60 protein-coding genes and 1 riboswitch (1 of these 61 cut by a window edge) are annotated in these 50189 nt (G+C 39.6%); of the genes, 42 read left to right on the top strand and 18 right to left on the bottom strand.

The features are described from left to right. A partial coding sequence (locus ERX27_RS02665) for a transposase (protein ID WP_165983062.1) occupies window positions 1-277 on the bottom strand: 277 nt, incomplete at its 3' end. Between the two features lie 179 nt (window positions 278-456). Then, window positions 457-1377, bottom strand: coding sequence for a 1,4-dihydroxy-2-naphthoate polyprenyltransferase (locus ERX27_RS02660; RefSeq protein WP_133431289.1), 921 nt, complete (start codon window positions 1375-1377; stop codon window positions 457-459). Between the two features lie 143 nt (window positions 1378-1520). On the opposite strand from ERX27_RS02660, the gene ERX27_RS02655 reads away from it, so the two are divergent. The 8 genes from ERX27_RS02655 (at window position 1521) to ERX27_RS02620 (ending at window position 9337) form a co-directional block, all read left to right on the top strand. Continuing rightward, on the top strand, window positions 1521-2753 hold the full coding sequence (locus ERX27_RS02655; protein ID WP_133431288.1) for an isochorismate synthase: 1233 nt from the start codon (window positions 1521-1523) through the stop codon (window positions 2751-2753). After that, window positions 2750-4387 (top strand): 2-succinyl-5-enolpyruvyl-6-hydroxy-3-cyclohexene-1-carboxylic-acid synthase, encoded by a 1638-nt coding sequence (gene menD / locus ERX27_RS02650; protein ID WP_133431287.1) that lies wholly within the window; start codon window positions 2750-2752, stop codon window positions 4385-4387. Before ERX27_RS02655 ends, menD begins: the two co-directional genes overlap by 4 nt. Next, window positions 4380-5153, top strand: a complete 774-nt coding sequence (menH, locus tag ERX27_RS02645) for a 2-succinyl-6-hydroxy-2,4-cyclohexadiene-1-carboxylate synthase (RefSeq protein WP_133431286.1) — start codon at window positions 4380-4382, stop codon at window positions 5151-5153. Before menD ends, menH begins: the two co-directional genes overlap by 8 nt. A 1-nt stretch (window position 5154) precedes the next feature. After that, a complete protein-coding gene (menB, locus tag ERX27_RS02640) occupies window positions 5155-5973 on the top strand; it encodes a 1,4-dihydroxy-2-naphthoyl-CoA synthase (protein ID WP_133431285.1) in 819 nt (272 codons plus the stop codon). Window positions 5974-6037: 64 nt separating this feature from the next. Continuing rightward, window positions 6038-7426, top strand: a complete 1389-nt coding sequence (gene menE / locus ERX27_RS02635; RefSeq protein ID WP_165983061.1) for an o-succinylbenzoate--CoA ligase — start codon at window positions 6038-6040, stop codon at window positions 7424-7426. Next, window positions 7413-8372, top strand: coding sequence for an enolase C-terminal domain-like protein (locus ERX27_RS02630; RefSeq protein WP_133431283.1), 960 nt, complete (start codon window positions 7413-7415; stop codon window positions 8370-8372). The genes menE and ERX27_RS02630 overlap by 14 nt, the downstream gene beginning before the upstream one ends. Window positions 8373-8489: 117 nt before the next feature. Then, entirely contained in the window at window positions 8490-8810 is a 321-nt protein-coding gene (locus ERX27_RS02625) for a PadR family transcriptional regulator (protein WP_133431282.1), read from the top strand. Continuing rightward, window positions 8807-9337, top strand: a complete 531-nt coding sequence (locus ERX27_RS02620) for a DUF2812 domain-containing protein (protein ID WP_133431281.1) — start codon at window positions 8807-8809, stop codon at window positions 9335-9337. Before ERX27_RS02625 ends, ERX27_RS02620 begins: the two co-directional genes overlap by 4 nt. A gap of 39 nt (window positions 9338-9376) precedes the next feature. On the opposite strand, the gene yidD is transcribed toward ERX27_RS02620, so the two are convergent. Beyond that, complete coding sequence (yidD, locus tag ERX27_RS02615; RefSeq protein ID WP_133431280.1) at window positions 9377-9607, bottom strand: membrane protein insertion efficiency factor YidD; 231 nt, start codon at window positions 9605-9607, stop codon at window positions 9377-9379. 111 nt (window positions 9608-9718) lie between these two features. Here yidD and ERX27_RS02610 point away from each other — a divergent pair, with 111 nt between their 5' ends. The 4 genes from ERX27_RS02610 (at window position 9719) to ERX27_RS02595 (ending at window position 12755) form a co-directional block, all read left to right on the top strand. After that, window positions 9719-10174 carry an NUDIX domain-containing protein gene (locus ERX27_RS02610; RefSeq protein WP_133431279.1) on the top strand — a complete coding sequence of 152 codons (456 nt, stop codon included), beginning with the start codon at window positions 9719-9721 and terminating at the stop codon, window positions 10172-10174. Then, window positions 10150-10917 carry an alpha/beta hydrolase family protein gene (locus ERX27_RS02605; RefSeq protein ID WP_133431278.1) on the top strand — a complete coding sequence of 256 codons (768 nt, stop codon included), beginning with the start codon at window positions 10150-10152 and terminating at the stop codon, window positions 10915-10917. Before ERX27_RS02610 ends, ERX27_RS02605 begins: the two co-directional genes overlap by 25 nt. Before the next feature lie 739 nt (window positions 10918-11656). Further along, window positions 11657-12172, top strand: a complete 516-nt coding sequence (locus tag ERX27_RS02600; protein ID WP_133431277.1) for a hypothetical protein — start codon at window positions 11657-11659, stop codon at window positions 12170-12172. Window positions 12173-12188: 16 nt separating this feature from the next. Next, the gene (locus ERX27_RS02595; RefSeq protein ID WP_133431276.1) at window positions 12189-12755 is read left to right on the top strand and encodes a hypothetical protein; all 567 of its coding nucleotides are present in this window, start codon (window positions 12189-12191) and stop codon (window positions 12753-12755) included. Here ERX27_RS02595 and ERX27_RS02590 read toward each other — a convergent pair. Next, window positions 12752-13321, bottom strand: coding sequence for a tyrosine-type recombinase/integrase (locus ERX27_RS02590; protein ID WP_133431275.1), 570 nt, complete (start codon window positions 13319-13321; stop codon window positions 12752-12754). The two genes, ERX27_RS02595 and ERX27_RS02590, sit on opposite strands and share 4 nt — an antisense overlap. 133 nt (window positions 13322-13454) lie before the next feature. After that, on the bottom strand, window positions 13455-13880 hold the full coding sequence (locus ERX27_RS02585) for a DUF536 domain-containing protein (RefSeq protein WP_165983060.1): 426 nt from the start codon (window positions 13878-13880) through the stop codon (window positions 13455-13457). 144 nt (window positions 13881-14024) lie between these two features. Here ERX27_RS02585 and ERX27_RS11355 point away from each other — a divergent pair, with 144 nt between their 5' ends. Further along, window positions 14025-14234: a hypothetical protein gene (locus ERX27_RS11355; protein WP_165983059.1), complete on the top strand. Its 210-nt coding sequence runs from the start codon at window positions 14025-14027 to the stop codon at window positions 14232-14234. 117 nt (window positions 14235-14351) lie between these two features. Here ERX27_RS11355 and ERX27_RS02580 read toward each other — a convergent pair whose 3' ends face one another. Both ERX27_RS02580 and pckA read right to left on the bottom strand, forming a co-directional pair. Further along, a complete protein-coding gene (locus tag ERX27_RS02580) occupies window positions 14352-14444 on the bottom strand; it encodes a type I toxin-antitoxin system Fst family toxin (protein WP_133431273.1) in 93 nt (30 codons plus the stop codon). Window positions 14445-14795: 351 nt separating this feature from the next. Then, on the bottom strand, window positions 14796-16379 hold the full coding sequence (gene pckA, locus ERX27_RS02575) for a phosphoenolpyruvate carboxykinase (ATP) (protein ID WP_133431272.1): 1584 nt from the start codon (window positions 16377-16379) through the stop codon (window positions 14796-14798). Window positions 16380-16568: 189 nt separating this feature from the next. Next, a riboswitch (SAM riboswitch) is annotated at window positions 16569-16668 on the top strand. A 99-nt stretch (window positions 16669-16767) separates the two neighbouring features. Here pckA and metK point away from each other — a divergent pair. Both metK and ERX27_RS02565 read left to right on the top strand, forming a co-directional pair. After that, on the top strand, window positions 16768-17961 hold the full coding sequence (gene metK, locus ERX27_RS02570) for a methionine adenosyltransferase (protein ID WP_133431271.1): 1194 nt from the start codon (window positions 16768-16770) through the stop codon (window positions 17959-17961). Window positions 17962-18024: 63 nt separating this feature from the next. Then, complete coding sequence (locus tag ERX27_RS02565) at window positions 18025-18663, top strand: FusB/FusC family EF-G-binding protein (RefSeq protein ID WP_133431270.1); 639 nt, start codon at window positions 18025-18027, stop codon at window positions 18661-18663. Window positions 18664-18690: 27 nt separating this feature from the next. On the opposite strand, the gene ERX27_RS02560 is transcribed toward ERX27_RS02565, so the two are convergent. Continuing rightward, on the bottom strand, window positions 18691-18885 hold the full coding sequence (locus ERX27_RS02560; protein WP_133431269.1) for a hypothetical protein: 195 nt from the start codon (window positions 18883-18885) through the stop codon (window positions 18691-18693). Window positions 18886-19078: 193 nt separating this feature from the next. Here ERX27_RS02560 and ERX27_RS02555 point away from each other — a divergent pair, with 193 nt between their 5' ends. Continuing rightward, entirely contained in the window at window positions 19079-19996 is a 918-nt protein-coding gene (locus tag ERX27_RS02555) for a nuclease-related domain-containing protein (protein ID WP_133431268.1), read from the top strand. Window positions 19997-20083: 87 nt separating this feature from the next. Next, the gene (locus tag ERX27_RS02550) at window positions 20084-20923 is read left to right on the top strand and encodes an aldo/keto reductase (protein WP_133431267.1); all 840 of its coding nucleotides are present in this window, start codon (window positions 20084-20086) and stop codon (window positions 20921-20923) included. Between the two features lie 34 nt (window positions 20924-20957). Here the strand turns inward: ERX27_RS02550 and ERX27_RS11350 are convergent, their stop codons facing one another. The 5 genes from ERX27_RS11350 to ERX27_RS02530 form a co-directional block, all read right to left on the bottom strand. Then, window positions 20958-21128 (bottom strand): hypothetical protein, encoded by a 171-nt coding sequence (locus ERX27_RS11350; RefSeq protein WP_165983058.1) that lies wholly within the window; start codon window positions 21126-21128, stop codon window positions 20958-20960. A 118-nt stretch (window positions 21129-21246) separates the two neighbouring features. Beyond that, a complete protein-coding gene (locus ERX27_RS02545; protein ID WP_133431266.1) occupies window positions 21247-23598 on the bottom strand; it encodes a 5'-nucleotidase C-terminal domain-containing protein in 2352 nt (783 codons plus the stop codon). A 93-nt stretch (window positions 23599-23691) separates the two neighbouring features. Continuing rightward, window positions 23692-24000, bottom strand: coding sequence for a fluoride efflux transporter FluC (locus tag ERX27_RS02540; protein WP_133431296.1), 309 nt, complete (start codon window positions 23998-24000; stop codon window positions 23692-23694). After that, the gene (locus tag ERX27_RS02535) at window positions 24000-24350 is read right to left on the bottom strand and encodes a fluoride efflux transporter FluC (RefSeq protein WP_133431265.1); all 351 of its coding nucleotides are present in this window, start codon (window positions 24348-24350) and stop codon (window positions 24000-24002) included. The genes ERX27_RS02540 and ERX27_RS02535 overlap by 1 nt, the downstream gene beginning before the upstream one ends. 41 nt (window positions 24351-24391) lie before the next feature. After that, entirely contained in the window at window positions 24392-24685 is a 294-nt protein-coding gene (locus ERX27_RS02530; RefSeq protein WP_133431264.1) for a hypothetical protein, read from the bottom strand. A 115-nt stretch (window positions 24686-24800) separates the two neighbouring features. Here ERX27_RS02530 and ERX27_RS02525 point away from each other — a divergent pair, with 115 nt between their 5' ends. The 8 genes from ERX27_RS02525 (at window position 24801) to ERX27_RS02495 (ending at window position 29901) form a co-directional block, all read left to right on the top strand. Next, window positions 24801-25511 carry a transaldolase gene (locus ERX27_RS02525; RefSeq protein WP_133431263.1) on the top strand — a complete coding sequence of 237 codons (711 nt, stop codon included), beginning with the start codon at window positions 24801-24803 and terminating at the stop codon, window positions 25509-25511. Between the two features lie 125 nt (window positions 25512-25636). After that, on the top strand, window positions 25637-26491 hold the full coding sequence (locus tag ERX27_RS02520; RefSeq protein ID WP_165983057.1) for a helix-turn-helix domain-containing protein: 855 nt from the start codon (window positions 25637-25639) through the stop codon (window positions 26489-26491). Between the two features lie 12 nt (window positions 26492-26503). Beyond that, a complete protein-coding gene (locus tag ERX27_RS11580; RefSeq protein WP_275416067.1) occupies window positions 26504-26638 on the top strand; it encodes a hypothetical protein in 135 nt (44 codons plus the stop codon). An 89-nt stretch (window positions 26639-26727) separates the two neighbouring features. After that, a complete protein-coding gene (locus tag ERX27_RS02515; RefSeq protein WP_165983056.1) occupies window positions 26728-27585 on the top strand; it encodes an N-acetylglucosaminidase in 858 nt (285 codons plus the stop codon). Window positions 27586-27928: 343 nt separating this feature from the next. Then, a complete protein-coding gene (locus tag ERX27_RS02510; protein WP_133431260.1) occupies window positions 27929-28276 on the top strand; it encodes a TIGR04104 family putative zinc finger protein in 348 nt (115 codons plus the stop codon). A 109-nt stretch (window positions 28277-28385) separates the two neighbouring features. Beyond that, window positions 28386-28931 carry a DUF805 domain-containing protein gene (locus ERX27_RS02505; protein ID WP_165983055.1) on the top strand — a complete coding sequence of 182 codons (546 nt, stop codon included), beginning with the start codon at window positions 28386-28388 and terminating at the stop codon, window positions 28929-28931. A 1-nt stretch (window position 28932) separates the two neighbouring features. Continuing rightward, complete coding sequence (locus tag ERX27_RS02500; RefSeq protein WP_165983054.1) at window positions 28933-29496, top strand: DUF805 domain-containing protein; 564 nt, start codon at window positions 28933-28935, stop codon at window positions 29494-29496. Window positions 29497-29541: 45 nt separating this feature from the next. Continuing rightward, window positions 29542-29901 carry a hypothetical protein gene (locus ERX27_RS02495; protein ID WP_133431257.1) on the top strand — a complete coding sequence of 120 codons (360 nt, stop codon included), beginning with the start codon at window positions 29542-29544 and terminating at the stop codon, window positions 29899-29901. Between the two features lie 27 nt (window positions 29902-29928). Here the strand turns inward: ERX27_RS02495 and ERX27_RS02490 are convergent, their stop codons facing one another. Continuing rightward, window positions 29929-30129, bottom strand: coding sequence for a VraH family peptide resistance protein (locus ERX27_RS02490; RefSeq protein ID WP_133431256.1), 201 nt, complete (start codon window positions 30127-30129; stop codon window positions 29929-29931). A gap of 235 nt (window positions 30130-30364) precedes the next feature. Between ERX27_RS02490 and ERX27_RS11345 the strand changes: the two genes are divergently transcribed. The 8 genes from ERX27_RS11345 to ERX27_RS11620 all read left to right on the top strand — a co-directional run bounded on the left by ERX27_RS11345 (window position 30365) and on the right by ERX27_RS11620 (window position 39631). Beyond that, window positions 30365-30541, top strand: coding sequence for a hypothetical protein (locus tag ERX27_RS11345; RefSeq protein WP_165983053.1), 177 nt, complete (start codon window positions 30365-30367; stop codon window positions 30539-30541). A 159-nt stretch (window positions 30542-30700) separates the two neighbouring features. Next, the gene (locus ERX27_RS02485; protein ID WP_243715854.1) at window positions 30701-33454 is read left to right on the top strand and encodes a Z1 domain-containing protein; all 2754 of its coding nucleotides are present in this window, start codon (window positions 30701-30703) and stop codon (window positions 33452-33454) included. After that, window positions 33451-35448 (top strand): hypothetical protein, encoded by a 1998-nt coding sequence (locus tag ERX27_RS02480; RefSeq protein WP_133431255.1) that lies wholly within the window; start codon window positions 33451-33453, stop codon window positions 35446-35448. Before ERX27_RS02485 ends, ERX27_RS02480 begins: the two co-directional genes overlap by 4 nt. Then, the gene (locus ERX27_RS02475) at window positions 35448-36398 is read left to right on the top strand and encodes a hypothetical protein (RefSeq protein ID WP_133431254.1); all 951 of its coding nucleotides are present in this window, start codon (window positions 35448-35450) and stop codon (window positions 36396-36398) included. The genes ERX27_RS02480 and ERX27_RS02475 overlap by 1 nt, the downstream gene beginning before the upstream one ends. Then, on the top strand, window positions 36391-37083 hold the full coding sequence (locus tag ERX27_RS02470) for a DUF6339 family protein (protein ID WP_133431253.1): 693 nt from the start codon (window positions 36391-36393) through the stop codon (window positions 37081-37083). Before ERX27_RS02475 ends, ERX27_RS02470 begins: the two co-directional genes overlap by 8 nt. Then, complete coding sequence (locus ERX27_RS02465) at window positions 37084-38082, top strand: phospholipase D family protein (RefSeq protein ID WP_133431252.1); 999 nt, start codon at window positions 37084-37086, stop codon at window positions 38080-38082. A 6-nt stretch (window positions 38083-38088) separates the two neighbouring features. Beyond that, window positions 38089-39348, top strand: coding sequence for a DNA (cytosine-5-)-methyltransferase (gene dcm, locus ERX27_RS02460; RefSeq protein WP_243715853.1), 1260 nt, complete (start codon window positions 38089-38091; stop codon window positions 39346-39348). Window positions 39349-39421: 73 nt separating this feature from the next. Next, window positions 39422-39631 carry a PDDEXK family nuclease gene (locus ERX27_RS11620; RefSeq protein WP_133431251.1) on the top strand — a complete coding sequence of 70 codons (210 nt, stop codon included), beginning with the start codon at window positions 39422-39424 and terminating at the stop codon, window positions 39629-39631. Here ERX27_RS11620 and ERX27_RS02450 read toward each other — a convergent pair. From ERX27_RS02450 to dcm (ERX27_RS02440), 3 genes are all read right to left on the bottom strand, one after another. Further along, complete coding sequence (locus tag ERX27_RS02450; RefSeq protein ID WP_133431250.1) at window positions 39557-40927, bottom strand: Sau3AI family type II restriction endonuclease; 1371 nt, start codon at window positions 40925-40927, stop codon at window positions 39557-39559. The two genes, ERX27_RS11620 and ERX27_RS02450, sit on opposite strands and share 75 nt — an antisense overlap. 12 nt (window positions 40928-40939) lie before the next feature. Beyond that, window positions 40940-41641, bottom strand: coding sequence for a BglII/BstYI family type II restriction endonuclease (locus tag ERX27_RS02445; protein WP_133431249.1), 702 nt, complete (start codon window positions 41639-41641; stop codon window positions 40940-40942). An 87-nt stretch (window positions 41642-41728) separates the two neighbouring features. Next, window positions 41729-42967: a DNA (cytosine-5-)-methyltransferase gene (gene dcm, locus ERX27_RS02440; protein WP_133431248.1), complete on the bottom strand. Its 1239-nt coding sequence runs from the start codon at window positions 42965-42967 to the stop codon at window positions 41729-41731. Between the two features lie 131 nt (window positions 42968-43098). Here dcm (ERX27_RS02440) and ERX27_RS02435 point away from each other — a divergent pair, with 131 nt between their 5' ends. The 6 genes from ERX27_RS02435 (at window position 43099) to ERX27_RS02415 (ending at window position 47118) form a co-directional block, all read left to right on the top strand. Beyond that, window positions 43099-43563 (top strand): very short patch repair endonuclease, encoded by a 465-nt coding sequence (locus tag ERX27_RS02435; RefSeq protein WP_133431247.1) that lies wholly within the window; start codon window positions 43099-43101, stop codon window positions 43561-43563. Between the two features lie 118 nt (window positions 43564-43681). Further along, complete coding sequence (locus ERX27_RS11615) at window positions 43682-43900, top strand: helix-turn-helix domain-containing protein (protein ID WP_133431246.1); 219 nt, start codon at window positions 43682-43684, stop codon at window positions 43898-43900. A 270-nt stretch (window positions 43901-44170) separates the two neighbouring features. Beyond that, entirely contained in the window at window positions 44171-44680 is a 510-nt protein-coding gene (locus tag ERX27_RS02425) for a hypothetical protein (RefSeq protein WP_133431245.1), read from the top strand. A gap of 89 nt (window positions 44681-44769) precedes the next feature. Next, entirely contained in the window at window positions 44770-44931 is a 162-nt protein-coding gene (locus ERX27_RS11340) for a hypothetical protein (protein WP_165983052.1), read from the top strand. 629 nt (window positions 44932-45560) lie between these two features. Then, window positions 45561-46031 carry a hypothetical protein gene (locus ERX27_RS02420; RefSeq protein ID WP_133431244.1) on the top strand — a complete coding sequence of 157 codons (471 nt, stop codon included), beginning with the start codon at window positions 45561-45563 and terminating at the stop codon, window positions 46029-46031. Next, entirely contained in the window at window positions 45991-47118 is a 1128-nt protein-coding gene (locus tag ERX27_RS02415) for a hypothetical protein (RefSeq protein WP_165983051.1), read from the top strand. The genes ERX27_RS02420 and ERX27_RS02415 overlap by 41 nt, the downstream gene beginning before the upstream one ends. A 205-nt stretch (window positions 47119-47323) precedes the next feature. Here the strand turns inward: ERX27_RS02415 and ERX27_RS02410 are convergent, their stop codons facing one another. After that, window positions 47324-47869 carry a DUF421 domain-containing protein gene (locus ERX27_RS02410; protein WP_208001744.1) on the bottom strand — a complete coding sequence of 182 codons (546 nt, stop codon included), beginning with the start codon at window positions 47867-47869 and terminating at the stop codon, window positions 47324-47326. 341 nt (window positions 47870-48210) lie between these two features. Here ERX27_RS02410 and ERX27_RS02405 point away from each other — a divergent pair, with 341 nt between their 5' ends. The 3 genes from ERX27_RS02405 to ERX27_RS02395 form a co-directional block, all read left to right on the top strand. Continuing rightward, entirely contained in the window at window positions 48211-48402 is a 192-nt protein-coding gene (locus tag ERX27_RS02405; protein WP_133431242.1) for a DUF6366 family protein, read from the top strand. A 42-nt stretch (window positions 48403-48444) separates the two neighbouring features. Then, window positions 48445-49881 carry a 6-phospho-beta-glucosidase gene (locus ERX27_RS02400; protein WP_133431241.1) on the top strand — a complete coding sequence of 479 codons (1437 nt, stop codon included), beginning with the start codon at window positions 48445-48447 and terminating at the stop codon, window positions 49879-49881. 249 nt (window positions 49882-50130) lie between these two features. Beyond that, window positions 50131-50189 carry the 5' end (the start) of a hypothetical protein gene (locus ERX27_RS02395; protein ID WP_133431240.1) on the top strand. Its footprint extends 307 nt past the window's final position, so 59 of the gene's 366 nt are visible here — the first part of the coding sequence; its start codon is at window positions 50131-50133; its stop codon lies beyond the right edge, outside the window.

Here is a 50189-nt window from a genome sequence, read left to right as displayed (position 1 = left end):
CCAGAAAAAACTTAAAAGACATATCATAACGTGAGCGTTCCACCACATCAACGTCTGATAAATCAAAAATAACTTTCAGAAGCAGATATTTGAACATTCTGACAGGACTTACGGCACTTCTTCCTTTTGTGATCGAATAATTTTCTATTACTTCATCGTAGATGAATGAAAAATCGATAATGTCTTTCATTCTTCTCAGTTTATTATTTTTAGGTACAACTATGTCATAAAGGTCTGAATAATTACTGTTCATCTTCTGTGAATCCGGTCTGATCATTGAACGACTCCCCCCTGTTTCCTTAAGTTTAAATGATGAGAACAAAATAAAGAACATGAATTTCAAAATTCATGTTCTCTAAAAGATTTTTATTCAATTGCGATTCTTCTTTAATTATCAGAATAATCGTAGATTATTAAAGGAGATTTTCAGTGACCTCTCCGTGGATTCGGTCTTTTTTATATACCTGTAATAGCTGATAGATAGATGCCGATAGCAAGCAGAAAGCCAAATACAGTGTTGAACTGTCCGGTTACTTTCATGGCAGGCATCAGTTCGATTGGCTTGTCACCTTTAAAGAAGCGTCTGACCGCTTTGATTGGCAGATTCGCGCTCAGGAAAACGATGAGCAGGAAGAGTGAGCCATAATCTTTTGTGAAAGTCACATAAAGAATAATGATGAAGCTGAGTGCGTAAAGAATGGCTATTGTGATAATGGCGATATTTTTTCCGACAAGAATGACAAATGTCTTACGGCCGCTGATCTTGTCTTTAACACGGTCACGTATGTTGTTAGCCATATTGATCATACCGATATTGATTGACACGGGGATGCTGAGTACAGCAGGATAGACACTTAAATGACCCGTGTGAATATAAAAAGTAATCATGATGATGACAAAGCCCATGAAGAAACCAGCAAAAATTTCGCCGAATGGTGTCCATGAGATAGGAACAGGTCCGCCTGTGTAGAAGTAGCCGACTGCCATACAGATAATGCCGACGAGTAAGATAAGCCATGATGACTGCCAGCAAATATAAAGACCAAGAATGGCTGCGATAATATAGAAAGCGACCGCCAGATTATAAACGGATTTTGGTGACATCCCGTTACGAACGATGGCGCCGCCGATACCGACAGAAGTATGATCGTCCAGTCCGCGTTTATAGTCGAAGTATTCATTGAACATATTGGTTGCCGCCTGAATCAGCAGACAGGCAATCAGCATGACGATGAGCAAGTCGAGACGGATATCGCCAAATACTTTAGCTGCCGCTGTTCCGACCAGTACCGGAACAAATGAAGCGGTAAGGGTATGTGGACGCATCAGATGATAATATTTTTTGAAACCAGTTTGTGTAGCAAGATGTTCTGACATTTTTAAGCTCCTATTCCTTCATATCTGCTTAAATTTTATGCTTTATTGAAATCTTAGTCAATGCAGGAGCGAGAATCCTACGCAGAAGACTTAAAAATGGTAAAATAGATAAGACTAAAAAGAATTTGAAGGAAGCTGAACGTATGTCGAAAGGAAATATACAAATCACAGAACAGACAGGCGCGTATGAATCACCCGCTGAGCTGTTCAAGGCCGCTGCCCGCTATAAGGGTGAGCGTTATTTCTATATGAATAAAGATAAAAGTGAATGGCTGATCGGTCTCGGACATGCTTATATGATTAAAGAGAAGAGCCGCAGTCCTGAACGGATCACAGAGCAGTTTCAGACACTGCTTGAGCAGACAAAAGAACCGCATCACATCCGCCTGTTTGGTGGGTTTCAGTTTGATGCGGGGAACAGTCCGTTATTTGACGAGTTTGGTCATAGCCATTTCATCTGGCCGAAGATTCAGATACTCTGCCAGAATAACCAGCTGACATACAGTTATACGGATATGACAGAAGAAGAAATCTTAAACTGGCGTTCAGTTAGCGAGGTCAAAGCGCCTGTCATTCAGTCTGTCAGCAATCAGAATGAAGAGCAGTTTCTTCGTAACGTTGCGACCGCAGTTGAAGCGATGAAAGCTGATCAATTTGACAAAGTCGTCTTATCGAGACAGAAGAAAGTGGTCATGAACGAGTCGGTTGACAGCGCGTGGCTGATCGAGCGTGGTCTGAAGAACGATGAATACAGTTATTTTCTACTGATGGAAGGGCAGAATAGCATCTTTGTATCACGTACACCGGAGCAGCTGGTTAAAGTCAAGGCGGACCAGCTGTCAACCAATGCTATTGCCGGTACGATGGCCAGAGGCTTTAACCATGCCGCTCAGAAATTATTGAGGGATGCTAAAAATCTAGTGGAGCATGATATTGTCGTCAAAAGCATCACAGCAGATATTGAGCCTTTTACAACTTGTATGAACGTCCCTGATTCACCGAAGATTATGACAAACCAGTTCGTCTATCATCTCTATACGCCGATTACGGCAAAAATAGAAAAGGGGAACGTGCTGAACATCAGCCAGGCGCTGCATCCGACACCGGCACTCGGTGGATTTCCGAAGCAGGCAGCAGCAGCATTTATTGAACAGGCAGAAGGAGATCGCGGCTTTTACGGTGCGCCTATGGGTTATGTGACAGCTGAATTTGAAGGTGAATTTATCGTTGCTATCCGCTCGATGCTTATCAAGGAAAACACTGCTGTTCTCTTTGCAGGCTGCGGAGTGGTAGCAGACAGTATACCTGAGTCTGAGCTCGATGAAACTGAAACTAAATTCAAGCCGATGCTGCAGCTATTAGGAGTGACAGAATGAAAAATGAAGCATTAACAAGACAAGTCTATCACCTGGTTAAACGACTTTATGATTACGGCGTAAGAGAAGTGGTGATTTCGCCCGGTTCCCGCTCGACCCCTCTAGCGATGGCCAGTGAAAGGCATCCGGAGTTAATCACATATATTCATCCTGATGAAAGAAGTGCTGCGTTTTTTGCGCTTGGTCTGATCAAGGCAACGGAAAGACCGGTAGCGATTATCTGTACTTCAGGGACAGCAGCGAGCAACTTCACACCCGCAATAACAGAAGCTTATATCAGTCAGCTGCCGCTTGTCGTCCTGACTGGTGACCGCCCGCATGAACTGAGAAATGTCGGAGCGCCTCAAGCAATCGATCAAGTGCGAATGTACTCAAACTTCGTCAAGTTCGACATCGATTTTCCGCTGGCTGATCTATACGAGGCACCTCATGATTTGATTGAGGCAACCATGCTGCAGGCGTCGCATTACTTTACAGGGTCTGACAGAGGACCAGTCCATTTCAATGTGCCGTTCCGTGAACCCCTGATTCCGGACTTGACTGCAGTCGAACTGCTGGCACCTGAACCGGTCATTACTTTTGAAGAAGAACGGACGGTGGATTTGAGTTCTCTCAGCGCGCTCTTTGCAGCAGGAAACGGCGTTATGGTTGTCGGCGACTGCCAGCATCAGAAACTTGACTATGTAATGGAAGTAGCTGAGCAGTTCAAGCTGCCGGTTCTTGCCGATGTGCTGAGTCAGCTCAGAGGGCTGAATCATCCGCAGCTCATCCGGACGGCCGATACCCTATTTAAAAGTCAGCAGACGCTCAAGCCTGATTACATTATCCGTATCGGTAAGCCGGTCGTCTCTAAACAGCTTAATCAGTGGCTGACTAAGCAGACATGCCCGCAGATATTAGTTCAGGAGAAAAGTGAACCTGATACCTTTCCGGTCGTGCCGCAGCATCACTTCAATATGCAGCCGGCCGAGTTCTTTAAATCGATGCTGAAGCTTGATTTAGATGTCAGGAATGACCTTGTCAGCGTATTTCAGCATTTAGAGCATACCCTGAGTGAAGTGATTGAGGCCCATATTGACGCAGTCACAGACGAAGGGACCGCTGTTGCTAAACTGCTGCAGCAGATTCCGGATGATGAAGTGGTGTTTTTCGGTAACAGTATGCCGATACGGGACGGTGACACTTTTATGCAGCATGGCCGTGCCTATTGTAATCGCGGTGCTAACGGCATAGACGGTGTTGTCTCAACGGCACTCGGGATGGCGGCACATCACACAGTCAATCTTTTTATCGGCGATATTTCTATGTATCATGATATGAACGGGCTGATTATGCACAAACTTGAACGGTCGAATATACGGATAATAGTGCTGAACAATGATGGTGGCGGTATATTCAGTTACTTACCGCAGCGTAAAGAAGAGGCGTTGTTTGAGCGGTTATATGGTACGCCGCTTGGTCTTGATTTCAGGCATGTAGCTGCATTATATGAGCTGGCCTACAGTCTGGCAGATGACGATATTAAGCTACCTGAAGCGACACATGTGCTCTACGAGGTTAGAACGGACCGTCATAACAACTTCGAGGCGCATCAGGCGCTGAATGAGAAAGTGAAGGCGGCGCTTAATGAATAGCCACTGGACAAAGGAAGGTCATGGCACGCTTCTTGTGATGCTGCATGGCTTTATGGGGGACAGCCGCACTTATACCGACGCAGTTCGACGCCTGCGCACTGAGACAGATATTTTGAGAGTTGATCTGCCGGGTCACGGGGCTGACAGAAGCGATCTATCTGAGACATGGTCCTTTGACTGGATCGCTGAAAAACTGCATGAAGTCATCAGTCGTGAAAGCTATCAGCAGGTCATTCTTTATGGTTATTCAATGGGTGGCCGGATTGCTCTTTATTACGCGCTGAAGTATCCGGTACACGCTCTGATTCTGGAAAGTACGTCTCCTGGACTTGAACGGGCTGAAGAAAGAGAAGAACGTCAGCGAATAGACCAGGCGCGCGGAGACCGTCTCATGCTGGACTATGAGCAGTTTGTGCAGCACTGGGAGAACTTACCGCTCTTTAAGCCTGCAGTGCCCCTTAATCAAGCGCAACAGCAGAAACTCAGCACGATCAGAAGAAGTCAGGAACCGGCTGGTCTTAAGAAAGCACTTATGGACTACGGGACAGGCAGTCAGCCGAATTTATGGCCTGAACTAGCAGAGCTTAATTGTCCGGTGCTGCTGCTGACAGGCACACTGGACCAGAAATTTAAAACCATCAATATAGATATGGCACAGCGTATTAAAGACAGCCGGCACATCGAAGTGAGTGCAGGCCATTCAATTCATGTGGAACATCCCGAAATTTTTGATACAATAGTATTAGAATTCATTAAGGAGGCATAACATGTCTAGAGTCTGGGAAACAGTTAAAGAATACAAAGAAATTAAATATGAATACTTCGAGGGAATCGGTAAAATCACGATTAACCGTCCTCACGTTCGTAACGCATTCACACCTAACACAGTAATGGAAATGATCGATGCGTTTTCTCGTGCACGTGACGACCAGCGTATCGGTGTCATCATCTTAACAGGTGAAGGCGATATGGCATTCTGTTCTGGTGGTGACCAGAAAGTCCGCGGTCACGGTGGCTACGTAGGCGATGATAACATTCCACGTTTAAATGTACTTGATTTACAGCGTTTGATTCGTGTCATCCCTAAACCGGTTATCGCGATGGTTCGTGGTTATGCGATCGGTGGCGGACATGTCCTTCATATCGTCTGTGACTTAACAATTGCTGCTGACAATGCTCGTTTCGGTCAGACAGGTCCTAAAGTCGGTTCATTTGATGCAGGTTACGGTTCTGGTTACCTTGCTCGTATCGTCGGACATAAAAAAGCGCGTGAAATCTGGTACTTATGCCGCCAGTACAACGCACAGGAAGCGCTTGATATGGGCTTAGTCAATACAGTTGTACCTTTAGCTGATATTGAAGACGAGACAGTGAAATGGTGTAAAGAAATTCTTCAGCATTCACCAACAGCGCTTCGTTTCCTGAAAGCAGCAATGAATGCAGATACAGATGGATTAGCAGGTCTGCAGCAGTTTGCTGGTGACGCAACATTACTTTACTATACTTCAGATGAAGCGAAAGAAGGTCGTGACGCATTCAAAGAAAAACGTCAGCCGGACTTCGATCAGTTCCCTAAATTCCCATAAGTTCTATTTTACGCGTTTGCTTCTAAAGCATGCGCGTATTTTAAAGTTAAAGGAGAGAAGGTCAGTGCAACATAATTTAGTAAAACAAGCAAAAGAACGCCCGGACCACATTGCAGTGAAGTTTAATGAGAGTACACTGACCTTTGCCGAATTATATGAACAGGCAAGCGCTGTGAAAGATCAGCTCCTTGAAATGGAACTTCCCAGTCGGATTGCAGTTCAGCCGACGAACCAGCTGAATTCTGTCATTATTATGCATGCGATAGTGCTTGCTCATATAGAGATGGTGCTGGTCAATACACATCTGACAGAATCAGAAGTGAAGCGTCAGCTTGATTCTATTGGTGTCGATGTGATTATTACAGATAACAGCTATACATCGCTCAGCTGCATCATGCCTGAAACGTTATTTAAGGGAATGGCAGAACGCTCAGCAGTTACAACCTATAATCCCGAGGATATCATGTCCATCATGTTCACTTCAGGAACAACCGGTGTTCAAAAAGCCGTACCGCACACTTTCCTGAACCATGTTGCGAGTGCAGAACGCTGTAAAATCAGTTTTCCGTTTGACAGAGACTCTAAATGGCTGCTCGCTTTACCGCTCTACCACATTTCAGGACTCAGTGTCCTTGTCAGAAGTATGATGGATGGATTTACGATTGTGCTGTTTGATAAATTTGATGCGGAGGCCATCAATCAGTCTATAGCTGAAGATGCCATCACACATATTTCACTTGTCCCGCAGACGCTTGAATGGCTGTTGGACGCAGGGCTGGAACGTCACCAGCTTGAAGGGCTGTTGATCGGTGGTGCGAAGCTCGATGACCGTACACTCGAAGAATGTCTGCGACGTGATCTTCCGGTCTATACTTCATTCGGCATGACTGAAACCGCTTCGCAATTTATCACGGCATCACCTGCCGATATGGTGAATCATCCGAATTCAGTCGGGCCTGTGACAGATGATATTAAAGTGGCGGCACCGCTGAACGGCGCTGGAGAGATACTGGTACGCGGTGACAACGTCATGAAGGGCTATCTTTACCCGGAAGGGGCGAATGACACGGCATTCAGCGGCGATTATTTTATGACTGGCGATGTCGGTCATATTAAAAATGGCCATCTCTATGTTCTGGACCGCCGAAAAGACCTGATCATATCAGGCGGGGAAAATATTTATCCGAGTGAAATCGAACAACTAATTTTGAGTATCCCTGATATCAGTGCGTGTTCTGTCGTCGGTATTCCGGATGCTAAATGGGGTGAAGTGCCTGCCCTCGTCTATGAAAGTGAGAGCGACCTTGATGATAAGATCACTAAGACACTGGAAGAGATTGCGAAATATAAACGACCCGTGCTGTACAAGCGGATCAAGCACTTACACCGCACGAGTAACAGCAAGGTTTCTAGACATCGCGTAAAGGAATGGCTGCTTGATGAAATTCAGTAACCTGAAGTGCTATACCTATGAAGCCCCCTTCAAGCATCCGATTAAGACCGTCAAAGCAGATCTGACGACGAGAAAAGTGCTGGTGATCTCACTTGAGGTGGCCGGTACCACTTACTATGCAGAATCCAATGCCTTTGAGACGGACTGGTATCATGAGGAGACGATTGAGACGGTTTACCAGTCTGTCCAGCATATATATGAACAGATTAAGGCAAGCGAATGGCAGGACTACGCTCAACTCGGTGCATTACTGGCACCGTTTCGCCGTACCCCTCATGCGATGGCGCTCTTTGACTATATCGGCTGGCAGAGCCTGAATGAACGGGCAGCAGTCACTGTGCCGTTAGGTTACACGCTGCATAGCGGACAGCATATCAAGCCAGAGAACCGTGTGAAAATCAAGTGGAGCGAACATGTCTTAGACGAGGTCAGGTCAGTCAGAGCAGGTGATACCGATATCAACATCGTGATAGATGCGAACGGCAGCCTGGGCGAGAAGGACGTACCGACACTTGAAGCCTTGCTGGCCTTTGACATCGATTATTTTGAGGAGCCGTTCAGCGACCTCAGACTCTACGCCGCCAACCGGCATCTGCCACTCGCGATAGATGAATCAGCATCCAGTATTGACAATATCATCAGATACTACGGGGCAGGCGTCAGAATCATCGTCGCAAAATATGCACGGCTCGGTGGCGGCTATCCGCTGCTCGCGATTAAAGAAGCGATACCCGATTTACGAGTGATAGTCGGCGGCATGTACGAATACGGCCTCAGCAAATACTTCACAGCTCTCTTAGCGAGTGAGTTCAAGACCATTCCGGACGTCACACCGCGGGGCACCTATTTTGCAGAGGACTATGCCCTTTACGAGGAACAGGTGAAGAATGGCAAGCTGACGATGACATTCCCAAAAGTAGATGCTGAGAAGCTTGAAGAAATATAAATAAAGTCGCAATCTGAAAAAAGATTGTGGCTTTTTTATTTTGACTTGCAAATATATCAGATAGGGTTTATTATATCGTTATACGATATATAGTTAAACGATATAAAGGATGACGATATGAATAATCAATCAGCTTTAACAGAAAGTATCTACTATATTTTATTGTCATTGGATGAACCCCTTCACGGTTATGGCATTATCCAGAACATCAAAGTGCTTTCCAACAATCGCATTAATATGGCGGCAGGTACTTTGTATGGTGCATTAAATACATTGATTAAAAAGGATTGGATTGAACTGGTCAGTGAAGACGGACCGAAAGGTAAGAAGGAATATGTACTGACAAGAGCAGGACGAGAAGTATTGATACAAGAGATCTCAAGATTGAAAGAACTAAGTCTGAATGGCGAAAAATTCTTAAGAGGTGATAGTCGATGACAAAAGTAGTGCGTAAATGGTTTTTAGTACATAACTATCAGAAGGAAGAAGACTGGTTGAATGAAATGGCAAATGCAGGACATAAACTTGTAAAAGCGAGATTAGGTAAATATATTTTTGAAGAAACCGATGAACATGAGACGATACGGATGGTATATCTGGGACAGGAGCGTAAGAAGTTTATTGAGTTTGTGAAAGATATGGGAATAGAACATGTGGCTACAATTAGCAACTGGGGTTATTTTCGCAAAGAGGACATACCAGGGGAGCCACCATTTGAAATGTTCTCTGATTACGAGTCACGGGTGAAGCATTTAAATGGTGTTCTTAATATGTTAATGATTATGACTTTATTAGAAATCATTATTTTTATATTTAATGCCATAGTGGGATTTAATAACGGTAATACCGCCAATATTTTTGTTAGTATTACGATACTGATTCTCATTATTTTACTTAGCTTTGCTACCTACAAAATATCATTAGACATTAGAAAAATGAAAGAAATCAGTAAAATAGAGCAGTAGTAACTTGAAACCACCAATCAGTGAAGAGATTGGTGGTTTTTAATGTCTATGCTCTTCTTTCGGCGGAACGGGGTCATAGCCGCCTGGATGAAAGGGGTGGCATTTCAGGATGCGCAGGGTGGTCAGGTAGCTGCCCTTCAGTGCGCCGTGTGTCTCGATGGCTTCCATTCCGTACTGGGAGCAAGTCGGATGGAAGCGGCATGTCGGCGGGGTCATCGGTGAGATATAATTGCGGTAGAAGCGGATGATGGCGAGTAGGATTTGTTTCATGTCAGGCTCCTTTTAGAGTTGTTTTATCTATTATAGTGCAGTTGCATGGACTTTTCAGTTCTCATGCTTACTATGATAAACTAAAGAAAAGACTGAGTGTGAGGTAGGGCGATGGAATTTAAGGATGTTGAAGGGAATACAGTGATTCTGAAGACGGATGAACCGGTACATCATCATGTCTTAATCATTCCGATTATGGGGCAGCAGTTTTTGCTGACGAAGCATAAGGAGCGGGGCATCGAGTTCCCGGGTGGTAAGAGAGAGAAAGGGGAGTCGTCTTTAGAAGCGGCGCACCGCGAGCTGTTTGAGGAGACAGGGGCTACAGGCATTCTCCAATATGTCACGAGCTATACTGTCATGACCGAGCGTTCTTTCACTAAAGACGTCTTCAAGGCGGAAATCACCGCCATCAGTGAGCAGAGGCATTATCACGAGACGGAGGGGCCTGTGATTGTGGGTTCACTGGATGATGTAGTGGAATCTGAGCGAAGCCGACTGTTACAGGATGACTGTATTCAATATATCGTACGGGAGATGATAGTATGTGGCTCAGCAGAACACGAGTAGCTGCGGATTATTTTGACCGCGGCTTCTATGAGGTGACCTATCCATCTGATGAGCTGGAAGTGACGGCGATGCTTCTTGTCCATCCGGCACCTGAACGCATCGTCATCTATCTGCGCGGTGGTAAGGGTGGCGTCGGCATGGTCAGGCCGGTGCGACTGATGCAGTTTGCGAATGATCAGACCTTGGTCATCGGACCTTATTACCGCGGCACAAAAGGCCAGGGTAAAGATGAGTTCGGTGGCGCGGATCTCGAGGACGTGCGCGCGTTGGTAAGAGAACTGAGAAGTCAGTACGGCGAGTTGCCGATACACTTAGTCGGTTTCTCAAGAGGCGGCATCCAGGGGCTTCTCACCTATCAGGATGTCGGCGCCACTTCGTTCATTATATGGGGCGGGGTCAGCGATATCTATTACATGTATAAAGAGCGGCCGGACTTACGCGGTATGATGAAGCGGTTGATCGGCAAGCCCGACGTCAACCCGGATGCATATGACAGACGGAACGGCTATCGGCATGTGAGAGCGGACAGCCCGCCTGTTATGATCATTCATGGTACAGCTGATGTACAGGTCGGGGTTGAACATGCTTATATACTTGAAGAAAGGCTCAAGGAGCTGGATGTTCCCTATGAATTACATATCTACGAAGAAGAAGGACATGTCTTCACACCGCCGCATGAACGGGAAATCTTAAGGAAAGTCCAGGAGTGGATGACTGCTGTAGAAAACGATAAAAGATGGTAATTGCACCAGGTCTCTCACCTGGCCATAGCACTTGTTATCTCTGCCTGAGCTGTCCATTATGTCCCTAACTTCTCGGACGGCCTGTGATGCACCGTAAAGCCGTCTGAACGCCCTATGTTCCCTAACTATTTTGACAAACCCTATCCATGTCTTTTTTGTATCTGCTCGTCACTGCCTGGGTGACTCACGAGTGGTAGAAGAGTGGAATCATGCAAACTACCGCATATGCCTACGGTCAAAGTGACAAATCCCGTAGACATGCTGGATGAATTTGTTGGTCAATGGCTCCAGCCCACCGTTCCTTTTTTACATGAAGAACACCCGAAACATGTACTGCCGTATGAAATTGAGGCAAACAAAAAGACAGGTAGCGATCCTACGCTACCTGTCTTTGTAATCTAAACCGTCTGCCGATGTATGTACAAAAGCAATACATGTATATTGAAATTTCTCGATTTTCCCTATATAATAGTTTTATACAGCAAAGATTATTTTTGCTACATAAGATATAATATAAGAAAGATCGGTAAAATCATGATTACGTTAGGTCTAGTAACGTAAGAATGAGGTCTGATAGAAGTTGGTCGCTTCTTTCATTCTTGCCGGTCTTTTTTATTTGTCTTAATTATACAGTTGATAAGTGAGAATATGCAAATAAAAAAATTCAGAATTTTCTTGCTTTTATTCAACAATCAATATATTGTATAAATATAAAATAAAATTGAAATAGGGTTATTAAATGGTAAAAAGTAAAAAAATAGTGGTTGTTGATGTCGCTACTACTTTATTATTTCCTATTTTTAACGGAACTGCAAAGGCTTCAACAGATTTGAACGAGCCCGAAAAAGTAATTCCGTATAATGGAACTAATTATGAACCTTCTAGCACTAATACCTATTCTCAAGTAGGTTGGACTTATTTACATAAAAATCCTTCTTCTGTTACTGATACAGTTTCTTACAATGTAAGTAGAACGAAATCAGCCACTGCTTCTGTTAGCAGTTCTACTGAATTTGGAATTATGAAAACTGGTGTAGGAATTGCAGCCGAAATGTCTTTAAATACTTCAACAACTGTAAGCTATACAGTTACTTATAGCATCCCTCCCTATACTAGTTATCTTTTACGGGTGGGAAGTCAAAAGGTTAAAACTAACGGATACATTGTAAGATATAGCAATGGTCTCGTTTCAAGTAAGAAATATGTAAGTGGTGATTGGTCTTATCGTGGATTTTCAGATAAAATTAAGCAATAAAATGGCGGGGATATAAATGAATAAACTAACTATAGTTTTTATTATGATTCTTCTTTTTTCCACTGGCTGTAATGTGAATAAAGATTCTACACATAGTGAGTCTGATAAAGAAAAGAATATTATTACAGAAGATTCTACTACAGAAGTGATAAAAGTCGAAAAAGTTGAAAATAGTAATCAAGTACAAACTAAAGAAGATTTTTTTAATCCTCTTCATTTTGTATTAAAAAGTTTTGATATAAAATTAAATGATAATCAAAAAGTATCATATGTAATAGAATATGTGATAGATTCAAGTGCAAATGCTTATTTAAAAAATAATAAGCCGATTTTATATTTAAATATTTCTTATCCAGAGGAAATAAAACAAAGTAGTAATAAAAGTAATAGTAAAACCATTAAATTCTCTCCTTCATATAATCAGGTACTAAATAAAAAAATTATTATCACTGATGAATTTAACACTAATTTTGATATTGAAAAATTGAAAAATCCTTCTTTAAACTTTCAATTACAAATTCTTAATCAAAATAAACAAATGTTTCATCTATTTGATGATTTGAACGTTTATAGAAATCGCTAATATCTATAGATATCATTCATGGTACTACTGATAGAATCATTTATTAAATCTTGATTAATGCCTATATATCTAAGGGTCACAGATTGAGAGGAATGTTTAAATAGATCCATCAACAAAGCCACGTCTTTCGTTTTTTTATAGTAGTGGTAACCAAATGTTTTACGCATAGAATGTGTGCCTATTTCACTTAATCTGATAGATTTTGCTGAATGGTTGAGTATTCGATAGGCTTGTACACGACTAATCGGTTTATCATTACCGTCAGAATCGAGTTTATTGCTTTTAAACAGATAATCTTCGTCCTCTAAAAACTGAATATAACGATCAATATCCTCCTTTAAGTGATAAAGGGGGATTTGTTTCTGCTTACGAGTCTTTTGCTCTCTGAGCTTGATGGTATAGTCTTTAATATCTTTTTTCTTTAGACCTAACATGTCGCTTACTCTTAGTCCGCAATTAATCCCGAGATTAAACAGAAAAACATCTCTTTCTGATCCATAATAAGCAAGTGCCTCTTTCATCTCCTGGATCTTTTTCACGTCTCGAATCGGTTCCACGCTGTTCATCAAAAATCCTCCTATATGATACGTATAATGTATATATTATTATCATTATGATACATTATTTCAGTCACAAAAATGAAACCCCTTTGGTGTCGGGGTTTTTCATGTAACATAATTACCATTGTGTTACATTGGATTACCTCTTAAAGAACTTGCTGAAGAATCCTTTTGGAGTGTCTTCCCTTAAATCTTTATAGAAATCATCGACTTTGTTCTCTTTCATGTCAGATCTTTGAGTTTCTGTCTCCACGTATAGCTGATCTTTACCGTCTTTATCCTGTCTTTTGTCATTTTCTTTAAGTTTAACTTCAAGCGCCTTTATTCTATCATTGCTTTCCAACGCTAATGCTTGCTGATTATGTAGTAATTTTTGCTGATTGTCTAAAGTTTCATTTAACTTATTGATCTGTACATCCTTAACATTCATTTGATTTTCTAAGAAAGATATTTGCTTCTCTTTATCATTTAACTGCTGCTTTAAGAGATTGATAATATCGTCCTGAAGTACTTTATCTTTAGCTTCTTCTTTTTGAGTAGGCTGTTCATCTTCTTGATTGTCCATATCAAAAATCATTTTTAGATTTATTTTCTCATTTAATGGTTTTTGGTTATTGATGCTTTCTCCTATTTTTAATGCTTGTTCATCAGTTATAACAAGTGCATTATCTACTTTTTCTAATTCTATATTTAGTCTTCTAGCATTACAATGTCTGAAGAAATTAAAGAAGAAGCAAAGAGAAAGTTTGGTTTTTATCATCGTAAAGGTGAAAAGATCAAGATTGTTTTCCTTGATGGCAAAGCTGTGACTGGAACATATTTATTCGGCGCAAAATATGAGATTTACATCAAAACAGAGGAAGGTAAGGAACTGACGATTTTCAAACATGCTATGAAGTATGTCTATGTCATTGATTAGTTTTACAAAAAAAATTTAATGAGATATAATGTAGTTAACAATTAAGATTTCCATAGAAACACCGAACCCCCTGACTGCTGGAACAGTTAGGGGGTTTTTAGGTGCTGGTATGCCGTCTTAATCCTTACGTTGATCTAACCAGTGAGAAAACAACGCAAGTGCTACGCCTACATACAATGGCGCAATTATGTTAACAATTAAGATTTCCATAGTTGTCCACCTCCTTCCATAAGATCTCGCCTATGGAAGTGAAGACGGCTTACTCATTATATCGAATTCATATGAATTGTTCTAGGTGGCCTACATTATTCTTTTTACTACGTAAAGACTAGTGACATAATAAGGATAACGATAAACATCAGGAGGATATACCATGACAAATATTGATTACGAAAAAGAACTTCAGACATTCAAAGAGAGAGAAAGCTGGTGCAAAAACAAGTAATTGCACCAGGTCTCAGAGAAAGCTGGTGCAAAAACAGATAATTGCACCAGGTCTCGGAAGTCTTGCTATAAAAAACCCCTTTCACTGACCATTACAGTGAAAGGGGTTCATCTATATTATCCGCGGTATTTGAAGCCGCCTTTTTCTTCGATTTCTGGTGACTCGAACTGCTTGAAGTTCTCCTGGAACATCTTCGCAAGTTTTGTAGCTGTTTCATCATAAGCATCGTCTGATACCCATGTGTTACGAGGTAACAGCAGTTCAGATGGAACACCAGGGACTGATTTAGGAATATTTAAGCCGAAGATATCGTCCTGTACATATTCTACGTCTTCAAGGCCACCGCTGATTGCACGACGGATCATGGAACGCGTATATTTAAGGTTCATACGGCTGCCGACACCATATTCGCCGCCTGTCCAGCCTGTGTTGACTAAGTAGACTTTCACGCCGTGCTTATCAATGAGGTCACCTAACATATTGGCATAGACAGTTGCGTGCAGCGGTAAGAACGGTGAACCGAAGCATGTTGAGAAGACAGGCTGCGGGCTTGTCACGCCGCGCTCTGTTCCTGCAAGTTTAGAAGTGAAACCACTTAAGAAGTGATACATCGCTTGTTCCTTCGTTAATTTAGAGATCGGCGGGAGCACACCGAATGCATCTGCTGTTAAGAAGATGATTGTTTTTGCATGTCCTGCATAAGACGGTAAGACGATATTGTCGATATTATCAATCGGATAAGCTGCACGTGTATTCTCTGTCAGTGATTTGTCAGAGTAGTCCGGTGTACCGTCTTCTTCGACTTTGACATTCTCTAAGATGGCGCCGTAACGGATTGCATCATAGATCTGTGGTTCTTTCTCACGTGTTAAGTCGATTGTCTTAGCGTAGCAGCCGCCTTCGATGTTGAAGACACCTTCATCGTTCCAGCCGTGCTCGTCATCACCAATCAGTTTACGCTGCGGGTCTGCAGATAACGTCGTTTTACCTGTACCTGATAAACCGAAGAATAACGCGACATCCTTATTTTCACCGACGTTCGCTGAACAGTGCATGCTCATGATGCCTTGTACCGGTAAGTAGTAGTTCATGACACCGAAGATCCCTTTTTTCATTTCGCCGGCATACTCAGTACCACCGATCAAGATGATCTTATGTTTGAAGCTTGTGATGATGAATGTTTCTGATTTTGTGCCATCTACTGCAGGATCTGCTTTGAAGTGAGGCGCAGAGATGATGGTGAATTCCGGATCAATCGCAAGTCCTTCTTCTTTTGTTTCAGGACGGATGAACATGGTACGGGCGAACATATTGTGCCATGCAAGTTCATTGATAACCTGTAATTTTAACTGTGACGCTTTGCTTGCCCCTGCGTAGCCGTTAAAAACATATACTTTTTCTTTTTCGTTTAAGTAGTTCAGCACTTTATCGACTAATTTCAAAAAGACTTCTTCTTCAATCGGCTGATTGACAGCACCCCAGTCGATTTTATCTTCTGTATCAGCCTCACGTACGATGAAGCGGTCTTTTGGTGAACGACCTGTATATTTACCTGTTTCAGTACGCACAGCACCTGATTCAGTTAATTCGCCTTCGTTATTCAGAATGATTTCATTGATCAACTGTGTACGTGATAACTGTTTTAACGTAGACGATTTTTCCAGCAGTTGTCTGACTTCTGCCGCGTAATTTGCACTCATAAAATAATCCCCCATTTATTGATTGATATGCTGATGTAAGCATTTTCACTCATAAGTATAGCATAATGAAAATTATATGCCATCTCACATATTTAATGTTTGAAAATTCATAAAAATAATTCATTTTAAGAATTAAGTTAAACATGTTGACGGTTTACACAAAGTTTAGTATTATCTTACTTGCGGATTCTCTTATCCAGAGTGGTGGAGGGACATGGACCCTTTGAAGCCCAGCAACCTTTTAAGTAAGGTGCCAAACCGTTTGCAGAGTTATTCTGAACGATAAGAGTGAATGGACTTGTATTGTCGAGCCTTTCTCTCTTAACTGTAGGGAAAGGCTTTTTTCTATGGATTGAACCGTAATCATATATAAAAGGAGAAATTATCTATGGCAGATCGTAAATTATTTACTTCTGAATCAGTAACAGAAGGACATCCGGATAAAATTGCAGACCAGATTTCTGACGCAATCTTAGACGCTATTCTTACAGGAGACCCTAAAGCACGTGTGGCATGTGAAACATCAGTGACAACTGGTATGGCACTTATCGCCGGTGAAATCACGACGTCTACTTATGTCGATATTCCGAAAGTCGTACGTGAGACAGTTAAGGAAATCGGCTATACCCGCGCAAAATTTGGTTATGACTATCAGACAATGGCTGTTTTAACGGCAATCGATGAACAGTCACCGGATATCGCGCAAGGTGTTGACCGTGCACTTGAAGACCGCGAAGACTTATCAGATTCAGACATCGAATCAATCGGTGCGGGTGACCAAGGTTTAATGTTTGGTTTCGCCTGCAATGAAACAGAGAGCTTAATGCCTCTGCCGATTTCTTTATCTCATGAACTTGCCCGTCGTTTAACAGAAGTGCGTAAGAATGGCACGCTTGATTACTTACGTCCGGACGGTAAAACGCAGGTGACTGTTGAGTATGATGAGAACAACAAACCAAAACGTGTGGATACAATCGTTATTTCTTCTCAGCACCACGAGAAAATCGAGCTTGAGCAGATTCAGGCGGATATTAAAGAACACGTTATCAAACCTGTCGTACCAGCTGATCTAATCGACGAAGAAACAAAATACTTCATCAACCCGACTGGCCGTTTCGTTATCGGTGGACCTCAAGGGGATGCTGGTTTAACAGGCCGTAAGATTATTGTTGATACTTATGGTGGCTATGCACGTCACGGTGGCGGTGCATTCTCTGGTAAGGATGCGACGAAAGTTGACCGTTCAGGCGCTTACGCAGCACGTTACGTAGCGAAGAACATCGTCGCAGCTGGTCTTGCAGATAAAGCAGAAGTACAGCTTGCTTATGCGATTGGTGTGGCACATCCAGTGTCAATTTCAGTTGATACATTCGGTACGAGCGACTATTCTGAAGTAGAACTTGTAGAAGCAGTCCGCGGCACATTCGACTTACGTCCAGCAGGTATCATCAAGATGCTTGACCTCCGTCGTCCAATCTATAAACAGACAGCGGCTTACGGTCACTTTGGTCGTACAGACATTGAATTACCTTGGGAACAGACCGATAAAGTTGAAGCACTGAAATCTGCTTTAGCAAAATAATAGCGTATAATGAAGACAGGAAGCACAGGCTTCCTGTCTATTTTTGTGAAATGAGGAACTGATATGAATCAGATTAAAGTGTATGACTACATAAAAGTAAAGAACCATGTCAGACAGCTCTTAAGAATTTATAAGACAAATGATCTTAGAACGAATAAGGCAGAACAGGAGCGGTTGCTTGACGAAATAGAGGCAGTCTTCTCAGTACACGACATCGATGTTAAAGAAGAAGTTATGAAACTAGATGATAAACAGTTGTCTAAAGCGAAGGCAGAACAAGTGCTGCATCATTTAAAACAATATGTGGAACCTTTCGAGATGCCTTCGCAGAATGAGATGGAACGGTTATTCAAGAAAGTGAAGAAACTGAAAGTGCCGAATCCTGAAACAATCGACACACAGCTCATCAGCTATATCGGCTGGAACGATGTTTCAGCGCATCGCAAATTCATCATTTATAAAGACCAGGATGAGCAGCTACATGGGATCTACGGTGAACTTTCACCGACTAAAGTAAAAGGTTTCTGCAAAATCTGCAACAAAGAATCAGACGTTTCATTGTTCTTGAACAAGACGAAAGCATCCGCTGACGGCACTTATACAAAAAAAGGGGATTACATCTGTCATCACAGCGAAGTCTGTAATGATAATCTGGATGATATCCAGCATCTTTATGATTTTGTCGATCACATTTCAAAATAAAAAAGGAGGCGAAAGCCTCCTTTTGAATTATTCCTGTTCGTCAGCAGCGTCTTCTACAGATTCAGCAGAATCTTCCACTGAATCGTTTTCAGTGTTATCTTCAACTTCTTCAGCTGAGTCTTCTGTTTTTTCTGCTTGATTTTCTTCTGCACTGTCACAAGCACCGAGTAATAAAGCAGAAGCAAATGCACCTGTCAGTAAGAACTTCTTATAGTTTGTCATGAAATTGGCTCCTATCATAAAGTTTTCCTCAGGTGAGGTTAATCATCCATACCCATCTGGTGTAAAACTAAACTTTAAAATAACAGAAGAAATTTTAAAGCGAAAGTCTATATGAATTTATATATGAAAATTACTGAAGTTCCCGCTAAACTTCTTTATAATATGAGTAAGACACTAAAGAAGGAGAAGATATATGAACTTATCTGAATTAACACCCCTGCATTACGGGCTGATTGCGCTTGCTGTACTGGCATTGATTTTCCTTGTGCTGTGGTTGATGGCAAACTCTAAACGTAAACGTGACCAGGAAGAACTGGCAGCACGCCATGAATCAGAGCGTCAGTCTCTGACTACTTCACTCGAAGAACAGGCGGCTAAAGAAAAAGCAGCGCAGGCTGAGGCTTTTGACGCTGAACGTCAAGAATTGAACAATAAACTGTCAGAGAAAGCAACACAGATTGATAGTCTGAAGCTGCTGACAAAAGATGGCGGTGAATATTTGACGGACTTCACGCTGATTCAACTGAAAGACCGTCTTGTGCGCAATGAACGCATTCGTCCGGAAGATATGCATGTACTTGCCAATATCTTTCTGCCTGGCCGTGATTTAAAACGGACAGAGCGCCTTGCCCATCTTGTGATGACACGTACAGGTGTCTATTTACTAGAGTCTCATTACTGGAAAGGCCATATCTATCATGGTGTGGACCAGTCACAGTTTTCAGTTGACCCAATGTTTGAGCATGTATTCAGTCTGCTTGACCTGGATAAATATATCGAACAGACCATCGCAATGGAGCGTGATGCAGAACGTGATGTGGTCTACTTCAAATCACTGAATCACAATATCGAAGATTTAAAACGTCGTGCAGAGCTGCTGCAGGAAACACTGCATCTGCAATACCCGGTAACGCCTATCATGTATTTTAATAAAGAGGGCCATGACGCTGGCACGATGGATAACTATTCCCGTGATAAAAATGTTAAAGTCATCGTCGGTGAAGACGAGTTAGAAACATTCTTTGAGAAATATGTCTTCCACGGTCGCTTCCAGTATTCTGTCGAAGAACTGGCACATATGCTGGATGAAATAGAACGATTTAACCCATAAAACAAGGCGGTCAGAAGGACCGCCTTGTTTTATTATGGTTCATGAAAGGGTATAGAGGATTATTAATGAATGAAGGAGTGTTGGAAGATGGAACAAACAGTGACGTTTCATAATGGCAATACGATGCCGAAAGTAGGTCTCGGTACTTTCCGCGTAGAAGAAGGTCAGGAACTAGTAGAAGCAGTCAAGCATGCTATTGTATCGGGGTATAGAAGTATCGATACAGCACGTATCTATGATAACGAGCAGTCAGTCGGCGAAGGCATTCGTCAAGGAATAGAAGCAGCCGGCATCAGCCGGGCAGATTTATTCATTACCACCAAACTATGGCTGGATGACTACGGTTATGAAGAATCTCAGACAGCTTATCAGGCATCACTTGATCGTCTCGGACTTGATTATGCAGACCTTTATTTACTCCACTGGCCGGGTCAGGATACACAGCTCTATATCGACAGCTGGAAAGGCTTAGAGAAACTATATAATGACGGTAAAGTGCGCAATATCGGTGTCAGTAACTTCAATATCGAGCACTTAGACCGCTTGCTTGAAGAAGCATCTGTAAAACCTGTCATCAACCAGATAGAGTTCACACCTTATTTAAATCAGCAGGAACTGCGTGACTATCTAAAAGAAAAGTTTATTGTGGCTGAATCCTGGTCTCCACTGATGAATGGTGAAATACTGACGAATGAAGTCGTGATGAATATCGCAGAGAAACATGGTAAATCACCAGCACAGATCATCATCCGCTGGAACATCGAAAAAGATGTCGTGATTATTCCGAAATCAGTGACACCAAGCCGTATTGAAGAGAATTTAAATATTTTTGATTTCGAGCTGACAAAAGAAGATTTATATGAACTGGATCAGTTGAATGAAGACCGCCGCAACGGACCGGATCCAGCTGAATATAACGGACACTAAAAAATATCGAGTATCCTTGAGATACTCGATATTTTTATTTGTCGCCGTTTACACTTGGCGTTGTCTTAATGCTATCTGAACCACTTTGAACGACACCAGGCGCCGCTTCTTTTGTATTTTCCTGTGTATCTGTATATTTGATACCTGTTTCTTCTTTATGTTCATCTAATTCTCTTAATGTTTTCTCTTTTTGATCTTCAGCCATGAATATCATCCTTTCACTTTGTTTATAATCTCTACCCATAATAGTGAAATTTATATCTTCATTCTTGAATAAAATAAAAAAGTGCAGATAAACAGGGGTTTATCTGCACTTTTATTGATTAAGCTGCTTTACGATTACGGTAAACCATATAAGCACCTGCAAGGAGTGAACCACCAGCGGCGATTGGGGCACCTTGGTGTTCACCTGTTGTTGGAAGTCCTTCTTCTTTTTCTGTAGAAGTCACTTCTTTAGTGTGGGCTGCTGGTGATGGAGTAGAAGTTGTCATTACAGCTGCTGGCTGCTGAACTTCTTTAGTTGGTGTTTCAATTGATGGTACTTCAGTAGTAGCCGGCTCTTCAGTAGTAGCTGGCTCTTCAGTAGTAGCTGGCTCTTCAGTAGTAGCTGGCTCTTCAGTAGTAGCTGGCTCTTCAGTAGTAGCTGGCTCTTCAGTAGTAGCTGGCTCTTCAGTAGTAGCTGGTTCTTCAGTAGTAGCCGGCTCTTCAGTAGTAGCCGGCTCTTCAGTAGTAGCCGGTTCCTCAGTAGTAGCCGGTTCCTCAGTAGTAGCCGGTTCTTCAGTAGTAGCCGGTTCTTCAGTTGAAACAACTGGAGGTACATAGCTTGCTGCGTCTCCTGGCATGATACGGATAGGTTCAGTTGTTTCGTATTTAGTCATATCAGCTGTTTTTAAGTAATTAGCAAATACAACATCAAGTGAAGGACCTTCTTCACGTGCACCGCCGAGCATAGTATAACCATCTCCGCCCGCTGCTGTGAAGTCGTTCGTTGTCACGTTATAAATTTTGTTCATATCAAGTGGAACGAATTGTTTCAGTGCAGGATCGTAGATTTCAATACCATAAACACGTTCACCTGCTGGTTTAGATAAATCGAAGTGTACGCGTACTGATTCAGACACTTGGAGGAATCCACCATTTGCATCCAGGCCTGTTTTACCGTTTTTCTCAACGACAGTTGCGCTTAATGCATGTTCGAACATCGCTTGAACATTTTGACCTGATACTTGAATCTGACTGATACGGTTACCGAAAGGCAGCACTTTGATGATGTCGCCCATCGTCACGTCTTTGTTACCTTCGATGCTTGCACGGATACCGCCACCATTTGTGACTGCGAAATCACCTCTTGCTGCGAAACCAGTCTGTGCATATTTTTCCATCGCGTCAGCAATGGCATTTCCTAAGTTTGTTTCCATTGTACGCACATATTCACGCTCACCTTGAAGTGTCACTGGATTGCGGAAGACCACTTCAGACGTTAATGTATTGAATTTAGTTTTTGCATCATTAACGATTGCGTTGATTTCAGCGTCACCTACTAGATTCGCTGTTTCTGCTTCTGTGATCATTTTCGCTTCTAGTTTAGAGCCGTCAAGTGTGTAAGTCACTTTACCGATGTTAGCAAGTGCTGTACCCGTCTGAGCGAGTAATGTATTGCCATTGACCATACCGTGCTCAATGACTGAGTGAGAATGACCATCGAGTAAAACGATAGAATCATTCTGGAATGATTTGTTCGCTGCTAACTGGTCTGCTAAATAACTGCTTCTCCAGATTTCTTTAGTTGCTGTATCAATCCCTAAATGACTCAGAATGATGAATGAATCAACTTGACCTTTTAACTTTTCCATCTCTGCTGTAACAGATGCAAGAGGATCGAGGAACGTCACGCCTACAATGTTATTTGGATGTGTTTTAGTTGCTGTTTCAGGCGTCGTAACACCGATGATACCAAACTTGATACCATCTTTTTCTACGATTGTAGAAGGCGCATAGACAGATTTGCCGTCTTTATAGATATTAGAACTGATAATAGGGAAATTCAGTAAGTCTTTGTAATGCATCGCTTGTTCAAACCCAAAATCAAATTCATGGTTACCGACTGTCATTGCATCGTAACCAACAGCGTTCATCGCTTTAGCCATATCTTCGCCTTTAGAATAGTTTGAAAGCGGAAGCCCTTGGAAGGCATCTCCTGAATCAAGCATTAAAGTCGGTTGTTCCTGCTCTTTGACAGTTTTTACTTTCGCCATTCCGATAACGCGTCCTGGTTCTGCATCCAGACGACCATGAATGTCATTGGTATGCAGGATAGTCACTTCTTTTTCAGTTGTTGTATCAGGAACAAATGTTACCTGAGCGGGTGCTTCAGTAGTCGCCACTTCAGTTGTAGGGATTTCAGTTGTTGGAGCTTCTGTTGATACTGTTTCAGTTGTTGCAACTTCAGTAGTCGGCGCTTCTGTCGACGGAATTTCAGTCGTTGGTGCTTCTGTGGATACTGCTTCTGTCGACACAGCTTCAGTTGATGGTACTTCAGTAGTCGGTACTTCAGTTGTTGCTATTTCAGTTGATGGTGCTTCTGTCGTTGGTGTTACAGCTGCAGATACGTTCTGTCCTGAAACAAAGAGAGAAAGAATCAGGATAAAGGCAAGGAACAAGCTGATTTTCTTCACAAATGAATCCTCCTATTAAATAATAATTTACTTTATTATCATAATAAATTTCCGGGAAATATTCATTTGAATTTAGAAAATATTAAATAAAATTTACAATATTAACATTCCTGTCAGATAACCAAGGATGGGCAAGATGATAGACAGCAAAACATAAAGCAGAGACTTGGTTCGATCATTTTCAAAAAGCTGAATACTTTCCAGTGCAAATGTTGAAAATGTCGTGAGTCCACCCATCATTCCGGTACCGATAAAGAGATAGACAGAATCAAAATGAGAAATCAGTCCCAGTATCAATGAGCCGGTGATATTGATACCTAACGTTACCCATGGAAACTGGCCGTTGAACTGGCTTAAGTAGACACGAATGATGGCGCCGAGCATTGCACCTAGACCTACCATCAGCAAAATACGGACCTCCCTGATTTCAGACCGGTATAGCTCAAAAAGAGACCGCCCGCCATTGTGATAGTGATATAAACAATACCTGCTGTTGGCTGGGCTTCTAGCAAGTGAATGCTATCTGCACTGAATGTAGAAAACGTTGTAAAACTGCCCAGCATACCAGAGGTAACCCCTATCTTCAAATTCTGATCTTTGAATGGGTAACTGGCTAAGAAAGCCAGGAAAAATGAACCTGCTAGATTAACAGCAAGTGTCCCAATATAAGAAATGTCGCCCGCTAAAAGAGTAAGACTGTAGCGAAGAGTAGCTCCGACAAATGCGAATAGAGCTACATATAAATATTTCATGATAAACCTCCATTAGAAAAAGATTGTACATATGTACAATCTTAAATAATACCGAACAGCAGCATACCACTGATCAAATGATAGATAATGACGGCCAGAATAACGAACTGCCAGATCTTAGCGGCTAACTGAAATTCTTCATCAGGCTGTTTCATATAACGGTCGAGCATGATGACACTGATGATTAATATGATGGCATTGACCAGACCGGAAAACAGGATAATTGAAGTTACAGAACCGAAAATCTGACTAAGCAGGGGATTCTTCACGCTGAGCAGCATGCTCAGAATGACCAGGACAACAGATATGATAAAATAGCGACGTGAATGCTTCATAAAATGCTCCTCTAAATAATTAGTATAGGGTTATTTTAGCATATAGCATCTTGCTTGTATTTGTATTTTAGAAGCTTTATAGTGAGGTTGACTAAAGCGCTAGGAGGAAATGAAGATGAGAGACTTAAATGTAGAAGTATTTGCAGATGGTGCAGATATTGAACAGATGAAATCAGCTTACAACAACAAAGAAGTAGATGGTTTCACGACTAATCCATCATTAATGGCAAAAGCAGGTATCAAAGACTACAAACAGTTTGCTGAAGATGCAGTGAAAGCAATCCCGGATGCATCTATCTCATTCGAAGTATTCGCAGACGATATCGAAACAATGCGTAAAGAAGCAGAAATTCTGATGAACTACGGCAAGAATGTTTTCGTTAAAATTCCTGTAGTGAATACACAAGGCGAATCATTGATTTCATTAATCAAAGAATTATCAGCTGAAAATGTGCAGTTAAATGTCACTGCGGTTTATACGATTGAACAAGTCAAAGAAATCGTGGATGCTGTAAAAGAAGGCGTACCAACCTATGTATCAGTATTCGCTGGCCGAATCGCTGACACAGGTGTAGATCCAATGCCGCTCATGAAAGAAGCGGTTGAAGTGTGTTACAGTAAAGAAGGCGTTAAACTGCTTTGGGCAAGCTGCCGCGAACTCTACAATGTCATTCAGGCAGACGAAATCGGCTGTGACATCATCACTTGTCCTGGCGACGTCGTGAAGAAATTACCAAACATCGGCCGCGATATCAACGAATTATCAGTAGATACAGTGAAAGGCTTTGCTAAAGATATTAAAACAAGCGGCCTTGCAATCCTGTAAAAATAGAACTCTCTCATCTGAGAGAGTTTTTTTATGTGAAAATTTAATTTTCTGAATATTACATATTGCATGCATAATATGCAAATGTTATATTTGAATTAATAATACAAGAAAGGATGATGAGCTTGGCATCAAAGATCGGAGATAAAGTTCTCGGTCGCAGAAAAGAACTCAAAATGACACAAGCCGATCTTGCTAAAAATATCTGTACACAAAGTCAGGTCAGTAGAATTGAAAAAAATGAAATTATGCCGAGTTCAGAAACACTCTATCAAATAGCGCGTCGACTAAACGTCAGTATGGATTATTTCTTTGGCGTTGAACCTGTCAACAATACGATACGCGGCAAGAAAATATGTGAAGATTATCTGGAATCAAAAGAATTTGAAACACTTGAAGTATTCGTCGATGCACAGCTGCAGACCATCCTGACAGAATATGAGCATCGCTATCTGACATGGGTCAAAGCAGTATGCGCGGGCTATACGAAACCGGATTTAGAAATCGCCATAAAAGTGCTGGAAGAGTTATTGGATAACCCAATTAAACATCAGGATTATGAACTTGAGGCAAGTATAAACAGCTCACTTTCAATCTTTTATAAAAAGTTAAAAGACAATGAAAAGGCTGAAAATAGAATTAGGATAGCGCGCAGTATTATTAATGAGAATAATTTATTTAATGAAGTAGCTGCTAAAATATATTATCAATACTCTGCATTATTAATAAGTGAGGAAAGCTATGAAGATGCTTTAGAAATGGCGAATGAAGGAATCAATATATGTATTAGACATAATATTCTATTTTTACTTGATAATCTAATTTATGTTGCTTGTGGAGCGAAACAAGAACTAGGTGTCATCTCATTTAAAGATAGAGAATTATGCAAAGTAGGATATGGGCTTTCGAAATTAAAAAATAATACAGTTCAGATTGAACTGTATGAAAAAGAATTAAAAGATTATAATCTTAAAAACTAAGGAGTGTTTTAAATGAAAAGAAATTTTGTTAAAAGTATTTTATCTGTATCAGTACTTGCTGTATTCCTAGGATTAGGCGGTACTTCATTCGATTCTCACAATTTTGATCAAGTTAAATCGATTAAAGTAGACTTAGACGTACATTAAATAACTAAATAACCGAACCTTCTCTGGTTCGGTTTTTTTTGTGGTCTTTTTTGGGTATGAGAAGAAAGACTGAATGCAGGAGGTTAAATTTGGCGACTAACAGGACTTCGATAAAAAAACTCGAAATGCGTAATAAATTGATATTAGTTTGTATTTTACTGCTCGTTGCACTTGCAATCTATCTGATCTATCTGATGTCGAAGGCAGCACAGGAAGAGAAATTCAAGGATCAGCATGTTGTGGTTGATTATACTTATAACCAGGCTCTGGCGCGGCAGATGCATACGGATGCTGTAGCTTCTGATGGGGTGAAATGGTCAAAAGCGGATCGTTCTCAGATTAATCGGTACTTACATCCTGAACCTTTCTATCATCACTCGGAACAGAAGTATCAGTTCTTAAACTTGCGTAAGCCGCAGGGTATCAGTGCAGGTAAGCTGGATGAACTGCTCAGAGGAAAAGGCATACTTGAAGGGCAGGGGGCAGTATTTCGTGATGCCGCGCATGAATCTGATTTAAATGAGATATATTTGATCAGTCATGCACAGCTAGAGACGAGTAAAGGTGTCAGTGAACTGGCAAAAGGACTGAAAGTGAATGATAAAGGCCAGTTAGATCCACAAGGAAAGACTTATTATAATTTCTTCGGTGTCGGTGCTTTTGATTATAATGCTGTAGCAGAAGGGGCGAAGTATGCGCAGCAGCATGGATGGGATACACCAGAAAAAGCGATTAAAGGTGGTGCAGAGTTTATTGCTGAAGAGTATCTGTCCAGAGATAATCAATACACACTCTATTCAATGCGTTTCAATCCAGTCGATCCCGGTAGACATCAGTATGCAACCGATGTGATGTGGGCGCATCATAATGCGAGACAGATGGCGAAGTATTATAAGCAGATGGGGATTGAGGGGAAGTTCTATACGCGTCACCATTATAAGAAGTAAGCACGAGACTCTCGTGCTTTTTTTGTTTGCCATAAATAAAAAACATTTTGGCGCGTATTTAAGGAATATACGCCATAACGTCTATATAAAATGAACTTGATTACTGCTCAAGACTCATCACGATGTTACCCATTGATTTTGCGCCGACGATACAGAAGTTATCCGGTGTTTTTGTTAAATAATAAGGCAATATACTGGTTCATGATGTTTTTCTTTATAATATGTTCATTTTATCACAATATACACATCCAAAGTTACACAGAGAACTGCTATAGATATCTGTAAAAAGTAAAAAATATCCATATATGCTATAATTGAATCAAAAACACAAAGGAGAATCTATATGCAAAACTGTCAGAATTGCGGACACCATTTTACGTTTAAAGACAAGTCCAAAATGATTTGGCGGATCACCTTCAATAATGAAGTACATTGTCCGGACTGTGGAAAGACTTATTATATGTCGAGTAAAAGAATAGCACTGTCTTATGGATTGCTGCTCTTTATAGAATTTATCTTCATGTTGATTGCTAACTTGTATGAAATCGGTTTTATGGGCTTTATTATTGTATTAATCTTTCTTCTAGGCATCATTATATTTATTATGCCGTTAACGATGAAATTTGTTGAAGAACCTGATGGCTTACTGGACCGACAGTTCAGAGAGATGCAAAAAAGAACTAAGAAATAAAAGCTGGTAATCTTGAATATTCAGTAGCTTTTTTAGAGGATTTTTAAGAAAACTTTAAGATAACTGGAAATTTAAGTATGATATGATGAAAAAAAGGAGGGATAGAGACGTGACATGGATAGAAGCTTATAAGAGATTCTGGCAGAATGCTTTCAAAATGAAAGGACGCGCGAGACGAAAAGAGTTTTGGATTCCACAGCTGCTGAATACTGTAATCAGTCGAGTCATCGAACTCATTTTTACTATAGGTGGCGCTACAACTAAGTTTTCAATACGCATGGACGAAGAAGCCATTATTGACTACGGTAGTTTGATCTGGCTAATCGTTATTCTTATTCCGTCATTTACAGTGACTGCAAGGAGACTGCAGGACATCAACATCAATGGCTGGTGGGCAGTTCTTCCGATATTCGGATGGTATATAGCGCTAGGTTCAATGATCGCTATCTTGATAATACCAGGTGTTGTAGACTATCTGAGTCAGCCTGAGCGACTTACTGCAGCATTAACGACAAGTACAATTATAGGGGTCATGCTTGCCGTGATGTCCATTGTATTCTTTGTCTTCAATGTTATGGATGGCAATCCAAGACCGAACAAATACGGAGAAGATCCGAAGAAAAAAGAACGTTATTTTTATAAAGGAGAGATTTAAGATGACATGGATGGAAGCTTATAAAAGATTCTGGCAGAACGCCTTCAAGATGCGTGGACGAGCAAGAAGAAAAGAATACTGGGTACCACAGTTATTTAATGGATTAATAGCCATTGCTTTAAGTATTATCTTTTCCTTTGTAGATAGTGCGATGGGATTCAGTACAGATTTTATGGCAAATGACCAGATGACGAATGTTTCATTCACTAAGCCGTCAGATATCGTCAATGGCATCTGGTCACTGATTATTCTGATTCCAGGATTCACAGTACTGGCAAGAAGATTACAGGATATTAATATTAACGGTTGGTGGGCACTGTTACCTAATGTAGGAGGAATTGTTTTTGGTATTGGCTTGATTATTACATTAGTATTTTTATTTGCAATGGGTGGAGCAGAATCTACACCACTTATTATTTTGATTATCTGCGGTTTGATCTTGATTATTATGGCAATTGTCTTCTTCGTCTTTACAGTAATGGACGGCAAGCCGGGGCCGAATAAATACGGCGAAGACCCTAAAAAGAATGAACGTTATTTCTACAACGATACTTACAAAAACTAAGCGGAAACAGTCTCTCTGTGAGGCTGTTTTTTTATAGGAGGTATTATGACACATTATTTATATATAGGTGCTAAAAGTAAGTTACCTGAAGCTTTAAAAGAATATGGCACTGAAGTATCAGCGTACCAATGGAAGGCAGAAGAAAACCGCTATGATTTTCAGTATGAATTGTACTATCATCTGCAGGAGCAGGAACTAAAGAAAGTTATTGAAATTTGTCACGAACATTTGAAGAAGAACCGTTATGATTCGATTGAAATAACCTATGGCTTGAACAGCAACCGCTATCCTTTCATCGTAAAAGGGCAACATACAATCAGAATAGAAGACCTGACAGCAGACAGACTTGTAGACATGCCGGTGGACTGGATGTTCGAACTGAAGTCTTATAATGTTTATTCATAAATAAAAAAGACTGCCGAAGCAGTCTTTTTATTTACGGTCATAGTCACGCTGGAACGCTTTAAGGTTCTCTTTGTCATTCAGATACAGGAAACAAGCAAGGCCGATAGGTATTCCGAAGATAGGTGTTGTTAAAAGGCTCGCAATAATCATATAAAGTACAACGTAAGTGATATCTGTGCTGTTCCACTGTTTCTCTTTTAAGTACTCGATAATCGTACTGATATTCAAGATGTTCATCTCCTTCGTCATAATGGAATAAGCTCAGTTAAAAAGTAACCTATTTCACTGGAAATTTCAAATTATATGATGTTCAGAGATATTCAATCAGTCTTAAATGACGAGCATTAAACATTAATTATAGTGTAAAATAATAGTTAAAAGTGATTATTTGCTAAATTGGAAATGAAAAGATAATCCATCATAAAAACTGATATGTTCAGTCGAGAAGGGGCTGAGACAATTGATGTACAGGGAAATCGAAAAGTATTTAGAGAGACATTACCTGCGCTACTTTAATACAACACCGAGACTCAAAGTCACGCATCTGGTCGATAAAGGGTATTACTACCAGTTCAATCTATGGCAGGATGATGTACTGTCAATTGGAGAGACAGTGTGGAAGAATGATCTTGACACGTAAAAAGTACTCATAATTTCTATTTAGTATTTGAATTTCCTCATATCATGTGTAAAAACAGCTTCTATGATAAAGCTGTTTTTTTATGTAATCGAAGTGTATATTTATGTTAATCTAAATATATTAAACGCTTACAAAATTTACATAGGATGTGGAAACTACATGGATAAAAAATATGATAATTTAAAAACATATATTCAAGGTTTACTTCAGAGTCATAACTATGATTGGGAAGGTGTAAGAAGTCTGAAGATTTTTCCGGATAAAGATATGTATCTTCATTCTTTTATACCATTTAATGTTAATATGCAACAGGGAGAAATAACTGAAGATTTATGGGTTCACCTTGTAGATGAGATTCATGCAAGACATGAGAAGGTAAAGGTAGTTAAATTAGGAGATAAGATTAGAAATGATGCTAAAATACCTGGGGATTATGGATCCTCCTGGCAGCTATATAAAAAAAGTTTAGAGCAGAAGGGTCTTTCAGAAAACTCTATTCTTAATATAGAAAAGTCCTCTTTCTCAATACTCCAGCATTTGTCAATGGATACAAGTGATTCCGGTCCAACTAAAGGATTAGTAATAGGGAATGTTCAATCAGGAAAAACTGCAAATATGGCTGGCTTGATGGCAATGGCAGCTGATAATGGCTTTAATGTATTTATCATTCTTTCTGGAGTTATTGAGAATTTAAGACAGCAGACCGCTACACGTTTGTATAATGATATGACCCCTAAAGGTTCTAGTAACCTCCAGTGGCAGACAATTAATCAACCTTCACCAAATTCAAGGTTGCCAGAACATAATATTTCTTCATATAATCTAGAGGAAAATGGCAAAAAAAGATATTTTACTGTCGTCCTTAAAAATAAGAAGAGACTTGAAAATCTTATTAAATGGTTACTTGAAGATGAAAAGAAAGCTAAGCAAATGAAAATCCTAGTTATTGATGATGAAGCAGATCAAGCTAGTGTTAACACCCTGAAGATTGAAGAAGAAGATCGTACTGCTATTAATCGGCTGATAAAAGAACTGGTTCACAGTTCCAAATTTGGTGGCATGAATTATATTTCATATACCGCTACTCCCTATGCGAATGTATTAAATGAAACAACTATAGATTCCTTGTATCCTAAGGACTTTATTATTTCTCTTGAACCATCAGAAGATTATATCGGTCCAAAACAAATTTTTGGAATGGAAGAACCTGAAGCAGTCCCTACCGTTAATATCATTAGAGAAATAAGTGACGCTGATGCTGCTTTAATACGAGAAATACAAAATGAGGATTTAGGTGAAGATATTCCGAGGAGCTTTAAACAATCTATTCAATGGTTTGTTCTAACAGTTGCTACTATGCGATATCTTGAATATAAAAATCCAATTTCAATGCTCGTTCATACTAGTTTTAAGATTATTGAGCATCAGATTATTGCTGATAAGATTGAACAATACGTTAAATATATGAAAGAAAATTACGAAGATACTTTAAAAGAGCTGCGTGAATTGTACGAAAATGAGAAAATAGAGTTTAAGAGAAATTATTTCTTGCGAGGAATGAAAGATTACTCAACACCAGATCAAGTACCTGATTATCCATTATTTGAAGAGATTAAACCAGAGCTCGATTTTATTTTCCGATTAAATGATAACGAGCTAATCAGTCACATTCCAATCGGAGAATCTGGAGCACCTAAGTATCATAAAGGTTTCCATTTAGCTATTGATAACAGTAAATCTCAGGCCGATCAGCAAATAGTAAGACTTGTCTATCCTGATAAAAAACAGATGCCTGATATGGCTCCGGCATTTATAGTAGTTGGCGGTAATACACTTTCTCGAGGATTAACATTAGAAGGATTAACTTCTACCTATTTTCTCAGAACAACGAACCAGGCAGATACCCTCATGCAGATGGGTAGATGGTTCGGTTATAGAAAAGGTTATGAATTATTTCCACGAGTCTGGCTTGAAAATATAGCTCGCGAACGATTCGAATTTCTCTCTCAAATGAACGAAGAACTACGTGAAGATGTAGCCGAGTACGCAGTAAATGGAAAATCTCCAAGTGAATTTGGACCCAAAATTAAGAACTCCTATAAAAATAATCTTATTAAAATTACTTCTAATAATAAAATGCAGGCTGCAGTAGGTGCTGAATTTGATTTTACAGGTTTTAATTCTCAGACCATTTACTTTGAGAAAAACGTCAACAAACTAGAACATAACTTAAGTTTGACTAAGAGTTTTCTTAATAGTCTTCCGAAGCCTGAAATCAGTTCTAATAAAATGATATTCAGGGATATAGATAAACAAGTGGTTCATGATTATTTAAAGAATTATCAAGTCTGTGAAAAGGATATACAAATGTCATGCATTCCTGCTCTGATGGACTGGATTGAAGAAAATAATGATTTATTTAATAACTGGAATATTATCTATTCCTATAGAAACGCCTCTAAAAATCAGCAGAATGCAGATCTCGAATGGCAGATTCAAGGTGAGAATCCTGGTGCAAACATCCGTACTAAATTAACTTCCAGAAGTAATGAAGAGATTGCTAACATTGGTGCACTACGTACACCTGCGGATTTAGTGGCAGATACAAATTATGAGGGCGCAAATATTAGTAGCACAAAGGATGTATATCAGATACGGGAGCAAGCAGGTTTAAGTACAGTACCTCAACTCATTATCTATAAACTTGATAAAGATCAGCGTACAAAAAAAGAGTATCTAGCGGATGTTAATAAAGAGAGTTCAAGACGTGAACCATTGAATTTCCCAGTGGATATTATCGGTTTAAATATCATGATTCCAGGTATTGCAAACAGCGATACAAATGTTAAATATGTAACAGCGCATATTAATTTAAGTAGTCAATCAGTAGAAGAAGAGGTCGAAGAAGATTGAAAATAAAACAAGCCAATAATGATTTACAGAGTATGTCACAAGATGGAGACGCTATTTTACGCTCGCTTCAGAATAAAACGATGCCTACTATTGATTTAATGGTACGCGAGTCCTTGCAGAACAGTCTCGATGCCACTTTACCAGACGTAGAATCTACAAATGTAACATTCCATGTTGATTTTTTTGATACAGAAAAACTTGCAAAACATTTTGAAGGAATTGAAGAAACATTAAACCGTAGATTTAGAGGGCCGCAAAGAGTCATTGCTGTTTCAGATAAAAATACATTGGGTCTGACAGGTGATTATAAATCTGATGATAATGATGAGTTCAATCGCAGTAACTTTCAGAAGCTTGTTTTTGGAATCGGTAAGAACCAAGATAAAGCGGGTGCTGGAGGAAGCTGGGGATTAGGCAAAACAAGTTATTTCAGGTTGGGACAAGGTATTGTTCTGTACTATTCTCGTGTATCATTAGAAGATAATTATGAAGAGCGTCTTATAGCTTCTTTAATAGAGAGTCCCAAACAAGCCCAAAGAATTTTGCCTGAAAATCACAGGGGAATAGCCTGGTGGGGTGAATACGGTGAGAACCCTAATAAATTACTGCCAATAACTGATCATGATCAAATAGCTGAAATTCTGAGTATATTTAATTTAAAACCATATGAAAACGAAGAGACAGGTACAACAATTATTATTCCTTTTGTAGAAGATTTAAACGAAGGCGAAATTGAAAAACAGCAGAAGTATCCATGGATGGAAGACTATCATGAAGCGATTAAGATGGCAGTTCAACGCTGGTATACGCCTCGTCTTATGAATAAAGCATATCGTGCTGTTCACGGAAATTCGTATTTAATGTGCAAGGTAAATCAGGAAGTTATAATGCCTAATTCCAATACTGAGCCTGTTTTTAACGTAATCCAGAAACTTTATAATTCCGCATTAATAAATAAACCTGTTGATGCCAATATTAAAGTTATTCCTATAGACGGTTTATCAAACGTCTTAAAACTGAAAGGTGCAGTGGGGCATATTGCTTTCACGGAAGTAAGTTATGATGATTTAAAAATGACCGCTCCAGAGAACAAACCTTCTGCCTTAGTGCATCTTGGACTTGATTATAATGATAGTGCAAATGGAATTGAAGGAATAAATAAAGTACTGGCTTACTCTCGTAAACCTGGAATGGTTATTGAATACAGTGTAACGAATGACTGGTTGCCTGCAAATATTACGCTTAAGGAAGATCATTATTTATTTGCATTTTTTGTTCCCAATTCAGCTGGTGAACTGAAAACAAGTTACAAGGAGATGGGGTATAATAACCTGGAAGCTTACCTTCGTGCTACTGAAAATGCTGATCACGCTACATGGGCAGATGAAGACAGTATAACAATTATTAAACGTATTAAAACATATACAATGTCCTCGATACAAAAAACATATATAGGTGAAGAAAAGAACAACAGTTCAAGTGCGACTTCAGCATTATCACGAAAATTCGGCTCGATGCTTATGCCGCCTAAAGGATTTGGTAAAAGTGGTCGAAAGCCACCTGGCGGTGGTGGAGGCGTAGAGGGCCCTAAAAAAGGTCCTAAACCGACGTTACTTATCACGAAGACGGATATTCTGGATGACAGACATATTGAATTAACAGTCGATATTACACTTGTTCCTAAAAGTACTAATAAGGTCTATATATATATTATGGGGCAGGATCAAAAAATTGATGCGCATAACTGGGAACAGTCATTTGAAGGTACAGTTCAGTTTCCTTATGTCATTAAATCAGTGGAAGTTACTGAAGGTAATCAATACACGGCTATTAAAACACGTGAAGGTATCACTAGCGAACTTCATTTTGATTCAAAAGATACTGATAAACGAGAAATAAAGGTGAAGTTTATTATTCAAATGAACTCTCATCAGTATCAACCATTACTAGGTATTAAAACGGAAAAGCAGAATGATAAAAGGGAGGAATTATAATGAGTTCAAATCAGATAGCGTTATATAAAAAGATTAATGAACAATTGATCGAAAATAGCGGACTCTTTATAGAATTCAAAGGTCTTTCCTATCAATCTGAAAATGAAACAGTAAAGTTAAATCCCCTGCCTGATTTTGACGGAATGATTGTAGTAAACGATTATGATAATAATTGGACACCTGCTGAAAATAACCTTAAAGTACATTCGACTCTCTCTATTAAAGATGCTTCGGTTCTTTTTGGCAGCAACGGTGTCACTATGCCGGAAAATACAATTGGTTTTGCAGTACATATACATTCTAAATCCTCTTTTTTTCAGAAGACATTAACAATATTTGAAATTACATCTGATATGAAAGATATAAAGTTTGATTTTAATCAGACATTTAACGCCGGTGAATTAAATGGGCAGTTATCTTTAGATTATTTTCTCTATCTAAAAGAATATAACAATCATTATTTTAAACATGCTAATCACTCGGGTATGATTCTGACAGAATTTGACCTGCATAATTATATGGTTATTGTTGATGGCGATGCATCCTCATTTCCGATCAATGAATTTGAAGATAAAGAAGGACCTCTTTGGAAGCTTGAAAAACATTGGGTTGATGCTGAATCGGATTCATTTAATAGTTCAAATGTTTGTCTAAGTCTGAACATTAAGCATTACTTATTCCCACAACTTAAAGAAGGAAAAACAGCTATCAGCCGGACCATGATGGGAGACATTATGGTTCAGGCAATGGCTATGATTATTACGCAAGTCAAAAATGAAAATTGTGACTTGCATTCAGAAGAAATCATTGTTGAGGGAAGCATTCTGTCAGCATGTCAGTATTGGGTGAAGACTTTTAATGTTGATACAACTGATATGTTCACCATAACAAATTCTTTAAGAGCTTATTTCAGTCAGAGCTTCCTGAAAGGAGCGAGTGAAAATGATTAACTGGGAAAATAACAATTATAGCGTGGCAAATGCTGAGAAAGACTTTTCGAAAATTGAGATATTAACAGATGAAGTAAATCCAATTAATCCCCCGGAATCTATGAGAGAACTGCGCAATCAGATGATTGAAGCACGCGATCGTATATTTGAAGACCTGAATCTGGATGGTGCGAATAAGCTCGGATACGAATTTGATTTAAAATATGGTATTGCGATTTACTCACTTCTTAATGAAGCTATAGGGTTCACAAATCGTATTGCTGCTAAAGATGATATATGGCGCTATTTATCTGTAAATGTGATTCCTGATGTAGTGCATGCCCGATGGGGAAAGCATGAGGATAGATATTTTAGGAACTCCAGACGTATATGGTTAAAAACAATTTGGTGGTATGTCGCGCTCTCCTGGCATAATAATGCAGAAGAAACTTATCAGTTGCTCAAGAACAATACGACTGACACAATAATGAACTTAGTCGAACGACCAGGAATCGGATATCATATTGAACTCTACCGAGAGATTATGTTGCAATATAATGACCATGAAGATAATGACCGAAACTTATTTAGATCTGTATTAAAACTTAATACGGCTAGATTGGCAGTTGTCACACCTGAATTATCTGAAGGTGGTATAAAGGGATATGTAAATAATTTATTTGCAACTGCTTTAGGTAAAGAATAGATGTACTATCATCAACTATATGACAACGTACTGAGCAGGTATGCTGCCCAAGCAGAAACACTGAATATTATTTCAGGCTATGGGAGCGGTAAGTTTCTAGAGCAAGTTGTACATGACTTTCCGCATTTAACAATAAATCTATTTATCGGAATGACCAATCAGGGCGTTCCTAGGTATGATCATGAAAAATACCTGCAGTTAATGGCTATCAATGAAAATATTGTTGTATACTATCAAATTGAAGGTGCACCAACTCATATGAAAATTTATCATTTCATTAATTCAGAAGATGAGATAAAATTAATAGGTTCTGCAAACTTCAGTGAAAATGGATTTTACCATCATCGTGAATTGCTGACAGAAACTCAGGAGTCTCTTCATGGATTATTTGAAGCGCAGAAAGTTCTGTCTATTAGATGTGATTCAGAAAATGTTGATGAAAAAGTCGCATTCATTGAACAGCAAGAAGATATAGCTAAAATCAGTTATGAAGAACTTTATCATTCTGTGCCTATTATCTCTAAAATCAATGATAATGAGGAAGTATATAAAACCAATCATAATCAATTGAATCTTATTTTGAAAATCAGGAACAGACATTTTATTGATTCTTCTAAAGTTAAAGTGATTGAAATCATGCTTGATGAAAAATCAGATCCTAACTGGCAGTTTAGTAAAATAAATGCAGCCTTTGATAATAAGGAAGCATATATAACTACTAATAAGCGTCCATATCTAAACGAGTTCTTTCCTACTGATGCGACTTTCAAGGTTATCGATGAAGAAGAGAGATGTTATCAGATGGAACTAAGTGGCCAATTCAATCGTGAATTACGCCTTTTAAATGGAGACTGGTATCTGCTAATTAAAGAAAAACTCGGAATGAAAGAATTCCAGCCAATCACTAGAAAAAGGCTGGAAGAAAATCAAATGGAATTAATCGTATTTGAAAAAATTGAAGAACATCTGTTTCGGATGTTTTTCACAAGTAATAAGTAATAATAAATGAAAGTAGTTGGTTATTCAATGTTAAAAGTAATAGAAACGTTCAGTGGCATTGGTAGCCAGGCTCAAGCGTTAAAAAATATTGGTATTGAACATTCTATAGAGGCGATAGTCGAATGGGAAATAGGTGCAATGTACGCCTATGACATTATGCACAATGGCCCTCAGGATTTAAGCCCATATCGACACCATACAAAAGAATCTTTAGTAAAGGAGCTATCAAAGTACACTCTTTCCGGAGATGGCAAAGAGCCCTTATCAGAACGATCGTTGTCAGCAATGGGCGTTCTTCAGCTTAAATCTATTCTTTGTTCTATAGAAAGAAATAATAACCTTGTCGATATTACAAAAGTAAAGGCAGTCGATTTGCCGGATGCTGATCTTCTCACATACTCATTTCCATGCCAGGACTTATCTGTGAGTGGTCATTGGCACAAAAACTCTGGTGGGATTAATAGAGATGCAAATAATAGGTCTACACTTTTATGGCAGATAGAGAGAATACTGATGGAGTATAAAGAAGCGGATAAACCACTTCCGAAATTTCTTTTAATGGAGAATGTAAGTAATATCCTTTCATCAAAACACATAGAAAATTTCAGAGAGTTTCAAGATTTCCTGCAAGCATACGGATATTACAATCAGGTTTATACATTAGACGCACGTAACTTCGGTGTACCTCAATCAAGGAAGAGAACGTACATGTTAAGTGTTCTTGCTAAAGATGAAGAAGAATATAGTGCAGTAAACGATTACTTCTTTTTTAATAATCTGGAAAACATTGTTTTGGATAGAGAGAATATACGCCCATTAAGCGATTATCTGAAGTTAAATTATGATAATTCCGTCTATAGAAAAGAAGCTATACAGAGTACACCAACCTGGTCGCCTTCACGAGAGAAGATATATGAAAATAATGTAATACTAGCAGTAGATAGAAAAGTTGAACCTAATCAATATGCACGCACCATTACTACTAAGCAAGATCGGAATCCTAATTCAGGGATAATTAAGTATGAGGATGAAGTTCTTACTCCAATGAACATAAATTATAGAAATCTTACTCCAAGAGAATGCTTCTTGCTTATGGGATTTGAAGAAGAACAATTTAATCTTTTGATTGAGCATAATATCGATCTGACAGAAGGAAAGAAAATTTTACCATTGTCACGATTAGTGAGAATGGCAGGTAATAGTATTGTGGTGCAAGTATTGGAAAGTATTTTTAAACAAATTAATGAAATTGAAAACAATGATTAACGATTCATTCGATAATCATTGTTTTTTATTGTTTTTAAAGGGAAAAATCTAGGTAAAAAGGGAAAGTGATCATATGGACACTCTTACTCCAGAGAAACGTCTAAAAAATATGAGAAATATAAAGTCAGCAAATACTAAGCCTGAAATTTTGGTTAGAAAGTATTTATTTGCTAAAGGGTTAAGATATAGAATTAATTTTATTCTCCTTTTATTTAATGATTTTAATATAGAAGACTTTATTCAACCAAAAGCATTGCTTCGTTATCCATTGTCCATCAGGTAATTTAACCTTGTCAGATGCATTTTGTCCTTTCGGTCTTAAATGACAGACTGAATTGTCTTTTGCACCTGGTAGGTTATTTTTTACTCCTCTTTTAGTTTCTTCAAGTATGACGCCATCATTAAGAATTCTCTTTGTATCCATATAGAACTGCTTTAATTCATTCTCAATCACAGTTTCAGGCATGTTCCACAGTTTGATACCTTTAAAAACATTTTCATTCTCAGTGTTCTTCCGAAATACAATAAACAACCACTTTGTTTCTTCAAATTTTTCTCTTAATGAACTTTCTTCCCATGGCACGTTAGCATATTCATTAAAGTCTATATTTTCAAAAGACATATGCTCTTTTGGCTTTCCATTTTCTTGCAAGGTGATGGTTTTAAATTTAATATTATACTTCTCAAATTCTTCTATCTGAGATAGGTGTGTGCCTTTAATACCAAGCATTGCACTGATCAGGTTGGCAGCACGTGCTTTGCTTTTTGATAATACTATACCTTCTTGTTCAGCGATTTCCTGGTCGGTCATACCATAATATGGACTGAACTTCTCTTCAAGAACAGTTTCAATTGATTTTTCTGCTATTTCTTTTGATGATGTAATAGAGACAAGATGTTCCTCTGTGATTAACTTACGTACTAGTGCGCTCATGTATCCTTGCTTAATTGAGTATGCTCGTTGTTTTGCTAGTTCATTGCTATAAGGTTGCTCTCGCATAGAGGATGCTGCCGTGGTGCCTTTAGTACAGGCTCCTAATATTAAGGTGTCCCCCTCAGATAGAAGGTGAGCTTCCCCTTGAAGTATTTTGCTATGGATCAGCTGCCAGTCTTGCTTTACGATTTTCAGATCCTCTTCAGGGATCTCGAATAAATCGACTTTTGCAATCTGCGTATTCCAGACATCCATTTTACCTGCTTCATTTCTCTTATATTCATAAAAGAAGAGGAGGAGACGTGCATTCTTCGTCCAATAACTAGATGTATAAAAAGTTTTATCCGCTTCCTCTAAATAGTTGATGATATTCAGAACAAGTCGTTCTTTCGCTTTAAGCTGACCATTCTTCATCCGGGTGAAGCCTGTTGCTTTAAGCTCAATTCCGACATCAGCAAAATCAGCTTCTGCATTTGAGTTGATATCATATCCGAAATAACTTTTCTCGATGATATGGCCGACTTTTCCTTTGACATTGGTATTCTCCAGCATGTTTTCTTTGTCTATTTCATGAAGATATTTTCCTTCAGCTTCTTTCGCATATTGAATCAAGTCAGCTTCATTCTTATATTCAAAAGGTTTCATAAAGTTACCTCCTTAATAAAGTAACATTTTTACTAATTTCCCTTCATTATCGTAATGTTCAGCGTCTAACACTCTGTCTTGACTCAATAACTTAATATGACCGATATTTCTCTGACCTTCTTTAATTCTGACCAGTTCAAATGTCTCTGGAGCTTCCAGACCGATGATGACCATAGGTACTGTCAATTGATTCATCATAGGTATGCACTGAAGTGTATATCCTTCGAAGGAGCCGATAGCATTATCGAATCTCCCTTTTTTCTTTAATTCATCCGTAGCAGTTATAATTAATCCAAGTTCAGTCTTAAATTCCTTTTCCACATGATTTAACTCGGAAGCTAGGACAGGTTTGAGAAGATTTACACAAGTAGCAGATGCATGATTAAACGCAATTTCAAGAGAATAGATGTGGTTGTATGTAAAATCTAATCTCCAGTCAGTTGCTCCTTTACTGTACACTTTTTCTTTGAAAATGCGTGATTCACTGTGCCAGCCTGCAGCACGTAATTTTTCTTTAAAAATGCCATTTATGACGTGTGAGATGCTAGTATCACTTTTCATGTCCACATATTTTCTATGTTGAAATCTATTGATGATTTCTTGATCAGTGATTGATTCTATGATTTTTAAGAGGTTACGATACGGTTCGTTATAGCGTGAGTCTGTACTTATGATTTCAATGCCATATCTATGTGAATAAGTTCTGAATTTCATATATACTCCTATTTAAAATGTGAAATTTTTCTATATCATAATACTTACAATAAAAAAAGTCCACTTCATATGAAATGGACTTGAATCTTAAAAAAGATTTAATTGTGTAGTTTCATCAGGATACTGCATTTCGATGTTCTCTATTTCATTTCCCATACGTGTAATCAATGGGACGACTAGCGCATTACCCATACAGAAGAAGCGCATCTTGCCTGCCATCGTATCAGTCCAATTATCAGGAAAGCCATTCAATCGTTCTGCTTCAACTGGCGTAAGTGTGCGATAACCTTTGCTATCTTTAATTAGATGTGTACTGCGGTTGATGCTGGATTCGCTCGTAAGCATCGTGCGGGCAGGTGAATCTAGTGCATCTGTTTCAGACATACCACCTTCACTGAACGTATATTTATGACCATCTTTTGTAATCCGTTCGATTTTCTTAGCACCACGCAGGTATTTGAACTTTTCTACTTTTTCATCAGAGAGATAATACTGGTCATCGACTGCTTCTTCCAGAATTTCACCTAACGTCACAGGTTTCTCATATTGAGGTACAGTGTGTACCGTATAGATTTCCCCGTTACGCATGAAACCAGATGGATGGAAGGTATAAGAGAAGTTGTCAGAGATTTCTACAATATCATGAGAAAGTGTGACAGTTCCGATCCGGTCCTTATAGACTTCATCAGTCACTGGAAATGCTTTTGCGAAGAATCCTTCTTTGAAGACGATATCTTCCGCTGATTTCTTAGTGATAGACTGTGCATAATGATTTTCTTTTCTATAGCCGAAGATGAATACACGGCGACGTTTCTGCGCATTACCATAATCAGCGGCGTTAATGACGCGCCATTCGATATCATAGCCGAGTTCATTAAGTGTAGATAACATAACTGCAAAGTCACGACCACGCTGAGAAGCGGGGGATTTAAGAAGTCTGTCTACATTCTCAAGAAGAATATACTTAGGAGCGACGTTCTGGATATATCTTGCAATCTCCCAGAACAACACACCTTTCTTACCTTGGATGCCTAGTTCTCCACTGAGTGATCTCGCTACTGAATAATCCTGACAAGGGAATCCGCCTACTATCATATCGACATTCGTACTTGCAAGTTCATGATTAGTCACCTGAGTGATATCCTGATTGCTATGTATACCCGTCTTGAAATTATGGGTATAACAATCATAAGCATGTTGAACACGACGAGAAGGCTCCCATTGATTTGCCCAAGTGATTTCGAACATTCTGTTTTCCGTATTTTCTAAACCTAGACGGAATCCTCCGACACCGGCAAACATTTCTCCAACTTTAAGCTTTTTCATCAATGGACCTCCTCTATATTTAACTTATTAATATTAACATATTTCTTGATGATATTATATTTTATCTTACTAAGATTATACCGAACGATCGTTCGTATTTCAATTAAGAATTGTTGAAAGGAGTGAGCACAATGAAGAAAAGTGAATATCCGTCTGCCAGAAGTTACAATATGTCTCGAATCAGAGGGAAGAACAGTAAGCCGGAGGAGATTGTCAGACGTTATCTGTTCAAGAGAGGATTCAGATATCGAAAGAACTATAAAGAACTGCCAGGATCACCGGATATCTATCTGCCGAAATACAATACTGCTATCTTTGTGAACGGCTGCTTCTGGCATGTCCACGATTGCGGCAAGTTCAATATGCCCAAGACGAATCAGAAATTCTGGCAAGCTAAGTTTGAGCGCAATGTGGCCCGAGACGAAAGGAACATCGAAGAATTAACAGAGCTTGGTATTAATGTCATTGTCATTTGGGAGTGCGGGTTAGGCAGTGAAGTCAGAGAAGAGACCCTTGAAGATTTAGTGGAAATGATTCAGACCAACCATGATGATGAAAAGATGAGAGAATTCTTTTTAAGTTGTGACTGGGGTTGATTAAACTTTAAATTATATAACAAATAGAAGGGTTTGAGAGGATTCTTGCGGAAGCTGCAAGAATTTTCTTTTGCTTTGAACTAGTTGATAACCTCGCTAAAAAAGCGAGGTTTCTTTGATGAACAACACTGAAATTATGGAGGCTATTAAGTATCATCGTGAGAATCTAGGGTATACCTCAACTGAAGTCGCAGAGGTAATAGGGTATAGTGTTTCTAAATACTCGAGACTTGAGAATCACAAGCAACCTATTCTAGGATGGGAGCTTTTAGCGATAGCCAGATATTTTGGGATGAGTGTGGAGGAGCTGACAACCATACCGAAGAGGAAACGATAAAGGAAAATTTAATAATGGATATAAAGAAAATCGGATTTGTCCGATTTTTTATTTTTTCTTCATCTGTCCGAATCCAAACAAAATATACAGTATCACAATCGCCAGACCTACAATCATCATTGTACTGTCCATGGTCGTCTTACTGTTATTTAGTCATTGAACACTTTCATTCTAGTTTGGCTCTTTTCATTGTCAATTGATGGTATTTTTTATTTTAGCAGTGATAGTATATTATGGTTGTAAGAAGGCTGATGGCTGGAGGCGATTTTGATGACTGTTATTGCTGGTGTTGATTTTCTGAATACTTCTCTGTCACCGTTTGTTCAGGTGGAAGATGAGAATCGTATTCGCTTTTCTATAGACGATTTGTCACTTAAGGAATTTAAATTGCTGCTGCTTGCTCTGAATAGGAACTTATCTACGATGGCATTCTCTAAACGTAAAGTAGGATGGGGCAAGGTTAAGCCTTATTATCTGTATCGTTTTATGAGAATTCCCAGCTGGAGTGTCCATTCATGCGCAATTGATCGGCTGTACTTTGCTGTTGTCAGGAATCTGCGTCAGCGTGATATAGAGCAGTTCTATAAAGCGTATAGACGCAAAGTACATATGCCGCTTGTGACGTATTTTTACAATGAGGACACCTTCATAAGGATCAGCCCTTTTTATGTTGATATTATTTCTGATGACGTCACTTTAATTGCGCATTTAAGATCTTCTTTTAGTAACAGGGTAACTGATTTCGATGGTGTTCTGCCGATTTCAGAAGAGGAATGGTGAATTAACATAGGGAGGGGCATCAATGATCACGCACGATAACTTTAAGTTCTGGCTCACTTACCGCACTCATTTTCTTCAGGCGCAGTTAGATGGTAAGAGATCGTGTCATGATTCGGTTAAGAAGTTCTCTTTTTCTCCATCTTTCAATGATGAGTCGTGATTTAGCACGTTTTGATTATGTGCGTCCTGTTGTCTGTGATTTAAGAGGGTGGCTGCTGCAGGTTCAGCTGACCAGTCAGTACTATGTGTAGAAAAGGCTGCATTATGTCAAAGTGCCGCGTGAAGAGCAGAATCCTCAAGTAACATGGAACTGCCGTAATCTGGCTGAGGAGACTATTTATCAGATGGATGCAGTGGATAGACACGGTTATGTAAAGAGTGACTTGTATCTGGTGGACTTTGAATAATAATTAAGGAGAAAAGTGAGACATTTCTTTACCTTAAAATTCCCTTAAAACTGTCTAGGTTTCCTTATTTATCATATTCTGAGTGCTATGATAAATAAAAATGAGGAAGTGTAGATGGGTCTTTTCGATCAGTTGATGGGCAACTCAAGCGAGCAGAATCTTCAAGAAGTATAGAATGAGTTTGGAGGTTATTTACTTCCCGATGAAGTGGTTGAAGCGAGGTTCTTTCTGAGAAGACTAACATCATCGCACTTCAGCAACTGATTTCCAGACATGTGCTGTAAGCTATATTTTTTAACGACAGATATTGGAATCTGTCGTTTTTTTATTTTATCAGTCATCAATCACGTTCAATATAATTTGCTAAAATGTATGAAATTGCTATAAATTTGTATATTTTTCTAGATAATCTAGATATTTAAAGTTTACTGATGCATAATAATAGTAATAATTCATCATTTAAGGAGAAATTCATGAGAAAACTATCGTTAGTGATAATGGGAACGAGCATGATTATGGCAGCTTGTGGCAACGATTCAGAGTCTAAAAAAGAAGAAACCGCTTCTGAAAAATCATCGGAAGAAAGTGTGACTCTTAAAACAGAAAAGCCGCCGACAGAAGCTCAAACGACGGAGAATCCAGTGACTGAAGAAGTCAAAAAAGTGAATAAGACTATTGATATCATGTCTGAGGATCTCATTAATGAATTTACAAAGGATAAAGGATCAGGGTATCAAGGAATTGAACCAGGACTTACTTATAGTCAGATAAAAGAGATGTTAGGCGCCTATGACGGTACTGCAGAAATGCTGGGAGGTCTGCATGTTAAGTTCGGTGATTATGCTGTAGTGTTTGATGGCGTGACTGAGGAGAACCAGTTGAGTGATCACTCTAAGATAAAATATGTTTTTATTTCCCCTGACGAAGACCCTCGACGCGAGTGAGTTTTTTGAGGCACGGGGCAAAGAGGACAGCCGGGAAAGTATTTCGCCGAGTGGTATTTCCATGCTGTATCGTTATACCGTCAATGGCAGGAGTATAGATGCTCTTATTCATAGCGGTCAGGTTGTATGGCTCACTAAGCATGATATGAAGCAGGTCATGAATGAACATGCAGGTGATGAAAATATTTCTATGGAGCGAGGCATCGCTCACTACAACTATCCTCAGATTGATAGTCGTGAGTTCGGTCAGAGTGTTCTGTCAAACTCATTTAATATCATGGGTTATCATGCAGGTGATGATGCAGGAGATCTGATAGAAAAGTTAGGTATGTATGAAAGTAAGGAAGACGGAGATCAGGGCACTGTCTATCACTATGACAACTTCAGTTTTATGATCATTGACAATAAAATCTACGCTATTACGCTGAATGTCCTGGAGGAAAATGTCTCACCTGATATACAGGAAATCTGGGGGGTCCAATCTGAAAATACCGGCAGTGAATATATGCGTTTCGATAAAGTGAAGGACAATGGTTTCTATGTAGAAGTTTACCCGTATATAGGTCCGACTGCTGGTATTTCCGGCATTACGATTTACAGAGAAAATTATGCCGGCCCTTCGCTGGAACAAGCTGATACAGGCCGCTTTACAAAAGAGATGATTCTTAATAAAGATTTTGCTTATTCTATATTGAGTAACGACTATAACATTGCAGGCTACCATGCAGGTGATAACGCTACGTTACAGGAAGTGATTGAAGCGGTAGGCGAGCCTGATTCCCGGCATCAAAACGAGAACGGTGTAGAATACATTGAATACGGTCTGAAGAGAATGACTTTTATAGATGATAAACTCGAATTTATTTCACTGGATGTTACAGAATCAGATATTGATATTGATGAATTACGCACTGCCTGGGGCTATGACTATCAGATTATTAACAGCGAAAGCGGCGAATACACTGTCTACGACACAAATAAAACAAACGGCTATCATGTTGAAATCTTATCTTTAAACGACCAGGTTCAGTCAATCACGATACATGGAGACTATTATAAGAAAAATCATCTGTGGTGGGGTGTGTGAGTCTTCTGCCTTAAAGTTTCCTTTCAGCAGGAACCGGAATAATTACAGGGTGAATTTGAAAAGTGCTGAAGCAATCGTGCAGTTTTATGACAGAAAAACAGATATTGTTGTATTGCGACGTCTGAGTGCAGAGGCAATTTTATAAGTGACTATATAAAAGCACTTTTCGTCATGTTTACGAAAAGTACTTTTTTGAGATCATAAATTAATTGTCATAAGTTGAGTCATCTTTAGATGGATAGCTGACTTTTTCTAGTAAAGTTTGTTCAAGGGACTGATCAGGTTTTAAGATGGATAAGGTTCCATCTGTCTCGAGGATGATGGCTTCTATCTCTGACAGTGAGGCGTGACCTTGTGAACGCACGGCCTGCTTAACTTCTGTTTCTAGCAGACGTTCTTTCTTCATCGCTTCTTTCAGAAACTGGCCCTTGTAATAGAGTAGCGTAGGATTTGATTTGATGATTTCACTGACTTTCGGATTGATGAGTGATAGTTTGGTCAGGAGCAGCTGCAGGCCGATCAATGTGGCGAATGCGACGATTCCCTGGAGTAATGCGATGTCTTTACTGGTCATGATGCTTGCTAGTGTAGAACCAAGCGCAATGGTCACAATGAGGTCGAATGCATTGAGTTTCGTCAGTGTGCGTTTGCCGCTTGCTCTCAGCAGGATGATAAGGGCCGTATAGGCCATAATCCCGATTAAAAATGTTCTGATGATGACATTGAAGTTGTCAAAAAACAGTTTGTCCATGATGATCTTCCTTTTAAATTATTTCTCTAAATACCTGTAGAGAGTCGAGTGGCTGCTGTCTGGCTTTTCTTTGAACTGCGCCAAGAACAGCTTTCAAGTAATTTTAATGGTTGATTCTCTCAAAAACGATCATTTTAATCGCACTGATATCCTTTATTTTATCACTCATGTACTTCAAAAATATATAGCGACCATTTTATTCTGTTTCTATGATCATAATATGCTGAAAATATTGAAGCCACTCAATAATTCTGAAGAGAAAGACAGATAGTCATATCTGTCTTTTTTATGATAAGCGACTGGCAATCTCTGGTATGATAAAACTAAAAGGGGATGGGAAGATGAGACCAGAAGAGGAAAGAGAACGTCTAAGACAGGAAGAACTAAAACGTAATGTAGCAGGTAATACTTTTAATGATGCACAGCATGGATTGAACGATCTGACAGGTAGTGTAAGTACAAAGATGATGGGGATGGGCATTGTTTTCTTATTGCTGTTGATACTTGCAGGCTGGCTTATTTTTGGACATTAGGCAGGATATGTGACTGTCTATATTAAAGAGGAGGAATATGGGATGACTCAATTACCTGAAAGTTTTTTATGGGGCGGTGCACTCGCTGCTCATCAGTTTGAAGGGGGCTGGAATAAAGGAGGGAAGGGGCCGTCTGTAGTGGATGTGCTGACAGCGGGTGCGCATGGTGTGCCGCGTCGTATCACTGATCAAGTGGAAGCGGATGAATTCTATCCGAATCACGAGGCCATCGACTTTTATTCCAACTACAAAGAAGATATCGCTCTCTTTGCAGAGTTAGGGCTGAAGGTTCTGCGGACCTCTATCGGCTGGACACGTATTTTCCCGAAAGGAGACGAAGCTGAACCGAACGAAGAAGGTCTGAGGTTTTATGACAAGGTCTTTGATGAACTGCTGAAGCATGGCATCAAGCCTGTTATCACGCTCAGCCATTTTGAGATTCCGTTACACTTGGCGCGTGAATACGGCGGGTTCCGCAGTCGTAAAGTCGTTGATTTCTTCGTTCGTTTTGCTGAGGTCGTATTCGAACGTTATAAAGATAAAGTGGAATACTGGATGACGTTCAATGAGATCAATAACCAGATGGACGTCAATAATCCGCTCTTCTTATGGACTAATGCAGGGATCCAGGTAGAAGAAGGAGAAGATGCGCGAAGTGTCATGTACCAGTCTGCACATCATCAGCTGCTGGCAAGTGCCAGAGCTGTAGCAGCAGGGCGGAGAATCAATCCTGATTTCAAGATCGGTGCAATGGTCTCGCATGTCCCTGTCTATCCTTATTCCTGTCATCCGAAAGATATCATGGCAGCTGAAATCGCGAACCGCGAACGTTTCTTCTTCCCGGATGTGCAGGTCAGAGGCAAGTATCCAGCGTATGCTTTGAAGGAATTGGCACAACTGGGTATTGTTCTGCCGGTTGAAGCAGGAGATGAAGCAGATCTTAAAGCCGGGACGGTTGATTATCTGGCGTTCAGCTATTATATGTCAACAGTTGTCAAACACGATGCAGTTCATACAGCAAGTGACAGTATGATCAACGGCGGGTTAAAGAATGGCGTTGATAATCCCTATCTCGCATCCTCTGACTGGGGCTGGACGATCGATCCGCATGGTCTGCGCTATGTCCTTAGCACGTTATATAACCGTTATCAGCTTCCGCTTTTTATCGTTGAGAATGGTTTCGGTGCCGTGGATGTTGTTGAAGCAGATGGCATACATGACGAGACACGAATAGATTATTTCAGCAAACATATAGCAGCTATGAAAGAAGCGGTGCTTGAAGATGGTGTGGATTTGATCGGCTATACACCGTGGGGCATCATTGATGTCGTGTCATTTACGACAGGCGAGATGAAAAAACGCTATGGCATGATATATGTCGACCGGGATAATGAGGGACAGGGATCGATGGAACGAATGAAAAAGGATTCCTTCTACTGGTATCAGAATGTCATAGCGACTAATGGACAGGAAATATAGTTCAATGCTTGATGAACTTGAATAGATCATCTCATTAATTGATAAAATTATTTAATATATAATTATGTACAGCACAATGTTTTTTATATGTAATATAAATGCATTTGATAATATGCTATTACCCTTTCTGTCATACAAATATAATATAGAATGAATTGTGTTCTTGATATAATGATTGAAATTATATCAACGACAAGCATCATCATGGTATAAATCAAACATTATAACAACGACGATAGGGGAACAGACATGCCATATTTTGAATTTTTAATCGCTGTGAAGAAAAAGGATATGAAAGCCGTGGATAA

Origin of the sequence: Macrococcus brunensis, assembly GCF_004359615.1 — a bacterium.
GTDB classification, from domain to species: domain Bacteria; phylum Bacillota; class Bacilli; order Staphylococcales; family Staphylococcaceae; genus Macrococcus; species Macrococcus brunensis.
The sequence above is the reverse complement of the archived record's forward strand: the minus strand, read 5'-3'. Positions and strand labels throughout refer to the sequence as shown.

Coding starts and splice junctions, on each gene's coding strand:
- ERX27_RS02495 (WP_133431257.1), top strand. CDS start 29,542: ATGACACATTATTTATATATAGGTGCTAAAAGTAAGTTACCTGAAGCT.
- ERX27_RS11615 (WP_133431246.1), top strand. CDS start 43,682: ATGAACAACACTGAAATTATGGAGGCTATTAAGTATCATCGTGAGAAT.
- pckA (WP_133431272.1), bottom strand. CDS start 16,379: ATGAGTGCAAATTACGCGGCAGAAGTCAGACAACTGCTGGAAAAATCG.
- ERX27_RS02630 (WP_133431283.1), top strand. CDS start 7,413: ATGAAATTCAGTAACCTGAAGTGCTATACCTATGAAGCCCCCTTCAAG.
- ERX27_RS02420 (WP_133431244.1), top strand. CDS start 45,561: ATGAGAAAACTATCGTTAGTGATAATGGGAACGAGCATGATTATGGCA.
- ERX27_RS02470 (WP_133431253.1), top strand. CDS start 36,391: ATGATTAACTGGGAAAATAACAATTATAGCGTGGCAAATGCTGAGAAA.
- ERX27_RS11620 (WP_133431251.1), top strand. CDS start 39,422: ATGGACACTCTTACTCCAGAGAAACGTCTAAAAAATATGAGAAATATA.
- ERX27_RS02400 (WP_133431241.1), top strand. CDS start 48,445: ATGACTCAATTACCTGAAAGTTTTTTATGGGGCGGTGCACTCGCTGCT.
- ERX27_RS02415 (WP_165983051.1), top strand. CDS start 45,991: ATGTTTTTATTTCCCCTGACGAAGACCCTCGACGCGAGTGAGTTTTTT.
- ERX27_RS02655 (WP_133431288.1), top strand. CDS start 1,521: ATGTCGAAAGGAAATATACAAATCACAGAACAGACAGGCGCGTATGAA.
- ERX27_RS02475 (WP_133431254.1), top strand. CDS start 35,448: ATGAGTTCAAATCAGATAGCGTTATATAAAAAGATTAATGAACAATTG.
- ERX27_RS11355 (WP_165983059.1), top strand. CDS start 14,025: ATGTCTGAAGAAATTAAAGAAGAAGCAAAGAGAAAGTTTGGTTTTTAT.
- yidD (WP_133431280.1), bottom strand. CDS start 9,607: ATGAAACAAATCCTACTCGCCATCATCCGCTTCTACCGCAATTATATC.
- ERX27_RS02565 (WP_133431270.1), top strand. CDS start 18,025: ATGAATCAGATTAAAGTGTATGACTACATAAAAGTAAAGAACCATGTC.
- ERX27_RS02580 (WP_133431273.1), bottom strand. CDS start 14,444: ATGGAAATCTTAATTGTTAACATAATTGCGCCATTGTATGTAGGCGTA.
- ERX27_RS02555 (WP_133431268.1), top strand. CDS start 19,079: ATGAACTTATCTGAATTAACACCCCTGCATTACGGGCTGATTGCGCTT.
- ERX27_RS02560 (WP_133431269.1), bottom strand. CDS start 18,885: ATGACAAACTATAAGAAGTTCTTACTGACAGGTGCATTTGCTTCTGCT.
- ERX27_RS02425 (WP_133431245.1), top strand. CDS start 44,171: ATGACTGTTATTGCTGGTGTTGATTTTCTGAATACTTCTCTGTCACCG.
- ERX27_RS02510 (WP_133431260.1), top strand. CDS start 27,929: ATGCAAAACTGTCAGAATTGCGGACACCATTTTACGTTTAAAGACAAG.
- ERX27_RS02585 (WP_165983060.1), bottom strand. CDS start 13,880: ATGGACAATCAAGAAGATGAACAGCCTACTCAAAAAGAAGAAGCTAAA.
- ERX27_RS02610 (WP_133431279.1), top strand. CDS start 9,719: ATGGAATTTAAGGATGTTGAAGGGAATACAGTGATTCTGAAGACGGAT.
- menD (WP_133431287.1), top strand. CDS start 2,750: ATGAAAAATGAAGCATTAACAAGACAAGTCTATCACCTGGTTAAACGA.
- ERX27_RS02410 (WP_208001744.1), bottom strand. CDS start 47,869: ATGGACAAACTGTTTTTTGACAACTTCAATGTCATCATCAGAACATTT.
- ERX27_RS02550 (WP_133431267.1), top strand. CDS start 20,084: ATGGAACAAACAGTGACGTTTCATAATGGCAATACGATGCCGAAAGTA.
- ERX27_RS02405 (WP_133431242.1), top strand. CDS start 48,211: ATGAGACCAGAAGAGGAAAGAGAACGTCTAAGACAGGAAGAACTAAAA.
- ERX27_RS02465 (WP_133431252.1), top strand. CDS start 37,084: ATGTACTATCATCAACTATATGACAACGTACTGAGCAGGTATGCTGCC.
- ERX27_RS02600 (WP_133431277.1), top strand. CDS start 11,657: ATGGTAAAAAGTAAAAAAATAGTGGTTGTTGATGTCGCTACTACTTTA.
- ERX27_RS02485 (WP_243715854.1), top strand. CDS start 30,701: ATGGATAAAAAATATGATAATTTAAAAACATATATTCAAGGTTTACTT.
- menB (WP_133431285.1), top strand. CDS start 5,155: ATGTCTAGAGTCTGGGAAACAGTTAAAGAATACAAAGAAATTAAATAT.
- ERX27_RS11580 (WP_275416067.1), top strand. CDS start 26,504: ATGAAAAGAAATTTTGTTAAAAGTATTTTATCTGTATCAGTACTTGCT.
- ERX27_RS02625 (WP_133431282.1), top strand. CDS start 8,490: ATGAATAATCAATCAGCTTTAACAGAAAGTATCTACTATATTTTATTG.
- ERX27_RS11340 (WP_165983052.1), top strand. CDS start 44,770: ATGGTAAGAGATCGTGTCATGATTCGGTTAAGAAGTTCTCTTTTTCTC.
- ERX27_RS02500 (WP_165983054.1), top strand. CDS start 28,933: ATGACATGGATGGAAGCTTATAAAAGATTCTGGCAGAACGCCTTCAAG.
- ERX27_RS02590 (WP_133431275.1), bottom strand. CDS start 13,321: ATGAACAGCGTGGAACCGATTCGAGACGTGAAAAAGATCCAGGAGATG.
- ERX27_RS02450 (WP_133431250.1), bottom strand. CDS start 40,927: ATGAAACCTTTTGAATATAAGAATGAAGCTGACTTGATTCAATATGCG.
- ERX27_RS11350 (WP_165983058.1), bottom strand. CDS start 21,128: ATGGCTGAAGATCAAAAAGAGAAAACATTAAGAGAATTAGATGAACAT.
- menH (WP_133431286.1), top strand. CDS start 4,380: ATGAATAGCCACTGGACAAAGGAAGGTCATGGCACGCTTCTTGTGATG.
- ERX27_RS11345 (WP_165983053.1), top strand. CDS start 30,365: ATGTACAGGGAAATCGAAAAGTATTTAGAGAGACATTACCTGCGCTAC.
- ERX27_RS02620 (WP_133431281.1), top strand. CDS start 8,807: ATGACAAAAGTAGTGCGTAAATGGTTTTTAGTACATAACTATCAGAAG.
- ERX27_RS02605 (WP_133431278.1), top strand. CDS start 10,150: ATGTGGCTCAGCAGAACACGAGTAGCTGCGGATTATTTTGACCGCGGC.
- ERX27_RS02535 (WP_133431265.1), bottom strand. CDS start 24,350: ATGAAATATTTATATGTAGCTCTATTCGCATTTGTCGGAGCTACTCTT.
- dcm (WP_243715853.1), top strand. CDS start 38,089: ATGAAAGTAGTTGGTTATTCAATGTTAAAAGTAATAGAAACGTTCAGT.
- ERX27_RS02525 (WP_133431263.1), top strand. CDS start 24,801: ATGAGAGACTTAAATGTAGAAGTATTTGCAGATGGTGCAGATATTGAA.
- ERX27_RS02660 (WP_133431289.1), bottom strand. CDS start 1,377: ATGTCAGAACATCTTGCTACACAAACTGGTTTCAAAAAATATTATCAT.
- ERX27_RS02595 (WP_133431276.1), top strand. CDS start 12,189: ATGAATAAACTAACTATAGTTTTTATTATGATTCTTCTTTTTTCCACT.
- metK (WP_133431271.1), top strand. CDS start 16,768: ATGGCAGATCGTAAATTATTTACTTCTGAATCAGTAACAGAAGGACAT.
- ERX27_RS02445 (WP_133431249.1), bottom strand. CDS start 41,641: ATGAAATTCAGAACTTATTCACATAGATATGGCATTGAAATCATAAGT.
- dcm (WP_133431248.1), bottom strand. CDS start 42,967: ATGAAAAAGCTTAAAGTTGGAGAAATGTTTGCCGGTGTCGGAGGATTC.
- ERX27_RS02435 (WP_133431247.1), top strand. CDS start 43,099: ATGAAGAAAAGTGAATATCCGTCTGCCAGAAGTTACAATATGTCTCGA.
- ERX27_RS02530 (WP_133431264.1), bottom strand. CDS start 24,685: ATGAAGCATTCACGTCGCTATTTTATCATATCTGTTGTCCTGGTCATT.
- ERX27_RS02540 (WP_133431296.1), bottom strand. CDS start 24,000: ATGGTAGGTCTAGGTGCAATGCTCGGCGCCATCATTCGTGTCTACTTA.